This window comes from Serratia sp. Je.1.23.a, from assembly GCF_051129805.1.
Taxonomy (GTDB): domain Bacteria; phylum Pseudomonadota; class Gammaproteobacteria; order Enterobacterales; family Enterobacteriaceae; genus Serratia; species Serratia liquefaciens.
Genome location: NZ_JBCPSR010000001.1, coordinates 1,490,179 through 1,547,849, shown reverse-complemented (window position 1 = coordinate 1,547,849; position 57,671 = coordinate 1,490,179). Strand labels below are relative to the sequence as shown.

Genomic DNA, 57,671 nt, shown 5'->3' with positions numbered 1-57,671 from the left:
GCCCAGGCAGAGAAGTTACGCGCTACCGGTTGCGATGCCCGATTCGTCACCGCTGACATTGCCGATCCGGCAGCCTGCCGCAACGTCATTGCCGAAGCGGAAAAGGCTTTCGGTACCCTGCATGGGTTGGTTAACTGCGCCGGCATGTCCGACCGCGGTACCATAATCGACACCACGCCAGAGCTGTTCGACGCCATTTTCGCCGTCAATATTCGCGCACCCTTCTTCTTGATGCAGGAAGCCATCAAAGTGATGATCAAGCATCAGGTTGCGGGTTCCATCGTTAACATCATTACCATTACTGCGCACGGGGGTCAGTCGTTTCTCGCGCCTTATGCCGCGTCAAAAGGCGCACTGATCACCCTGACCAAAAACGTCGCCTTCAGCGCCATGCGCAACCGCATCCGGGTAAACGGCCTGAATATCGGCTGGATGGACACGCCACATGAGCATGAAATTCAGCGCCAGTATCACGACGCCGATGAGAATTGGTTAGCGCAGGCGGAACGGCAACAGCCGTTTGGGCGCTTGTTGAAACCACGGGAAGTGGCGCGTGCGGTGGCGTTCTTGCTGTCTGAGGAGTCCGGAATGATGACCGGCGCGGTTGTCGACTTCGATCAGGGGGTGATTGGCTGCGGCGATGGCGGCTCACCAAAACCGGACCACCCGCTGAGCCTGAACTCGGGAGCACATCATGACTGAAACTCTTTTTTTACAGCCTGACCGGCTTTCGGTTGATGACTTTGGCCAGACATGTGAGCAGTCGCTCACATTGAGTGACTATCCACTGGCGGCCGACGCGCAAAAAAACGTACTGATTTATCACGCTGCCACGCTGATTGAGTGTGCGCAAACCGATAAAACCTCGGTATTGAGTGAGCTGCACCGGGCGCTTTCCACCGGCCCAGGCGTGCTGGTGATTAAAAACACCTATCCCGACAAGAGCATCATAGAGCGCCACAACCGGGTTTTCGAGGCCATTTTCCAGGAAGAAGCCGCCAGAGGGAACGCGGGCGATCACTTCTCTGCCGCCGGCAATAACGGCCGCATCTGGAATTCTCTGCAAAAGGCCGCCCAGCACGATCCCGATGCTTTTATTGATTACTACGCCAACCCTGTGCTGGCGTTGGTCAGCGAAGCCTGGCTCGGGCCCTGGTATCAAATGACGGCGCAGGTCAACGTAGTGCGCCCTGGGGGCAAAGCACAGCAACCGCACCGTGACTACCATCTGGGCTTTCAGGAAAATCAGGACGTACAACGTTTTCCGTTGCCGTTGCAACTGCTGTCCCAGTATCTGACGCTGCAAGGTGCGGTGGCGCATTCCGCAATGCCGCTGGAGTCCGGCCCAACTCAATTACTCCCGTTCTCACACCAGTATCCCGGCGGCTACCTGGCCTGGCGACGTCCGGAGTTTATCGACTATTTCCAGCAACATGCCGTACAGCTGCCGCTGGAGCTGGGAGACACGCTGTTCTTTAACCCGGCGCTGTTCCATGCTGCGGGCAACAATGTCACCCACGACCATGTGCGCATCGCCAATCTGTTGCAGGTCTCATCGGCATTCGGCAAGCCGATGGAAACCGTGAACCGTTTGCGCCTGCTGCAGCAGATCTATCCGGCGTTGCTGCGACGCTATCAAGCAGGAGAACTGCTGGGTGCGGAGTTGGCGGCGACCGTCGCGGCGGCGGCAGACGGCTACTCTTTCCCCACCAATCTGGACAGCGATCCGCCGCTGGCCGGACTGGCTCCGCAGACCCAGCAGCAGTTGCTGATGCAGGCGCTGCAGGCGGATTGGGCCCCCGCGCATTTCAACCAGCAGCTTGAGCGCCAACAACAGTTGCGCAGCGCCTAGCGTTTCATGCCTCCTTTTCATCAGGGAGGCATGGTCTTTACGGCTATACTCAGACTCTTGCCGATTTTCATAAGGACATCAGGATGCTGAGATTGACCCGTCGAGTCGCGCTAGCCGCTGCTCTGGCCGCCTTTTCTGCCAGCGTGGCTGCCGAAACACCCAAATACGGTCAGGAGCTACAGGGCTTTCACTACCCTTACCCGCTGCAACAATTCAGCTTCAGCTCTCAGGGGCAGCAGTTAAGCATGGGCTATATGGACGTGCCGCCAGAGGGCGATGCCAACGGCCATACTGTGGTGCTGATGCACGGCAAAAACTTCTGCGCCGCCACCTGGCAAGACACCATCAAAGCGCTAAGCAAGGTCGGTTATCGGGTGATCGCGCCCGATCAAATTGGCTTTTGCAGCTCCACCAAACCGCAGCACTACCAATACAGCTTTCAGCAGTTGGCGAACAATACCCACGCGCTATTGAATAACCTGAAAATCGCTAAAGCGGTGATCGTCGGCCATTCTACCGGCGGTATGCTGGCAACCCGCTATAGCCTGATGTACCCGCAGGCGGTGGAACGGCTGGTGATGGTCAATCCGATTGGGCTGGAAGACTGGAAAGCCAAAGGCGTGCCGTGGCGCAGCGTCGATCGGTGGTTCGAGCGTGAATTGAAAACCTCCGCTGCCGGTATTCGACAGTACGAACTGCAGACCTATTATGTTGGCCGCTGGAAGCCGGAATATGACCGCTGGGTCGATATGCTGGCCGGGCTGAACAATGGGCCTGGCCATCGCCTGGTGGCCTGGAACTCGGCGCTGATTTACGACATGATTTTCACCCAGCCGGTGTTCTACGAGTTCAAGGATCTACGAACGCCGACCACCTTGATGATTGGCACCGCCGACACCACCGCCATCGGCAGCGATATCGCTCCCCCCGCCGTCAAGGCTCAGCTCGGGCACTATAATCTGCTGGGGAAACAGGTGGCGAAAATGATCCCGCACGCCAACCTGATCGAATTCCCGGGCCTGGGGCATGCGCCGCAAATGGAAGAGCCCGAACGGTTCAATCAGGCGCTGATCAGGGCTCTGCGCCCTTAAAAACCGGAGATGGCGGCTTGAGAAAAAGGGCCCTCGGGCCCTTATCAAGCGCGGCACTCAGGCAAACAGAATATCGCTTTGCTCCACCTGGCCTACGACCTGGATTTTGAAATCCGCCGCATAGCTGTCGTTATGGGTATTCAGCAATAAATCGGTCGTGCCGTTAAAGGTATCGAAGTTAAGTTTGAACTCGCCTTTCTGTCCGCTGAAGCTGTCTGCACTGTCGATCAATCGCAGTTCACTCAGGCTGTTGTTGAAACGCAGCCCGGAAAGGTCGATCTTGTCGACGCCGTGCTCGAAATCCTCGATCACATCGAATGCCGTCGTGGTGGACTCATTAGCATTGAGGTAAACGAAATAATCGGCGAAGTTGTTGGCGTCTTTACCACCCCACAGATGGTCCGCCCCCAACCCGCCATACAACATGTCCGAACCGGCATTGCCGGCCAGTAAATTGTCCTGTTCGTTGCCGATGAGCACATCACGACCACTGCCACCAATGGCGTTCTCGATCACCGCATTATTGGCGATCGATACGTTCTGCGTGCCGCCGCCGACGCTGGAAAAGGCGCCGTCATTGAGATTAATCAGTTGCTGCTGGCTGTAGCCGGAAAAATCCAGCGTGTCGTTGCCGCCCGCGTCCCATACCGCAAAGTTCACCGGCTTGCCGTTATCCGCCGTTGCGGTCAGGAAGTCACGCCCGGTATTGGAATTAAAGCCGTACACCGAATCCCCGGTGCGCGTTTCCATATTGGCACCGTACAGTTTCTGCATCGCGGCGATGTCGTCAATCATCGGGCCATAACCGTTGACCCCTTTGGTATCGGAGCCGGTGTTATTGCCGCTGAAGTAGCTCATTATCGAATATTGTACCGAATCCTGATAATACACGGCGTCATCGATATAAGTGGGGTCCTTGTCGTCGGAAGCATCATAATCGCCCGGGTGCATCAAGCCCAATGCATGGCCAATTTCATGGGTGAAGGTCTGGCTGCTGAAATCCCCCGGCACCGGCGCTTGATGAGTAAGAAAACCTTTATTAAACCAGACCGTACCGGCGTAGCTGTTATCATCCGCAGGATCAGAGGTGGCGGGATAGTAACCAAAGGCATTGTCATCCGCAGCGCTGCCATCGGCTTTCTGGGTGTAATAAGCGAAGGTGATGTCTGCCCGGTGGTTCAGATCCGTGGACTGCGCTTCGGTAAAGGTGACATTTGCCACGTCTGCCCAGGCCTGCATCGATTTTAACGCCTGGCTTTTAGCCGCTTCGGTCAACGGCTCCAGCCCTTTATTGGCGTTGTTACCCGTTCCGGTTCTGCCGATAACATCCAGCGCTTCCTGGGTCAGGAAGGAAAAGGTCAGATCTGCCGGCTGATGGAAAACGTTGTCGCCGTTGTGCGTATACCCGCTGCGAGTCAGCTGATCGGCAGCGCGCTCGGAGCTGTAGTTTTCGCGGGTCTTGCCCCAGGTAGTCAGCGGGCCGGTACCTCGCTGGTTGCTGTAGAGATTGGCATTATCCAACGTCAGATAAGCGCCATAGCCCAGTCCATTGTAGATGCTGCCGGTTTGGTGATAGTAGAATTGATAGTTGGGATCGTGGGGGGATGTGGCCGCCAGGCCGGTAAACGCTTCGTCATCTTGCAAAATTTCATTGTGATTGCGGTTCATCGCATTCTCCTTTACACAATAGGAATTCAGTCAATTGGTGAGGCATTCAATCAAAATAACTAATGGGAACATTCCAGTTCCGCAATCCAGCATAGGGAATTAGTCTGACGGCGCAACCATACAACAGTGGAATAATAAGCAGGCATTTCAAATCGAATAAAATCATTAAAACTATTAAAAACAAATAATTGAAAAATATAGACCACAATAATAAGAAGACTACTGGCTTTAATTGCTCGTCATTTATACTGCGGGTTATTCATTGATTCAGAATAAACGAGTATTAAAATCACTTATCCTTGGATCACCCAGCAACAAGGATCGTGCTATGGTATTAACGGATTTCAGTAAGGAGTGGCCGATGTCGAGATTTCTCTCTTTGCGCGCACTCAGGCGCGTTGCCCTGACAGGAGTTGTTATGAGCCTTATGTTAAGCAGCACTACCTTTGCCAGTTCACTGCCCCTGCTGGCCCCCTCTGCGCTGAAGGGGCACTGGCAGTTGAACGATGCCGAAGGCAAAGCCCCAGCCTGCAACGTTGAATTAAGCGATGAACTGATCGAAGGGACTAACGCCTACCGTTTCACCGCTTCAGAGCAGTGTCTGCAACCCTTGTCGCTCACCGAACTGCCGGTGGCCTGGCGTCCGACGCCGGACGGCATGACGCTGACCAATGCCGACGGTAGCATGGTAGCGTTTCTGGCGCTGACGGCCCCCAAACGCTATGAAGTGATGAACCATAACGGCAAGCCCCGCTTTTCGCTGACGCCGCGCCAGTAACTCACTCTGGCGGCAGCAGCCCCTGCCGCCAATATCGATTACGCCACCAACAGCCCCAGTATTGCCCCGCTCGCCAACACCCATAATGGGTGGATACGTTTGCTCATGCTCAGCACCGTTGCCAGCAGGATAATCATCGCCAACGGCCAATTCGGTGCGGAAGCTTCGGCAATCAGCACGCCACTGGCCGCCACCAAACCAACGGTCACCGGCACCAATCCACTTTGCACCCGACGCCGCCAGGGCTTGTCCTTGAAGCGTCGCCAGACGCCCATCACCAGCAGGGTAACAATCGACGACGGGCCGAACTTGGCGATGGAGGACACCAACAGCCCGGCCCACCCGGCCACGTGCCACCCCACCAGCGGCACAATCATCATATTCGGCCCTGGCGCGGCCTGCGCCATGGCGAACAGCGCACTGAACTCCTGCGCGCTCATCCATTGGTGAACCTCCACCACCTGACGCTGCATTTCCGGTAGAATGGTCATTCCGCCGCCAAATGCCAGCAGTGACAGCTCGGTGAATATGATCGCCAGCGAGATCAATACCGCCATCATGAGCGATCCCTCCACCACATCAGCAGGATGCTCAGCGGCGCCAATGTCAGCATGGTCGGCAGTAAGGGCAAGCGTAGCCAAGCGATGGCGATCAGACACAGCGCCACAATGCCCAGTGCCAGCCATTTACCGCGCAGCGGCAGCAGCATCTTCACCCCGGTAGACAGCAACAAACCGGCCGCCGCGGCAGCCAGACCGGCAAATACGTGTTGTACATGCGCGTCATTTTGGAAGCGGGCATAAACCATACCCAAACCGACTACGATGGCCGTCGGTGCGCTGATCAGCCCCAGCAGGGCGCAAAAAGCCCCACGCAGGCCGCGAAACTCCATGCCAACCGCTACCGAAAGGTTAATCACGTTGCCACCCGGCAAAAACTGGCACAGCCCCAGCAGCTCGGTAAACTGCTGACCACTGAGCCAGCGGCGATCTTCCACCAGCATATTGCGCGCCAACGGCAGTACGCCGCCAAAGCCAATCAGCCCGAGCATCAGAAAGCCCAAAAACAACTCGCCGTTGCCCGGCGGTGCTGCCTGCGGGTCATTTTTTACCGCATCAGATTCCGACATTGTCCGTTCCACATCGCTTATTTTGATGGCTGGTATGATGCGCGTCGCCATGACATGATGTCTAATGCATTTCACAAGCAACAAGGATACCTTCAAGGTATGTCAATGATCGAACTTCGCCGCCTGCGGGCTTTCGTTACCGTGGTGGAAGAAGGCAACATCACCCGCGCCGCCGAGCGACTGTTTATACAACAACCGCCGTTGACCCGCCTGCTACAGGGGCTGGAAGAGGAATTGGGGGTAAAACTGCTGCAACGCCTGCCCCGTGGCGTACGCGTTACCGAAGCCGGCAGCGTGTTGTTCAATGAAGCGCGGGCGCTACTGACGCGGGCAGAGCATCTGACCGAAGCAGTACACCGCGCCGCCCGGGGTGAACAAGGGCATATCGCTATCGGCTTCACCAGCTCCGCCGCATTGCATCCCTTCGTGCCCAATCTGCTGCGCCGCTACCGTGAGATCCTGCCTGGCATTACCACTCAGTTGGAAGAGGCAGGCAGCGGCGAACTGTTGGATGCCTTGGTGGATGAGCGGCTCGACGTGGCCTTTGTCCGCTCGCCGGTGGGCGGTATTCCTGGTTTGACAATTGAGCCTGTGCTGCGCGAACCGATGCTGATCGCCCTGCCCATCGGTCACCCGCTGGCCACCCATGACGACCAACCGCTACCGCTGACTGCGTTAACCCGGGAGGCCTTTATTCTTTATCGTCGCCCGGCGGGCCAGGGCTTGTATGATGCCATTCTGGCGGCCTGCCACGGTGCCGGGTTCAGCCCGCGCGTTATTCAGGAAGCCCCGCGCCTGCCCGCAACCCTTAGCCTGGTAGGTGCCGGTCTGGGGTTGTCGATCGTACCGGCCTCCATGCGGCGGTTGGGCGGGGACGGCATCGTTTACCGAACCATTGCCGAACAGGCCCAGCTCAGCGCGCCGCTTTATCTGGCGCTGCGCAGCAACCGGACGTCGGCCATCATCCAACGCTTTCGCGATCTGGTGGCCGAAGCCGTCAGCGAGCAGTCGCCCGGCTAATCTGACCGGTCGGCGATACGCGTCAGATGGATCACCAGATACAGCAGTTCATCGTTCGACATCTCCATCTGCAGCAGATTCTTCACGTAGTCGCGGATCAGCAGTGCGCCGCGATAGGCATGCGGATACTCCCTGGTCACCTGCGCGAAGATAAAGTCGTCTTTCGACGCCATTTGCTGCCCTTCGACCATTCGCTGTATGAAAAACTGCATATGCACCAAAAAACGCGAGTAGTTGAGCGAGTCAGTGTCGATCGTGATGCGAAAATGGTATTTGATGATATTGAAAATGTCTTTCAGCATCTTCACCGACAGCAGCGTGTGCTCCATGTTCTGCACGTCGGTTTGACCATTAACCAGATGAAAAGCAATATTGCCCGCCTCTTCTTCCGGCAGCGCAATGTTCAACCGCCGGTTGATGTGTGCCAGTGCCTGGCTCGCCACTGCGAACTCCTGCGGGTAAAAGCGCTTCACCTCGAACAACAGGCGATTTTGGATTGCGATACCCTTGTGATAGCGCTCAATGGCGAAACTGATGTGGTCCGCCAGGGTGAAGAAAATCTGCTCGTTAATTCGCCCGTTAAGCTGCCGGTTAGCCTCCGCCAGGATCATCTGCACAATCTCGATGTGCTCTTCCGGCGTGGTTTCAATCAGCCGCAGGTAATCGCGGCCCTTTTGACTGTTCTGCACCACATACACTTTCTCTATCGCGGCCGGGTCGAGAACGTCACCCACTTTGCTGTTAAAGCCAATACCCTTGCCCATCACGATAGCTTCATTGTTATCGTCATCCGCCGATAGCACCAGGCTATTATTGAGTACCTTAATGACTTTCATCGTCGCGGCCACACCCTCTGTTTTTATTATCGTTGCCGGCCATTGGAGCCAATCAGCCGTTGGTACCAGTCAAAACTGCGCTTTTTGATCCGCCGCAGATCCTTCAGATCCTGCTCACCCCGGTTTACATAGATAAACCCGTAGCGCTTGGCATAGCCCTGATGGGTGCTGACCACGTCTATTGCCGCCCAGGGGCAATAGCCGATCAGTTCGACGCCGTCGTTGATGGCCAACTGCATCTGTTCGACGTGTTGTCGCATAAACTCGATGCGGTAATCGTCGTTGATTGTATCATCGGCCTGTAGCTGGTCCGGGGCGCCAATGCCGTTTTCAGTAATTAATATCGGTAAATGGTAACGCTCCGCGGTTTTACGTAGCGTCAGCCGCAATCCGACAGGATCGATCACCCAGCCGTAGCGGGTTTTACCGACGAACGGGTTCTCCGCAGCACGATACACGCCCGGTTCCCCCAGCATGATTTGCTGATCGCCGGCTCGCGCGCTGATGTCCGACGCATCGCCTCGGCTGGCGGCAATGGTGGCGGTCGAGTAATAATTTATCGCCACGAAGTCCGGTTTGCCCTGCAGCAACAGCGCCGCATCACCGGGTTCCATCCGTGGCGCCAATTGACGATCCAGCAGGTAACGCCAGGCCAGCGGGTTATAACGACCCTGCACGGCCACGTCGAGGAAGCTCCAGCAACGCAGCGTTTCCCAGTTATGGGCGGCGATGGCATCCAGCGGATTGCAGGTTTCCTGATACATCGAGGTGGTATTTATCGCCGGGCCAATCTTCCCGGCCGGGCAGCGCTGATGATACAGCGCCATCACCCTGGCCTGAGCCAGCAACATATGGTGGCTTTGCTGATACAGCACTCGCCTGGACGGCAGCTCACCGCCCTTCGGCGTGCCAATGGCGCCCGGATGCAGGATCATAGTGTTCTGCTCGTTGATGGTCAGCCAATACTTTACCCGGTCACCGAATGCGTCAAACAACACTTCGGCATAATCGACAAAGGCATCGATGGTGGCGCGATTCGACCAACCGCCCTGTTGCTCAAGTACATAAGGCAGATCGAAGTGATAGAGCGTTACCACAGGCTCTATGCCATGGCTCAGCAGTTCATCAATCAACTGGCGATAAAAATCCAGCCCTGCGGCGTTGACCTCACCGGTCCCCTGCGGCAGCACTCGCGTCCAGGCAATCGAGAAACGATAGGCCTTTAACCCCAGCTCGGCAAACAGCTGCACATCCTCTCGGAAGCGGTGATAGTGATCGCTGGCGACCTTAAAATCAGCGGTTTCTGCCGGGTGATCAAGCATATCCACAATCGATGGACTTTTGCCGTCTTCGTTCCAGGCCCCCTCCACCTGATAGGCAGAGGTGGAAGCCCCCCACAGAAAATCTGCGGGGAAATCGTTCAGTCGTTGGTAAATCATGCCTGCTCCTGCTGCGCATTATTAAGGGTGATGATGGGCTGCCCAAAATCCACTGCCCCCGGTTGGCGGCAATTCAGCTGAGGAAAAGCTTCGCTATTAACCACCAGCACCGGTGTGGTGATGTCGTAACCCAACCCGACGATCGCCGCCAGATCAAAGCGCACCAGTTCATCTCCCACCTGGACGCGGTCGCCCACTTTAAGCTCGGAAGCGAAATGCTGTCCCGCCAGATTGACCGTATCAATGCCGATATGCACCAGCAGCTCGACGCCGTTGTCACCTTTGATACCGACCGCATGCATGGATGGCAGGAACGTCACTACTTCCCCCGTCAGCGGCGCGCGCAACACGCCTTCCTGCGGCCGTATTGCGACACCCTGACCCAATAGCCCCTGTGAGAACACGTCGTCGTTAACCTGCGCCAATGCCACCAGTTGACCATTGAGCGGACTGACAATTTGCTGTTCGGAGCCACTGACGGCCTCCGAGACCCCGGATCCCGTTTCTTCAACCGGATCGTCGAACCCCAGCATCCAGGTCAGTGCAAAAGTCACCACAATGGCAATGGCGCAGGTGATCAGCGCATGGACAATGTTCATTGGGTTTTCGCCGATAAACGCCGGCAGCGCCGCTAATCCAGGAGAAACAAAGGCATAGCGCACCAGCCCACTCAGCCCGGCGTAAATACCGGCACAGCCGCCGCCGATCATTGCTGCAATCAGCGGTTTGCGCAGTTTGAGCGTCACGCCGTACAACGAAGGCTCGGTGATACCCAGCAGCGCGGTGAAACCCGCAGAGGACGCCAGCTGGCGCAGATTTTTGTTTTTGGTGCGAAAGGCCACGCACAGCGTCGCAGCCCCCTGTGCAATGTTGGAAGCCAACATGCCTGGGCCGTTAATCATTTCGAAACCATTTTTACTCAGTTGACCGGTAGCAATCGGCGTCATTGCCCAGGCCGTACCGGTGATCACCAGAAACGGCTGGAGGCCGCCCATCAGCATCGGGATCAGCCAACTGGCTTTACCGTCGACGATAGCGGCACCGGCGGCCACCAGATCGTTGAGGAAAATACCGAACGGCCCTACCACCACCAACGCCAACGGGGCGGTCACCAACAGAATAATCATAGGTTTGGTGAAGAACTTGATCATCGTCGGCGACACTTTCTCGGCAAACCGTTCGATATAGGACATTAACCAGACGGTGAAAATGATCGGCAACACCGAGCCGGCGTAATCCGCCAGGCGCACCGGTATGCCGACGAAATCAATCACCGTGCCCGCCGCCAGCATCTGTGCCAAATTGGGGTGCAGCAACGCGCCGGCAATGGTCATTGCCAGGATCGGGTTACATTCGAATTTGATTGCCGCACCGTAGGCCAGCAGCACCGGCAAGAAGAAAAAGGCCGCATCGGCGATGGTGTCCAGCAGATGGTAGGTCGGGCTGGCGGCATCTATCACTCCGGTCAGTTTGAGGATCGCCAGCAGCGCCTTAATCATCCCCGCACCGGTGATAGCCGGGATCACCGGTGTGAAAGTGGTTGAAATAACGCTGATAATCTGTGAAATCACCCCGCCCCGCGCCTGGGAATTTTTCTCACTCTGACGGCCACTGAGATCGCCGAATTCTTTTTGCATCGCGCGGAAGGTTTGCTGCACGTTGTTGCCGACCACGATCTGAAACTGGCCACCACGTTCCACCACGCTGATCACCCCAGGCAAGGACTCGATCGCTTTCGCTTGTACCTTGCTGTCATCGTTAAACTCCATCCGCAGTCGGGTGGCACAGTGCGTCAGTTTGCTGACGTTGTCCTTGCCCCCGACCTGCAGCAAAATTTCCAGGCCCAACTGTTTGTAATCCATCGAATATCCCCGGTAAAAAAGCAAAAAAAAAGACCAAAATCAAAATGCGCCTCATCACAAGGAGAGGTGCATTCCTATTTTGGTCTTGCCTGCCTGAGCAGTAACACGCCGTAATAAAAATGTCTGGCGATCGTTAAGATCGCGGCGAAAGTATCGTCATAGTTGCCATTTTTCGGCAATAGTCTTAGTTACGCTTTGTGATTCACATCACTCTTTACCGAAAACGCACTTCAACGTTGCCCGCCGTACCCTGCCATGCCTTTTTTACTGATGCCCATTTACTCAACCGCATAAAATAGCACCTGAAACACATTATCCACTTTAATTAAACTCACTTTGTTTATCCTTTATTTAATAATGAAATGCATTTATTTGATACCGGTAGATAACTATTTTAAAGTGGATTTAAAAATTACAGCCACACTCAATTAGTAACATAAATTAATATATTATTCGCGGCATCCTGTTTTTAATCCACTATGCTTTAACCGTTGCCGAATGCTTCCATTTCAGCAATAAGCCACCTGCGCACAATAAAACCAAAGAATAAACCCAGCCAGCCGTATTCGCTGTGGGCCACTTTTATTTGGAGAAAGTCCTATGTTATCGCGTCGAGATATATTGAAAGTTTCCGCAGTCAGCGCCGCAGCCGCCGGTGTTATGGGCGGCATGATTAAATCCGCCAGCGCCGATGAACATCGAAATATAGTTCCCCCCAGCAATTTCCAACCCGCTGCCGATGCGAAAAACCTGTATAAATACGTCTTTAGCCACAGTAAGAAACGCAGTTTACCCAACGGCTGGGCCAGGGAGGCTACCGTCGAACAATTCCCGATTTCCGAGGGTGTTGCCGGGGTGGATATGACGCTGGAGCCGGGTGGCGTACGTGAACTGCACTGGCACGCCATCGCTGCCGAATGGGCATTTATGCTGGAGGGGCATGCCCGCATTACCATCATTGATCCTGAAGGCAAATGTGAGGTGGCAGATTTCGGCCCCGGCGACGTCTGGTATTTCCCCAAGGGTTACGGCCACTCGATTCAGGCGTTGGCAGACGGCGCGCATTTTGTTCTGACCTTTGATAATGGTCACTTTTCCGAGTTCGGCACTTTCAGCATTACCGACTGGGTAGCCCACATGCCCAAAGAAGTGTTGGAAAAAAGCGTGAATATGCCGGCAGCGGTATTTTCCAAGGCAAAACAAGGTGAGGCTTATATTGTCGGCGGTGCCATTCCGCCCGCACTGCCCTTACCAGCCCACGACGGCGGTTTAAATAATGCACCTTTGGCTCATCGCTATGAATTAATGAAGCAAAAGCCTTTCTTCGAAAATGATGCCGGCAGCGTGCACTTGGTCTCTTCAAAAGAATTCCCTATTTCCACTACCATGACCGGCATTATAGAAATCGTTAAGCCTGGGGCGGTGCGGGAATTACACTGGCATCCCAATGCCAATGAGTGGCAATACTATATTTCCGGCAAGGGGCGCATGACGGTGTTCAGTTCGCACGGCCATGTGCAGACTGAAGAATATTCTCCTACCGACGTTGGCTATGTTCCACAGGGTTTTGGTCACTATATCGAAAATATGGGGGATGACGATCTTAAGGTATTAATCGTGTTGGATAATGGCATCTATCAGGACATTTCGCTGTCTGACTGGTTGGCGAAAACTCCAGCCTACCTGTTAGCGGATAACTTCAATAACGAGGTTGCCGATTGGCTGGATCGCCCCAAAGACAAACTGGTAATGTCCCGGCGCAGAAAATGACAGGTAGCGAGGGGGGCAGCCCCCCTCGCCGCCTCTTACTGTTTGCGTTGTTCAGCGACTTGTTTGGCCGTTACCTTGCCCTGTTTTTCGCCAAATTGGCCGACAACATAATTGGCAACCGCCGCCACTTCCTCGTCCGAGTATTGAGCACCGAAGTCCGGCATGAATTCATGCTGTTCGCCGATGCTGATGCGCGTCCCCTTCAGGATCGCCTGCACCACGCTGCGGCCCTGCGGATCGTTAACCGCCGTGCTGCCGACCAAGGAAGCATATTTGCTCTGGCGTCCCGTTCCGTTCCACTGGTGGCAACCGCTGCAGTCTCCAGCGAACAGTCGGCGTCCCAACGAGTCTTCCTGCCCACCCGGCAATATCGCGCTGGACGACGTTGCCCCCTTAGGCTGCAGATTGACCGCGCTGGCACTGTCCGTGGCGATAGGCTCGATATTGCGCAGGTATTTCACCAGCGCCTGATTATCCTCCGGCGTCAGGTACTGCAGGCTGTTTTCCACCGCCTCTGCCATCGGACCGGCTGCGCTGCTGCGCCCTTCCGCGTGGCCGGTCGCCAGATACTGCGACAGCTGTTGTTCGCTCCAGGCACCGATACCGGTCTGCGGATCGGGAGTAATGTTGGCCGCAAACCACCCCTGGATCACCTCACCGCTGAGGTTTTTACTCTGATTAATGCCAAAGCCCAAATTGCGCGGCGTGTGGCATTCGCTGCAGTGTCCCAGTGCGGTGGCCAGATATGCGCCTCGGTTCCATTGCTCATCCTGATTCAGGTTCGGCTCGAAGCGTTTTTCGTTGAAGAACGCCAGGTTCCAAAACTTCATGCCCCAGCGCTGGTTAAACGGGAACGACAGCCCATTTTCCGGATTGGCCTGCTTCACCGGCGGCAGGCTGAACAGATACTCTTTGATCGCCAACACGTCGTCACGGCTCATGGCCGTGTATGAGGTGTACGGCATTGCCGGGTAAAGATTACCCTGCGGCCCAACGCCTTCACGCACCGCACGCACAAACTGATCGTCACTCCAATTACCGATACCGGTGTCGGGATCGGCGGTTATATTGGTGCCGTAAATGGTGCCGAAGGGCAGTTTAAAGGCAAAACCGCCGGCGAAAGGTTTACCGCCGGGCGCAGTGTGGCAGGCCACGCAGTCCGCAGCCCGTGCCAGATATTCGCCACGCGCCAATTTATCGCTGATCCCGGCAGGGGCACCGGCGATCGGCGCAGCAGGTTCCGGGCCGACCGGCCGCAGCAGCGTATAGATCGCATAACCGCCGGCCAGCACCACGATTGCCACGATCAACCAAAATAGCCATCTCAGGGCGTTGCTCATGAGTTTCTCCCTTAATCCAACGCCTTGGCGGCCTGGTGGATGGCAGCGCGAATGCGCACATAGGTGGCGCAGCGACAGACGTTGCCGCTCATTGCCGCATCGATATCCGCATCGCTCGGATTTTTACTCTGGGCCAGCAGTGCGCTAGCACTCATGATCTGACCGGACTGGCAGTAGCCGCATTGCACTACGTCCAGATTGACCCAGGCCGCCTGCACCGCTTTGCCCGCCGGCGTTTCGCCGATCGCTTCAATGGTGGTGATTTTCTTGCCTTCGGCGGCAGAGACCGGCGTCATGCAAGAACGTACCGGCACCCCATCCAGGTGGACGGTACAGGCCCCGCACATCGCGATGCCGCAGCCGAATTTGGTGCCGGTCAATCCGGCCTCATCACGCAAGAACCACAGCAGCGGCATATGGGGATCGCCATCAAACGTCAGCGGTTGGTCGTTTACAGTTAAAGTTATCATGCTGTTCTCCTTGCTCAGACGCTGGCGTCACGGTTGGGACGGTGTAAAGGCAGGCTAAGTGAACTGCGAGGTCTCCCGAGCAGTGCCAGTGCATTGCCGACGGCCGGAGCGATGGTTGGCACCCCCAACTCGCCAACGCCGGTAGGCGCTTCGCTTGAAGGTACGATAATCACCTCTATCTCCGGCATTTCGTCGATGCGCAGCGGACGGAAATTATTGAAGTTGGACTGCTCAACCACCCCGTCTTTCAGCGTAATGTTGCCGTACAACGCAATACTCAGGCCATAACCTATGCCACCCTCAATCTGCGCGCGGATCACATCCGGATTGACCGCCACACCACAATCCACCGCGCACCACACCTTGTGCACGCGCGGAATGCCACCTTCGCCGATTGACACCTCGGCTATCTGCGCCACCCGAGTATTAAACGCCTTGGCGACGCCTACGCCGCGTGCTCGTCCATCCACCACCTTAGCGCCCTGCCAGTTGGCGGCTTTGGCCACCGCCCGCAGCACGCCGGCCTCACGCGGCGCATCACCCATCAATGCCAGACGCCCCTCGACCGGATCCTGCCCGGTCTCCTGCAACAGCTGGTCAATAAAACTTTCGACGGCGTGACCGGTATGAGTACTGGCGACCGATCTTAATGAGGTGGTCGGCACTTTACCCGCGACGATATGCGCGTCGCAGAGGAAGTTTTCGAAGGTGTACGGCACTTCGCTGGCACCTTCGACCATCATCTGGTCGAGACCGTTAACCACCAGCGCCGTCATCGCGCTGTTAAGCGTCCAGGAATGACCAACGACGGTATCGCTCCAGCCCACGACCTTACCGTCGCGGATCGCCCCTCTCATCCGGTGGAGGATCATCGGACGATACCAGCCGTTGCGAATATCATCCTCTCGCGTCCACACCACTTTGACCCCGTGACCGGGCCCAATAGCTTTGGCCGCCGCGGCCATGTCCGCCGCCAGGTCAGGCCCGAGCTTCGGGTTGCCCAGATCGATGCGGCGGCCAAAGCTGCCGCCGGCCAAAATGGTGTCGATTTGCACTTTTTCCGGCGGTAGCTGGAACAGATCGCACAGCTGTTTATGGTCTAGGGTTTGGATTTGGCAGCCGTAGCGTGCCTTGACGCTCTCGCCATCCCAAAACAGATAGCCATCCAGCGGCTCCATCGGCGCATGGGCCACATAGGGGAAGGTGTATTCCGCTTCGATCACCTTATCCGCCTTATCGAAAATCTCGCCCGGCTTGCCCTGGCTTTTCGCCACTACGCCGGGCTTTTGCGCCACCTGACGGAATTCGGCAAATATCTGCTCGGTGTCGCGCCGCTCTGCCTGCGAGTCGTCCCACTCCACCTGTAATTTTTCACGGCCCTGGATCGCCGCCCAGGTATTTTTGGCATATACCGCCACGCCGGTATCGGTCTGTTTCACATCCACCACGCCCGGCACCTTCAGCGCCCGGCTGGCGTCGAACGCGGCCACCTTGCCGCCAAAACGCGGCGGTTTTTTAATGGTAACGGTCAGCATATCCGGCTCATGAATATCCTGAGTGAACTGCGCCGAGCCGTTGGTCTTCGCCAACGAGTCTACGCGGTGCAAGCCACTGACCTTACCGATCAGGGTGAAATGGCTCGGATCCTTCAGGGTCAGGCTGGCGGGATCGGGCGGTGGCAGTTGGCTGGCCAGCGCCGCAAACTCACCGAACCCTGCTTCGCGACCGCTTGCGGCATGGCGGATCTTGCCCGCCTGCACGGTGATTTCTTCCGCTGAGGTTTTCCAACTTTGGGCAGCGGCCTGAACCAGCATGGCGCGCGCCATCGCGCCCATGCGACGCATCTGCTCGTAGGCGTTGGCCACCGAGCTGGAGCCGCCGGTGCCCTGAAAACCGAACGCCAGATTCTTATAGACGTTGGTATCCACTGGTGCGGCAACCACCCGCACCTGCGACCAGTCGGCATCCAGCTCTTCAGCGACCAGCGTTGCCATGCCGGTATAAACGCCCTGGCCCACTTCGGTGTGTTTACTGAGGACGGTGACAATGCCATTTTCGTCGATCCGCACGAAAGCATTGGCTTCATAAGCGGTGTTTTCTGGCGCCGTGGTCGTCGTTGTACGCGCCAGTGCGCCGGTTGACGGCAGATAGGCACCGATCACCAATGCACTGGCGCCAACGATAAACCGCCGCCGGGTAAGCGGGACTTGAGGTAGTTTCATTGCTCATCGCTCCAAAATGCCGATCAACCTTAATCAATGCGGCGACATCGTTCTTTTTATCTGCGCCGTCTGCCTGCACTGACGCGACGGGCTAATAGTTAGCGTAGTCTATTATTTTGTCTGTTTAACATTCAGTCGCCGTTTTCCGTTGCTGATTCGTGCTCTGCGAGATTTCAATGCTCCTCGAAACCCTGCTCCGTTATCGCTCATGGATTGCACCAAATTGCATCAGAAACGCCCCTGATGGTGCTACGGCCACGTTGACGGCAGCGGTATTGGTTGACTGGTACGGAAATTGCTTCTCCCCATCGTGGCTATGGAGGAGAAAAACATGAAAGCAATCATCATTGGCGGTGGTATTGGTGGGCTGTGTAGCGCCATCGCATTGCAGCGTTGCGGTATCGAGACCGAGGTTTTTGAAGCGGTCAAAGCGATCAAACCGGTTGGCGCAGCAATCTCGATCTGGCCTAACGGCGTCAAATGCCTCAACTATCTGGGGATGAAAGAACAACTGCGGGCGCTCGGGGGGCCGATGCATTTCATGGCCTATCAGGAATACCTGCACGGACAAACGCTGACGCGTTTTAGTCTGGATCCGTTAATCACCAGCGTCGGCGAACGCCCTTACCCGGTAGCGCGCGCCGAGCTGCAGGCCATGTTGCTGGACACCTACGGCCGCGACCAGGTGCGCTTCGGCAAACGGGTTAGCGGTATTGAAGAAACCCCACAGGGCGTTACCGCCTGGTTTGAAGACGGCAGCCAGGCCAGCGGAGATTTTCTGATCGCCGCCGACGGCACCCATTCTGCTATTCGCCCTTATGTGCTGGGCCATGGCGTGGATCGGCGCTATGCCGGATACGTCAACTGGAACGGGCTGGTCACCATTGATGAGTCCATCGCACCGGCCGACCAGTGGACCACCTTTGTCGGCGAAGGTAAGCGCGTGTCGATGATGCCGGTCTCCGGCAACCGCTTCTACTTTTTCTTCGACGTTCCCTTGCCAACCGGGCTGGCGGAAGACCGCAGCACCGCGCGAGCCGACCTGCAACGTTACTTTGCCGGCTGGGCCGAACCGGTGCAGAAACTGATTGCCGCAATCGATGCGGAAAGCGTCAACCGCATTGAGATCCACGATATCGAACCTTTCGAACAATTGGTGCGGGGCCGCGTAGCCTTACTGGGCGATGCCGGGCACAGCACCACTCCGGACATCGGTCAGGGCGGCTGCGCGGCAATGGAGGACGCGGTGGTGCTGGCGATCGCTTTGCAGACCAATTCACTGGGTATTGAAGATGCGCTGCTGCGCTATCAGGAAAAACGCAGCTATCGGGTGAAAGATTTGGTGCTGAAGGCACGTAAGCGCTGTGATGTCACACACGGCAAAGAGATGGACGTCACCCGCAGTTGGTACGAGGAGCTGAAAACCGAAACCGGTGAACGCATTCTTTCAGGCATGAAAGAAACGATTCTGGGTGGGCCGCTGGCCTGATCCGCACCCTCTTCGAGTCGAAGAGGGTTGATTCACCCTTTGCGCCGGTGAAGACGCCCGGCCGCCAGTTCGACGACCCGATCCGCCGAGGCGATGGTTTCCGGGCGATGGGCAATCAGTAAAATCGGCAGGCCAAGCTGGCGCAGGGTATGGCTAATCAACATTTCATTATTCACGTCCAAATGGCTGGTCGCCTCATCCAGGATCAACAGCCGTGGTTTTTTGTAAAGCGCCCGCGCCAACAACAAGCGCTGTTTTTGCCCGGCAGACAGGGTGCCTCCCATTTCACCGATTAACGTCTGGTAACCCATCGGCAGGTTATCGATATCCAGATCCAACTGTGCCAGCCGCGCGCATTCAACGAGCCTTTCCTGATCAACCCGTGACGTGAAAAATGACAGATTCTCGGCGATAGAACCGCGAAACAGCTGATCCTCCTGCAAGACTACGCCGATATGCTGACGTACCTGCGAATAATCCCCCTGTCGATGCTCGATGCCCAGCGTACGTATCACGCCGGCCGTGGGCGAATACAGCCCCAACACCAGTTTGGCCAATGTGGTTTTGCCGCTGCCGGACGCCCCTACCAGTGCCACTACCTCACCGGGCATAATGTCCAGCGAGACCTGCGACAGGATTTCAGATTCGGTGCCGGCATAGTGAAAACTGACCTGCTCCAAACTCAGCGCCGGCCGATCTTGGGGCCAGGCGCTGGCGGACAATAACAGCGTTGCGTTGCCCGCCGCCTGCGCCGCTGCGTCTTCACGTGCCGTCAACACGATATCCGCCAGCCGTTGGTTGTAGACATCCAGCATTTTGTAGGCAACGGCCTTGTCGATCAGGCCGCTGATACTGGCGGAAAACCGGCCCTGAAAAGACATGTAGGCCACCAGCATGCCGACTGAAAACTGCCCGGCCAACACCGCCCCGGCCCCCAGCCACAGCACCGCCGCCCCAACCAGGCTGCCAATGACGGTTTGCATAATGCCGTAAATCATCATCAGCTTGCTTTCGCGCAGTTCAGCATTGCGCCGTGCGACATTGAGGTTACGCCAAACCGTTTCCCGCGGCGTAAGCGCCCCGTTGACCCGCAGGCTCAGCACGCCGCGCAGGCTTTCAAGAAAATGACTGGATTCCTGGGTGCCGGCAACCCAGGAGTCATCCGCCGCTTTACGCAACGTACTGAACCAAAACAGGCGCAGCAGCCCATACACCATCGCGGCGGCCAAAGCGACCAGGGTTAACTTCACGCTGTAGAAAAACATCATGGTCAAGGTACCGAGGACCAAAAGCACATCCAAAAAGGCTTCAAGCAGCGTGGTGGTGAGGGTGTCCTGAATGGTGTCGACGGCATCAAATTTCGCGCTGATATCGCCCATGTTGCGCGATTCAAACCAGTTGATAGGGAGCCGCAACAGGTGGTGAAAAACATTCGCCGTCCACTGCATATTGAAGTTGACCGCCATGGTGAGCGTCGCCCACTGGCGGGCCAGCTCCAGCAGCGTCTGGGTGGCGGCCATCAGCAGCATGGCAATGACGATCAACGTCAATAAGCTGGCGTCCAACGCCACCAGCACCTCATCAATCACCAGTTGGTTGATTAATGGGCCGATCAACGCAAACACTTCCAGCGCCAGCGCGAAACAGAAGATCCGGGCCAAGGCCGCCTTCAGCCCCTGAGTTTTACCGATCAGCTCCCTCAGGCGGATCTTTTTTATCTGATCTTTGACGACAAACTGATGGGTTGGCGTCAATTCCATCGCCACGCCGGTAAAGTGACGATTTGCCTCCTGCAGACTCATTTTAACCAGGCCCCGCGCAGGATCATGCAACTCCAGAGTTTGCCCTCGCACCCGCTTGAGCACGGTAAAATGATTCATGTCCCAGTACAAAATGCAGGGCAGCGACAACAGGTGTAGCTCTTCAAGCTCCAGCTGTACCGCTCGGCCGCTCAGGTGCAGCCGTTCGGCGCAGGCAATCAGCTGCGAGAAGGTCATGCCGAGCTGAGAAACTTTAAACTGCGCACGCAGCGTAGGCAGATCTATGCGATGCCCATACCAACCGGCAATCATCGCCAGGCACGCCACGCCGCATTCTGCGGACTCCGTTTGGCGTATCAACGGCAGGCGCTTTCGCCAGCCCCAATTGAGCCCTTCTGTAACGTCCATGTTTATATCCTTCCCTGCAGACTCCATAACGGCTCCAGCAGCCACTCGTACAGGCGGCGGCGATCCAACTCCACGTCTGCGGAAACGGTCATCCCGACGCGCAATGGTTCCTGGCGACCATAGGCGGTAATGGTGGTTTTCTCCATCGCAACGATGACGCGGTAATGTCCTTCGTTTTCCTTCCAGGTCATCGGATTTTGCTGCATGACGTCGTTGGCGCTCAGGCTGGCATCGGTGATGGCGCGGGTGGCGCCATACTGCACGCCAAACTTTTCATAGGGGAAGGAGGCAAAGCGCAACCCGACCCGTTGGTGAGGTTTGATAAAGCCCACCGCTTTGCTGGGCGCAAAGAGTTCAACCTGCAGCTCGGCACCGTCAGCGACCATCATCAGCAAAGGATCGTTTTGCTTGACCGTCTGCCCCGCCCGGGCCAGCACTACTACGACATGCCCGTCTACCGGCGCAGTGAGCGTGTGGTCACGCTGGGCAACCAGTTCTATTTCCTGTTGCCTGATGCCCTGCAACTGGCGTTCGAGTTCGGCGTCACGCCCTTGTTGCTGTTGCGCCAGCGTCCGCAGTTCCGAGGCCGCCGCGGCAAGCTCACGCTTTAACCGCAACTGCGCCTGACGCTGCATTTCTACTTTTTCCCGCGCCGTCGACAACGTCATTTTCTGCTGCTGAAACTCAAGTTCGGAAACGTAACCTTTGCCGATCAGCTTGCGGTAGCGTGCCATCAGCGAATGCGATAATTCCGCCTGTTGCTTTACCTCCACCATTGCCGCCTCTGCGCTGGCCAGTTCATCCTGAAGTTGCGTCATGCGCTGGCGCACACCGGTTTGCTGTAAAATTCGAGTGGCCAGTTCTTGAGCGCGTTGGCGCTCCAGCATGAGATATTGCCGTTTTAACGAGTCGGAAACCGACGCCAGCGTCGCGATACCCTGACCATTGAAATATTCGCCGCTGAGCCGATAAAGTGCCTGGCCGGCTTTCACGGTCGCCCCCTCCGTCACTAAACGTTCGGTAACCTGTCCGGCGCTGCGGGCAACCACCTTGATCAAGCCGCTGGATGGCATCACCACACCGTCCAAACGCGCTTTACGGGTATATTCACCCAGAATCAGAAATAGCCCGATAGCCAACACCAGCAAGATGCTGGCCCAGGCATAGGCGGTCAGACTGAGGCTGGCAGGAATAATTACCTCACCCTCAGCTTTGTTGACCTGCGCAGCGAAATAACCCTCACGATAAATCTGGGGAGAACGTTCTGACATGGGGGTTACACCTTTATCGGGATCTTGGGTCGATAATTATCTTACTGACCGCGACGCTTCCATTTGCGGACTCATCCTCACGCTGAATTATATAATTTTTTCATCAATGCCATCACCCCTGGCGACAATGAAAAACAAATCATCCATTTAGCCATTGCATCAGGGTTACTGTTCCTCATCAGGCCGACATATTGGATAAGCCCCACAATAAAAACAGATTATGGGATAGCGCAATGACAAAGAGTACAATGATAAAAGCTGTCGAAATTGTTTTCGCTCTCCCTCTTTGAAGAGCGCAAGGAAGATATAGATATAAATACACGTCGCCGCCATGTCAATATATAAAACCATTTCCGCCGATAGAGTCAAGTTAACTAAATAGAATGAATTATGCGGAATACTTAATTCAACCTCTAATACAAACCAATTACTTCGCAACTGCGTGAAATATTATTTACTCGCATTTAATAAATGCCATTCCACACTATTTCAATTCCCAAAACTAACAGACCGATAAAAAAACAGCGACGAAATACCGCAGGGCGACAATGCCGGCGCAGCACACTCCCCAACCACATCCCCACCAGCGCAGGAAGCAATGCCAATAATGAGGTGCCTAGCAACGCGCCCGTCAATGCATGTTGCCACGCCAGGCCGGCGGCTAATGCCAACGTCGAAACGGTGAATGACAGCCCCAACGCCTGCACCAGATCGTCACGCGCCAATCCCAATGCATTTAAATAAGGAACCGCCGGGATCACGAATACCCCGGTAGCACCGGTAATCAGCCCGGTAAGTACACCGCATAGAGGGCCCAACCTACGCTCAGCCGTGGATGAAAGCCGCCACTGAAAACGGCTAAAACCCAACAGCGCGTAAACGACCAAACAGACCCCCAACGCTATCGGTGCCAACCGGTTTTGACCGGTGGTCAAGGTGCCCGTGGTCAGCATTGTGCCCATGGCGACACAGAGCATCATCGGCCACAACCTGCGGCAAAGTGCACGGACGTCCGGCCCGGTGAACAGCTGCCAGAAGTTGGTCACCAGCGACGGCATCAGCAACAGCGCCGCAGCCTGTGCCGGAGACATCAGCAGGCTGAGTAACCCCATAGACACCGTCGGCAGCCCCAGGCCAATCACTCCCTTTACCGTGCCCGCCAGCATAAAGATGCCCAGCAGGGCTAAAATTTCAGGTAGCGTCAACGTCATAGGTCTATCCTTCCTCATTATCCCTTGGTGTATGGATTGTCCGCAGCCCTTGCCTGCCGCACAATGCGGCAATCACTGAGCCAGCCTGAGGCAAATACGTAGGAGAAGCCGATGCATTTCGATTTTACCGACCTGCGGCTGTTTATCGCCGTGGCAGAGGCAGGCAGCATCACCGCCGGGGCCGATCGTGCCTGCCTGTCGCTGGCATCGGCCAGTGCCCGCATTCGCGGATTGGAGCAACAGGCTGGTATTCAGCTTTTGGCCCGGGGCGCGCGGGGAGTACAAACCACTCAGGCCGGTGAACGCCTGTTGGGCCATGCTCGTCTGTTGTTACAGCAAAGCGAACGGCTACGGGGGGATATGGCAGAGTTCTCCCCGGGCAACGCCTGCCATTTGCGTATTCTGGCCAATACCGTCGCCGCCAGCGCTTTTCTCCCGGAGCTGCTGGCCGACTATCTGCTGCTTAACCCACAGACGGACATTGCGTTGGAAGAGTTGCCCAGCACGGCGATCAGCCAGTCGATCCTCGATCAGACTGCGGATATCGGCATTGTCGCCAACCACGCCGACCTGCGCGGGCTGGAAAGCTACCCGTTCCGCCAGGATCGCCTGGTGCTGGCGCTACCGGTCGATCATCCGTTAGCCGGGCGCGCCAACGTCAGCTTTAGCGAAACGCTGGCATATGACTTTATTGGCTTAAGCGACGACAGCGCGCTGCAGCAACATTTGGCGCAACACGCCCTACGCAACGGCGGCCCAATGCGCTTACGCGCCCGGGCAGGAAGCTTTGAAGTGGTGTGTCGGATGGTGACGCGTGGTGCCGGTATCGCCGTGGTACCGGAGGAGATCGCCCGGCAATGGCCGGGCATGCAAGTCAGAATTCTTGTGCTGGACGATACCTGGGCCACACGCCAGCTGTCTATCGTAGTGCGTCAGTTGGCCCAGTTACCGCTACCGGCGCAGTGGCTTATTGCTTTCCTGCAACCGCAATAGCACCGTTTTTTAACGACAGTTAATGGCTGCCCGGATTGGCACGTAGCCTGGCAACCTGCGTTTCGACATCGCGCCATGCCGGTTTGTCCCCGGCATAATGCTGCCGTAGATAATTCACCAGATCAGCCACTTGACGATCGGAAAAACTGTCTTTGAATCCAGGCATAAAGCCCAAATCAGCGGTAGCCGGTTTGGAAATTCCCTGCAAAATCACGTTAATCAGGTTATCCGGCCGCTCGCTGAATATATTGGTGTTGTTCGCCAAGTCCGGGCTGACGCCAAACAGCTGCGGCCCGCCGCTGGCGGCGCTGTGACAGGCTTGGCAGGCGCCCTGAAACAGACGTTCTCCGCCCAATTGCCCTACGGCGGTCGAAAGAGTGGTAGCCGGTTTAGCCTGCGGTTCCAGGTTCAATCCGGTCGGGTTGCTCAATGAAATCAGGTAATTGGCCATCGCTCGAACGTCGGTTTCCGGCAGTGTGGCCAGTTCGCCGACCACCGGCCCCATCGGGCCGGCCGCGACGCCGTGCTCGGCAGAATGACCGCTACGCAAATACTGGAATAGCTGCTCTTCGGTCCAGGATTTGTCCGCATTGGCCAATTGGTTTAATGCCGGCGCTTCCCAGCCATCCACCATCGCCCCCGCCAAAAAGTTGCTGCCGCCCTTTTCAGCGCCCATTAGATTGCGCGGGGAATGGCAGGCGGCACAATGGCCCAACCCGTTAACCAGGTAAGCGCCACGGTTCCACTGCGCGCTTTGCGTCGGATTTGACTGAAATTCGCCCTGGCGGAGAAACAGCGCATTCCAGCCGGCCATTAACGGGCGCACATTGAACGGAAAACGCATCTGATTAGCCGGGGTACTTTGCACCACCGCCGGTTGCGACATCATATAGGCATACAGCGCTTGCATGTCACCCTCGGTCATCTTACTGAACGCCGTATAGGGAAATGCCGGATACAAATGCCTTCCATCGCGGCTGATGCCCTGACGCATCGCCCGGTCGAACGCGGTAAACGACCAGTTGCCGATACCGGTTTCCACATCTGGGGTGATATTGGTGCTGTACAGGGTTCCAAACGGAGTTTCCATCGCCCGCCCCCCGGCATTGGTTAGCCCTTCTGAGGCGGTATGGCATACCGCGCAATCCCCGGCGGCGGCCAACTGACGCCCCCTTTCCAGGGTCGCGGCAGACCAGGTACCTGAGCCAGGGGTAGCCACCGGCGCAATTTCGGCACGCCATGGCAGTGCCGTCGTCGCAACACCGAGCGCGGCGCCTAAAATCCCGGCCACGCCACCAAACCACCATTTACTGCGTTTGGTTTTGACTGGCTGCGTTGACGGCTGCCGCTGACTATCCGGACCGTTCAACGCCTCGCGCAGTCGATCAGAGGTGATCGGCAACTCGCGAAACCGAATACCGGTGGCATCAAACACCGCATTGGCGATGGCTGCCGCGCTGGGCACCGAGGCAGACTCACCGGCCCCCAATGGCGGATCGTAAGGGCGTGGCATCATCACGACATCCACCTCTGGCACCTCCGGGAAAGTCAGGATCGGGTAAGCCCCCCACTCTTTGCTGGAGATCGTGGATTCTTCGAAGGTCACTCGCTCTTTTAGCACCCGGCTGGTCGACTGGATAACGTTGCCGTGGATCTGGTGACGTACGCCGTCCGGATTGACCATCATGCCGGCGTCGTGTCCGACCACAATCCGCGTGACCGCCACTTCGCCGCTGACTTTGTCGATAGCAACGTCGGCGACCCAGGCGGCCCACGCGGCACCGAAACCGGGAAACTTACTGTGAATATAACGCGCATAGGCAAAGCCTCGTCCACGCAGTACGCCGTCTTCCGCCGGGGTTTGCATAGGTTCGGTATGCGGCGTCCAGCCGGCACGTTCGGCGGTACTGCGCATCAGTTCGGTGGCACGCTGATCCTTGATATAACGCAGCCGATATTCAAGCGGATCGACGCCGGCGGCGATAGCCAGTTCGTCAATATAGGACTCGTGCGCGAAGGTATTCGGCAGTGCCGATACGCCCCGCATCCAGGAAGCGCGGACAATCGGTGCCATATCCTCAATGCTGACGCGCAACGCCGGATATTCATAGGGCGGTACCGAAGTGCGATCCCCCATCTCATAAGCCACCGGCACAGGCTCCACCCTTCCGGTCAGCAACAGCGCCAGAGTGGGTGCACCGTTGGAAGGATAATAGGTGCGAAAATCATAGGCGACCGGATCACCGGCGGCGTCCAACCCACCGTCAACCTCCATCAGTTGCGCAGTGCCCTTCGGTTCCCACAGATGTTCCTGCTCACGGGTTAGCTGCACCCGTACCGGACGGCCTACCGCTCGCGACAGCAGCGCCGCATCCGCACAGACATCATCGGCGCAGTTACGACCATAACAGCCGGCGGCCTCCATGCGGATGATATCAATCTGATTTTCCGGGTATTCCAGCAGCCAGGCGAGATCGGCGCGCAACAAGTGCGGGTTCTGGCTGCCCGACCACACCCGCAGTTGCTGTGGTTGGTAATCTGCCAATGCGCAGGACGGGCCAATAGACGCATGCAGTTGATATGGCCAAAGATAACTGCGGGTAAAGCGTCGGTCGGCGGCAGCCAACGCTGTATCCACGTTGCCGGTATCATGCACCACCCGCGTCGAATGGGGATTATCGCGCAGCGCCTGAGCCACATCGGTCATCTGCGGCAGGTTACGCCGCCAGTCTTTCCAGCTCACCTGCAGCGCCTGTGCCGCCTTGATCGCCTGCTCCTCGCGCTCGGCAACAATGCCGATAAAGTCTTCTATCACCACCAGCTTGACGATGCCGGGAATATGAGCAATCGATCGTTCGTCCACTGCCAGCAGGCTGGTGCCGACAAACTCACCGCTGTCGTAGCCCGCATAGGGCGGTCGCACCACCCGCCCGTGTAACATGTTCGGCAGCCGCATATCATGCACATAGGTGGATTCGCCTGTGGCCTTGGCCGGGATATCGACACGTGCGGTGCTGGTACCCACCAAACGGTACTCGGCCTGCGGCTTAAGCGGTGCATCACCGCTTATCGTTAATGCAATATGTACACCAGCCACCAGTTCGCCATAGCTCAGCCTTTGCCCGTCAGGGCTAACAACGATGCCGTCGTCTAGCGTCAGTTGCTCTACTCTGAAGTCAAAACGTTGTGCCGCCTGCTGCAGCAACCAGCGGCGCGCTTCGGCGGCGGCATTACGCAGGGGCACCGCCGAAATCTGCAGGGTAGCACTGGCGATAGTCGCCCCCTGATTCGGCGTGCTTTCAGTGTCGCCCAGCACCATGCGCACCTGATCCATGCGCAGGTAGAGCTCTTCGGCGACAATCTGACCTAATGCGGTGCGCACGCCAGTGCCCAGATCGACATGGCCGTTGAAGGCATAAACCTCACCGCTGTCGCAAATGGCAATGAACAACCCTCGTTCTTTGGGTTTCAGGCTCGGCGTCTGACCTTTCGGTACCAGCCCTGGCGGCGGTTGGATCTGATCGACAATCAGCAACGTGCCCTGGCGCTGCAATAGCTCCGCCTGACTCGGCAATGAGGAATGGGTATCAGTCATGGGACGAGGTTTCCTCGTTGCGATACAGAATGATAGCGCGCTGAACCGCACGCAGGATTTCGATATGGGTGCCGCAACGACACAGATTGCCGGACAGTGCCTGACGGATTTCTCTGTCGCTGGGCGAGGGATTTCGATCCAACAGGGCTTTGGTGGTCATGATCATGCCGTTCAGGCAATAACCGCACTGCGCCGCCTGTTCTTCAATAAAAGCGCGCTGCACCGGATGCAGATGTTGGCGATCGCCCAGCCCTTCCAGCGTGGTGACCTCACGGCCGGTCACACCCAGAGCCGGGATCACGCAGGAGCGTGCGGCAATGCCGTCAACCAATACGGTGCATGCGCCGCACTCTCCGAGGCCGCAGCCGTACTTTGGGCCATTGAGCGCCAAATCGTTGCGTAACACCAATAACAGAGGCGTATCCGCCATCACCCAGGTATGAATATTTTCGCCATTTACCGACAGCATCAATGGATGCTCCGTCAGCGTTTTTACCGCGCCTTCCCTGGGCGATTGCACTTCAGATATCGCCATTCTCGCGTCTCCGCCTGCGCTCTGGTGATACCCGTCATCTTTCACGTCGCTGCGTCGTTGCCGCACTTGCCCATCCCAGTTACTGACTTGAGAGTGGGCAAGCTGCCAGCCTGGCTGCAATTTGAAAGCTATAGGGTATGAATTGTGGGCCGTGACCTCGCCGCCACCGCACTCACCAGACAACAGCAGTTGCGCGGGGCGAATCAGCCGGGTGGCTGGTCTTCCAGCATTTTATTGAGCAGGAACATCAGTGCTATACGTTCGGCCGGATTGAGCGTGCCGAAGGTTAATTCTGTGATCTTCGCCGCATGCGGCACCGTCTCCCTCAACAGATCGGCACCGGTATCAGTCAGCCCGACCACCACTTTGCGCCGGTCGACAGGATCCGGCATAACGGTGATCAGTTCACGCGCTTTGAGGCGCTCGACAATGCCGCGAATGGTGGCCTGATCGACCGCCGTCACCTGCACCAGCTCAGTTAGCGAACTCGGGCCCATGTCACGCACCGCGCACAGGGTAATAAACTGCACCGCGGTCAGTTGCGAATCGCCAACGTTCTGCTGAAAGATGGCCACATGGCGCTGGTAAACCTTACGAAGCAGGTGCCCGACTTGTTCAGTAAAATGATAATTTTCGGTCTTGCCGCTTTCTGCAGCCGGGTATTCGGGGGGCGTCATTGCGTTACTCTCACCATCTATGGAAACCACCGAGAATAGTACAAACCCCCGCGTTTAGCAGCAAGGTTAGCCCAGGCTTACTCGGGACGCCGCAGGAGCCACCACTTCGCCATCCGCCACTACCGTCGTGCCGTCCAGGCTAATGTCGCAATGGCGCAGCGCGATATCCATGTGGCACGGCGTTTTACGCGTACCACCGACTTCGGTATTCGGCCCGGTGGAAAAAAGGAAGTTGCCATAGAAGGCACGTGCATCCATACACATCCCGTCGTTTTTGTCGTGCAGCCCCATCGCCGTCCACTGTGCACGTGGCTGTAAGCCCCAGCCGATGTGCGAGATGCCGTACACTTCTGGGTCGTTGAAATATTTCATGTACTCCCGAAGATATTCCGCCTCAAATCCCCCGTGAATACGCGTCACAAAGCCCTTGTCTATCTCCAGCGTGATCCGTTCCCGTGCATAGCTCTTGAACGGCAGCAGGATATCGCCCACATCCAGCACCAGTACCCCTTCGGCCTGTTCCTCATTCGGCCAGGTGAACAGGAAGCCGCTTGGCCAGTGATCCCAACGTCCCGGTTCGTCGGCGTAACCGTATTCGGTTACCGTGGGGTATTGCCCCAGCGGGGCGCGAAAATCGCTGCCGGCGACAGATTTCACCTGCATTAATTTTGCCTGTTCCAGCACGGCAGCCGCCGCCAACACTCGCGCTTTGTCTTCCGCATTAGGCAACATCCGGGCCAATACCTCCGGCGGCTCGACCGCCAGCAAAATACGCGTGCCGGTCTTAAGGATTTGCTCCTGCTCCGGCGAGTGCAGCAACATCATGGTATCGACCACCAGATCGGCGGCCTCCAACGCGCGCTGCGCCGCATGGTTGCCGGTCAATGCCGTATCACCGCAATAAGCAGTCATGTCGTTGCCCATGGCGCGCGGATGGTTAAACGAGGGCAACTCCACCGCATAAACCTTAGCGCCCAATCGCAGTGCAGCATCGGTAGCTGCGCGTACCGTGCGCGCATCGGAATAGTGACTTTTCAGGATCGCCACGCTTTGCGAAGCATCAACCTTTGACAGCGTAAGCACCTGCTCGAACAGCTGAACCAACTGACTATCATTGACCGCCATGCGGTATCTCCTGTTTTGCCTAAAGGGGTCGACGCGCCCGGCGCCAACGAGGTTATTTTGTACAAATTACAGTGAATACACTCTTTTAATTATCTAAGACTAAAAACCCACCGGAAGCAAGAAGCCCGAGACACCTATAAGCAAATCCTATTTTAAGCCCTTACCATCCTGTGATTAACATAAGGTTAACAGAAACCGGCAACCAATTAGCGTGAGCCAAGTCAAAATTAACACTTGTGCAACTTTGCGTTATTTAGCGTATACACTATAAATCGATTATCCGTTATCGCAGCGGATAGCAGGTAAAAAAACCAACAGTCAGGGGAAAAATGATGAGCAAACAACAACGCATTGCCGTAGTCGGCGCCGGTTTGGGTGGCGCCGCCGCCGCCGGTCTGCTGCAAAAAGCGGGCTTTACCGTCGACCTGTACGAACAGAGTCCGGTGTTTTCACGATTGGGTGCCGGTATCCATATGGGGCCAAACGTATTGAAGATTTTCCGCCGTCTCGGCATTGAACAGCCCTTGGAGCAAATGGCGTCTCACCCGGACTTCTGGTTCAGCCGCGACGCCGAAACGGGTGATTATCTATCTCGCATCGAACTGGGGGCATTTGCCCGCAAAGAGTACGGTGCCGCTTACGTGACGGTACACCGCGGCGATCTGCAGGCCTTGCAGATGGCGGCACTGCAACCGGGCAGCGTGCATTTTGGCAAGCACCTGAGCAAGATTGAAGAGCGCGAAAACCATGTGGTGCTGAATTTTGCCGACGGTACTCAGGCCAGTGCAGACATCGTGATTGGCGCCGACGGCATCAATTCCCGCATTCGCGAACACCTGCTGGGCACTGAAGCCCCAACCTACAGTGGTTGGGTGGCGCACCGGGCGTTGATCCGCGGCGACAAACTGGCCAAATACAACCTGAGTTTTGAAGATTGCGTTAAATGGTGGTCGGCGGATCGTCACTTGATGGTCTATTACACCACCCAAAAGCGTGACGAATACTACTACGTCAGCGGCGTGCCGCACCCGGCATGGGATTTCCAGGGCAGCTTTATCGACAGCAGCCGCGAGGAAATGTACGAAACCTTCGCCGGTTATCACCCGATTGTGCAGGCATTGATCGAGTCCAGCGAACAGGTCACCAAATGGCCGTTGCTGAACCGTAAACCGCTGCCGTTGTGGAGCGAAGGCCGCATGGTACTGCTCGGCGATGCCTGCCACCCGATGAAACCGCACATGGCTCAGGGCGCAGCCATGGCAATCGAAGACGCCGCCATGCTGGCGCGTTGTCTGCAGGAAACCGGCCTGACCGACTACCGCACCGCTTTCCAACTGTATGAAGCCAACCGCAAAGAGCGCGCCTCTCGCGTGCAGGCGGTATCCAATGCCAATACCTTCCTGCGCACGCAGGAAGATCCCGCCTGGGTTTACGGCTATGACCTGTACGCGCAAGCGCTGAAATCGGAGAACGCCGCATGAGCCACTTTCTGTATGGCGCCAACGTGCAGGCCAACGGCATTCGCCAGCATTATCTGCGCTACGGCGGGCAAGGCCCGGTGGTGATCCTGATCCCCGGCATCACCAGCCCGGCGATCACCTGGGGCTTCGTCGCCGAACGACTGGCTGAAAAGTACGACACCTACGTGCTGGACGTGCGTGGGCGCGGTCTATCCGCCAGCGGGCCGGAGCTGGCTTATGACGCCGAAACCTGTGCCCAGGACATAACCTCTTTCGCTTGCGCTTTGCAATTGGAAAACTACGCCCTGCTCGGTCATTCAATGGGGGCGCGCTTTGCCTTACGCGCTGCCGCGCTCCATCCGGCAGGGGTGCGACGGCTGGTGCTGATCGACCCGCCAGTTTCCGGTCCCGGTCGTCGTGAATATCCGGGCAAGTGGCCCTGGTATGTCGATTCGATCCGTCAGTCACTGTTGGGTATGAACGCCGAACAGATGCGCACTTACTGCCCCAGTTGGAGCGAATCGCAGCGCCAACTGCGTGCCGAATGGCTGCACACCTGTTATGAACCGGCCATCCAACGCGCCTATGAAGATTTCCATCAGGTCGATAGTCATCGCGATTATCCCGCGCTGAGCATGCCGACATTACTGATGGTCGCGGGCCTTGGCGGCGTGATCCAGCAGGAAGACGAGGCAGAGATCCGCGCATTGCAGCCAGAGATAACTCTCGCGCACGTTGAAAATGCCGGACATATGATCCCGTGGGACGACTTTGACGGTTTCTTCCGTGCTCTGGGCAATTTTCTGGATTAATTAAGGAGTGGTGTCATGACTAAAAATTACCGTATCGGCCAAATCGTCCCCAGCTCCAACACCACGATGGAAACCGAAATTCCGGCGATGCTGAACGCTCGTCAGCTAATCCGCCCGGAGCGTTTCACCTTTCACTCCAGCCGCATGCGCATGAAACACGTCAGCAAGGCGGAGTTGGCGGCGATGGACGCCGAATCCGACCGTTGTGCTCTGGAACTTTCCGACGCACAAGTCGACGTGCTCGGTTATGCCTGCCTGGTGGCAATCATGTCGATGGGGCTGGGCTATCACCGTGAGTCACAGGCCCGACTGGCACAGGTGACGCAAGATAATAACGCCAGCGCTCCGGTCATCAGCAGCGCCGGAGCGCTGGTCAACGGTCTGAAAGTGCTGGGGGCCAAACGCATTGCGTTAGTCGCCCCCTACATGAAACCCCTGACCCAAATGGTGGTGGACTATATCGAGCACGAGGGTATTGAAGTCAAGGTATGGCGGGCACTGGAGATTGCCGACAATCTGGCCGTGGGACGCCATGACCCGGCCAAACTGCCGGGCATTGTCGCCGAGATGGATCTGAGCGACGTTGACGTCATCGTGCTGTCTGCCTGCGTGCAAATGCCGTCCTTACCGGCGGTGGCTACCGTTGAAGCACAAACCGGCAAACCGGTATTGACCGCCGCCATCGCAACCACTTACGCCATGCTGACCGCGCTGGAGCTGGAGCCGATCGTTCCCGGCGCAGGTGCCCTGCTGTCCGGTGCCTATTAAGGAGCAACTATGGCATCCGCAGCCGATAACTCACTCACCGAGAATTACAGCGGCGTCTGGGGCAACCGCATCGGCTTCGGCCGACATCCGGCCCTGCTGATGATCGACTTTATGCAGGGCTACACAACCGAGGGTGCACCGCTGTTCGCTCCCGGCGTGGTCAGCGCGGTCGACGAGAGCGTGGCGCTGTTGGCCACCGCTCGCCAAACGGGAATTCCGGTGATTCACACCAATATCCGCTATCATGCAGGGCATTTTGCCGATGGCGGCATTTGGGTGAAAAAAGCTCCGGTTATGAAGGACATGGTAGAAGGCAACCCGCTGGCGGCTTTTTGCACGCAGGTAACTCCTCTGGCCGCAGAAGTGGTATTAACCAAACAGTATGCCAGCGCCTTTTTCGGCACCTCTTTGGCCCCGATGTTGGTGGCGCTGGGCGTCGATACCCTGCTGTTGGCCGGTTGCTCCACTAGCGGCTGTATTCGTGCCAGCGCAGTGGACGCGGTACAGCACGGGTTCCGCACCATCGTCGTGCGGGAATGCGTAGGCGATCGTCACCCCGGGCCGCATGAGGCCAATCTGTTCGACATCGACAGTAAATACGGTGATGTCGTGACTAAAAAGGAGGCCCTCGATTATCTGAACCGGCTGTAACCCAGAGCTTCACCTGCACGGAGAGCTGAACAATAAAGAAGGCGCGGAAAGCGCCTCAAAAGCAAACACACAACGCTCCTCCTCCGGAGGCCACTATGCACCACCTGGAGACATCATCATGGCCATTGTTGAAACCCCGTTAACCGGGAAAGCGGGAGCAGAATCGCTTCTGTACCGCAAAATCACCTGGAAGCTGATCCCGTTCCTCTGTTTGTGCTATCTGGCCGCCTATCTCGACCGCATCAACGTCGGTTTGGCCAAGTTGCAGATGGCCGACCAATTGCAACTTAGCGAGGCCGCCTTCGGGCTGGGCGCCGGGCTGTTCTTTGTCGGCTATATCCTTTTTGAAGTGCCGAGTAACCTGATCCTGCAGCGCGTCGGCGCCAAGGTGTGGATTGCCCGCATCATGATCACCTGGGGCCTGCTTTCCGCCTGTACGATGTTTGTCACCACCCCCAACCAGTTTTACATCATCCGCTTTTTACTTGGCGTAGCGGAAGCCGGCTTCCTGCCAGGAGTACTGTATTATCTGACGCTGTGGTTCCCGACTTACCGTCGCGGCCGCATCATTGCGCTGTTCATGATCGGCCTGCCCCTGTCTAGCGTGCTTGGCGGCCCGCTGTCTGGCTGGATCATGGGACATTTTGATATGCGCCACGGGCTGCACGGGTGGCAATGGCTGTTTCTGCTGGAAGGCATTCCCAGCGTATTGTTGGGCGTACTCACGTTCTGGGTGCTGCCGAACAACTATCGACAGGCCAAATGGCTGTCCGAGGACGAAAAACAACGCATTGCAGAAGATCTGGCCCAGGACGACGCCGAAGCCAGCCACAGCAAGCACAGTTTTCGCGACGGTTTCTTTAACCTCAAAGTGTGGATGTTGGGTGGCATTGACTTCTCGATCCTGCTTAGCGCCTATGCCATGGGCTTTTGGATGCCAACCTTTATCAAGACTGCCGGCGTGACCAACATCACTACCATCGGCCTGCTGACTGCGTTACCGAGCGTTGCTGCCCTGCTGGGCATGTTGCTGATCGGTACCAGTTCCGACCGCATGCGTGAGCGTCGCTGGCACATCATTGTGCCCTTTATTGTCGGCGCGATGGCGATGGCCGGCAGCACGTTCTTCACCCATAACGTGATCGCCACGGTGTTGCTGTTCTCTGTTGCGCAGGCCGCAATCATCGGTGCGGTACCGGTGTTTTTCAGCCTGCCAGCCACCTTTTTGCGCGGCACAGCAGCGGCAACCGGCTTCGCGCTGGCCTGTTCGCTGGCAAACATTGCCGGGTTGGTGAGTAACTCGCTGATGGGGCTGGCATTGGACCTGACCGGTAAAAGCGGCGGCGCTCTGTGGGCATTCGCCGGGTGTCTGCTGATCAGTTCATTGCTGGTAGTTGCATTGCCTGCCAAGGTGGTTAACCGCTGAGGACGTTGGGCCCCGCTCGCGGGGCCTGACTTATTGGCAACCACAGGATCGGTCTGCCATTTTTGTGCTTGATTGCTCACGGGCCAAAATATCCGGCGCATGATAAATCCTCGTTTCGGCTATGTCCCGACGAAAAAAAGGACGCAAGAAACTTGCGCCCTTCTGGGAGTTTTGGGTTATGCCGCGAACTGTTATTCGTCTTTAAGACCGCGGTTGATCAACATCGGCTCGATACTCGGTTCTTTACCGCGCCACTCGACGTACAACTTCTCCAGATCCTGGCTGTTGCCGCGTGACAGCACCATATCGCGGAAACGCTGGCCGTTCTCCGCCGTCAGCCCACCGTGCTCGCTGAACCACTGGAAGGCGTCATCCGCCAGCATTTCAGTCCACAGATAGGCGTAATAACCGGCGGCGTAGCCGTTACCCCAGATGTGTTTGAAGTAGCTTGAGCGATAGCGTGGCGGCACGTAGCTGAGATCGATCTTGTCTTTCATCAGCGATTCGGCTTCGAATTTATCCACGTCCTGCTGCGGCTGATCGGCGCTCAGCATATGCCAGTGCATATCCAACAGTGCCGCAGACAGCAGCTCGGTCATGTCGTAGCCCTTGTTGAACTTGTCGGCTTTTTTGATTTTATCGACCAGTTCCTGCGGCATGGCTTCACCGGTTTTGTAGTGTTTGGCGTAATGCGCAAAGACTTTAGGATCGCTGGCCCAGTGCTCGTTGAACTGCGAGGGGAATTCGACAAAATCACGTGCGGTATTGGTACCTGAAAGGCTTGGGTATTCCTGATCGGCGAACATACCGTGCAACGCATGACCAAACTCGTGGAACATGGTGATCACGTCGTCGTAAGACAGCAGCGCAGGCTGACCTGCTGCCGGTTTGGTAAAGTTGGCAACGTTGTAAATCACCGGTTTGGTGCCTTTCAACTTCGACTGTTCGACGAAGTTGCTCATCCAGGCGCCGCCGCCTTTGTTGTCGCGTTTAAAGAAGTCGGTATAGAACAGCGCCATCGATTTGCCGTCTTTATCGAACACCTCATACACGCGCACGTCCGGCTGGTAAACCGGGATATCCTTACGTTCTTTGAAGCTGATGCCGTACAGCAGGTTGGCGGCATAGAACACGCCATTGTTCAGCACGTTATCCAATTCGAAGTAAGGTTTGATCTGCGATTCATCCAGATCGTACTTCGCCTTGCGCACCTGTTCGGCATAGAACTGCCAATCCCAGGCGGCAACCTTGAAATCGCCTTTCTGCTGGTCGATCACCGCCTGAATGTCTTTGGCTTCACGTTCGGCACGCGCAGTGGCTGCCGGGACGATATTACGCATGAAGCTCAGCGCCGCATCCGGCGTTTTGGCCATCTGGTTTTGCAGCTTCCAGGCCGCATAGTTCGGGAAGCCCAGCAGCTTGGCCTGCTCGGCGCGGACTTTGGCCAGGCGGGCAATCGTCTGGCGAGTGTCGTTGCCGTCACCCTTTTCTGCCCGATTCCACGAAGCGTCAAACAGCGCCTTGCGAGTGTCTCGATTTTTCAGGCTTTGCAAATCCGGCTGCTGGGTGGTGTTTTGCAATACCAGTAACCACTGCTTGTCCAGCTTACGCTCACCGGCGGCCTGAGCGGCAGCGACCAGTTCGCTCTCAGACAATCCGTCCAACTTACCCTTGTCGGCGATAGCCAGCGCACCATCTTTGGTCGCCGCCAGCAGCTTGTTGGAGAACTGGGTACTCAGCGTCGCCGCTTCCTGGTTCAGCGCCTTCAGCTTGGTTTTATCGGCGTCGGAGAGATTGGCCCCCGCCAGCTCGAAATTTTTGTAAGTCACTTCCACCAGGCGGCGAGATTCGGCATCCAGCTTCAGCGCATCACGCTGCTGATAAATCGTCTTGATACGCGCGAACAGTTTGCTGTTGAGCATGATGGCGTCGTCCAGCGCCGCCAGCTTCGGTGAGCTTTCTTCATCCAACTTTTGCAGCGCGTCGCTGGTGTTGGCCGAGGTCATGGCACCAAACACGTTCATCACGCGTGACAGCAACGCCCCAGACTGTTCCAGCGCCACGAAGGTATTTTTAAAATCAGGCTTGGCCGGGTTGTTGGCAATCTTCTCCACTTCCTCCAGCTTTTGCTTGATACCGGCATCAATTGCCGGGGCGTAGTCGCTCTCTTTAATCAAATTGAACGGCGGCGCCTGGAACGGCAGGCGACTTTGGTAGAAGAACGGGTTCTGGTTCTTTTTATTGTTGTGCTGGTTGGCTTCACCGGTCACGTTAGCCTCCTTCGCCTGACCACTCGGCAACGCGGTGTGGTCAGCGTGCGGGTTAGTTTCTGCTGCCTGTGCCTGCGAGCTCAGCGCCATGCCGATCGCCAACACCAATGTAGATAAACGCATCAAATCGAAACTCCTCCATGTTCACAGAATAAATTGCGCGGGAACCCCAGTTCCCAGGCCACATCCTAGCTTAGGCGCAGTTGGCAGTTTGAGCAAAAACAAGTGATTAGAATGTTGAGTTGGCCTAAGCATCAGGCTTTTGGCCTTCGGTTTAATGAAAACCTTTTCAGCGTAAACCTTGTCCGTAGCAGGCAATAACCTCTCCGGCCACCGCCACCGCGATCTCCGCCGGCAGTTTGCCCTTCACGTCCGGCAGGCCCAGGGGGCAGCGCATGGCGGCGATCGCCGCTTCGCTGATGCCGCGTTGGCCGAGCTTGTATTCGAAGCGTTTGCGTTTGGTCAGCGATCCGATCAGGCCGAAGTACCCTGCGTCGCCGCGACGTAAAATTCGCTCCGCCAGTGCCAGGTCCAGCGCGTGATCGTGGGTCATCACGATAAAATAACTGCCCGGCGGCATGGCGTCGACGATCTCCAGCGGCTCATCGCTGATTTCTTGCTGCACCCCGGCGGGAATAACCCGCGGGAATTCCGCAGCGCGGCCGTCCACCCAGCGCACCCGGCACGGCAGCGTGGCGAGGATATTCACCAGCGCGCGCCCGACGTGGCCGGCACCAAACAGAGCGATCTGCGGGCGCGGCGATATCATCGGCTCAAACAGCACGCTGGTGGTACCACCGCAGCACTGGCCCAGTCGCGCCGCCAGCGGGAAACGTTCCAGCCGTAACTGGGGCGCAGCCTGTTGCAGCATTTCGCGGGCAATCGCCAATGACTGAAACTCCAGATGGCCGCCGCCAATGGTATTCACCGCACGTTCGACGGTTACCAGCATTTTGGTACCCCGGTTGCGCGGCGTGGAGCCCAGTTCGTCCACCAGCGTCACCAGCACGCAGGGCTCGCCGCGCCTGCGTGCCTCTGCCAGCGCCTCAATCCATTCGTCCATCGCCGTTCTCCCGCGTCAATTCAGTGACAATGTCACTTGCCAGCATCTGTTGCACGCCCCACAGCACCCGTTCCGGCGTGGCCGGTGCGTCAATGTTGGGTTGCAGGCGGTAATCCGCCAGGCTGGCGACCGCATCCTTGATTGCGCACCATACCGAAATGCCCAGCATAAACGGCGGCTCGCCCACCGCTTTGGAATGAAACACCGTATCTTCCGGGTTTTTGCGGTTTTCCAGCAGCCTGACGCGCAAATCGGCAGGCACATCGCCGATAGCAGGGATTTTGTAGCTGGCAGGCCCGTTCGTCAGCAACTTCCCTTGTTCGTCCCACACCAGCTCTTCGCTGGTCAGCCAGCCCATGCCCTGCACAAAGCCCCCCTCGACCTGACCGACGTCGATTGCCGGGTTCAGCGAGTCGCCCACGTCGTGCAGGATGTCGGCGCGCAGCAGTTTGTACTCGCCGGTCAGGGTGTCGATCACCACTTCCGCACAGGCCGCGCCGTAGGCGAAGTAATAGAACGGGTGACCGCGGGCCTGGTCGCGATCGTAGAAAATTTTCGGCGTGCGGTAATAGCCGGTGCTGGCGAGCGAAACCTGATTGAAATACGCCTGCTCAACCACCTGCTCGAAGCTGAAATAACGCTCGGCCACTTTGACCTGGCCGTTATTGAAAATAATCTGCTCCGCACTGACCTGATGCTGTTTGCTCAGCATCTCGATCAGCCGCTGTTTAATGATTAGCGCGGCATTCTCCGCCGCCTTGCCGTTGAGATCCGTGCCGGATGACGCCGCCGTCGGCGAGGTATTCGGCACCTTGCCGGTATCGGTAGCGGTGATTTGAATACGTTCGATGTCCACCTGGAACACTTCGGCGACAATCTGCGCCACCTTGGTGTTTAGCCCCTGGCCCATTTCGGTGCCGCCGTGGTTAAGTTGAATGCTGCCGTCGGTGTACACCAGCACCAACGCACCTGCCTGGTTAAGGAAGCCGGCGGTGAAGGAAATACCAAACTTCACCGGCGTCAGCGCCAGCCCTTTTTTCAGGATTGGATTTTGCGCGTTGAACTGCCGGATCGCCTGACGGCGGGCCTGATAATCGGCACTTTGCTCCAGCTCTGCGGTGATTTCCTGCAGCAGGTTCTGCTCCACCGGCTGGTGATAATGCGTAACGTTGCGTTGATCCTTGCCGTAATAGTTGGTTTTTCGCACCGCCAACGGATCGAGCGCCAGATAGCGTGCAATATGATCCATAACCTGCTCAATCGCCATCATGCCCTGCGGCCCGCCAAAGCCCCGGTAAGCAGTATTGGAAGCGGTATGCGTCTTACAGCGGTGGCCAGTAATCAGCACATCTTCCAGAAAATAGGCGTTATCAGCGTGAAACATGGCGCGATCGACAATAGAACCCGAAAGGTCGAGCGAATAGCCACAGTTGCCTGCCAGGCTGATTTTCACCCCGTGCAGCAGCCCGCTGTCGTCGAAACCTACGTCATATTGAATATAAAACGGGTGGCGCTTGCCGGTGATCAACATGTCATCGCGGCGGTTAAGGCGCATTTTGACCGGTCGCCCGGTGAGATGCGCCATCACGGCGCACAAACACGCAGGACCGGCAGCTTGCGTTTCCTTACCGCCAAAACCACCGCCCATGCGCCGCGTATCGATTGTCACTCTGTGCATTGGCAGGTTGAGCACCGAGGCCACCAGCTTTTGGATCTCTGTCGGGTTCTGAGTCGAGGAATACACCAGCATGCCGCCGTCCTCGGCCGGCATCACCGACGCAATCTGGGTTTCCAGATAAAAGTGTTCCTGACCGCCGACATGCAGCTCCCCCTGAATGCGGTGTTTCGCCTGCGCCAACGCGCGGTCGGCGTCGCCCCGTTGATGACGATGCGCCTCCTGCACCAGGAAACCTTCCCGTAAAGATTGAGTGACGTCCAACCGTGCCGGTAAATCCCGATAGGTCACTTTAATCGCCTGAGCGGCACGCCAGGCAATTTCCGGATCTTCCGCCGCCACAACCGCAATGACCTGTCCGACGTATTCCACCTTATCTTTCGCCAGCAGTGGATCGCCGTGCGTTAAAGGGGCGATATCCAGTTCGCCCGGTACGTCCTGCCAGGTGATCACCCTTACCACGCCGGAAAAGTCGTAACATGCCGACAGGTCCAGCTTTTCGATCTGCGCATGTGCCCGTTCGCTCAGCCTGGCCGCCAGATGCAATTGGTTCGGAAACTCAAGCCTGTCGTCGATGTATTGCGCTTCACCGCTGACGTGCTTGTCGGCACTCTCGTGCTTGCGGCTGCGGCCTACGCCGCTGGTTAACGACTGGCGGAAACGTTCTGCCAGGTGTTCCTGGGTGTGTTCGGTCCCTTTGCGATTACTCATGAGCGGTCACCTCTATTGCCAGCTGCGGCGCTGTCAGCGCAATGAAGTAGCGACGCAGCAGGTTTTGCGCCACCAGCAAACGGTAAGCGCTGCTGGCGCGGAAATCGCTCAGCGGCGTAAAGTCCTGCGCCAACGCCTGTGCCGCTTGCTCAAGGGTTTCTCGCCGCCAGGGCTGCCCAACCAGTTGCTGCTCACAGAGTTCGGCGCGTTTCGGGGTCGCCGCCATGCCGCCGAACGCCACGCGGGCGCTGCGGATAACGCCTTGATCAAAGGTCAAATTAAAAGCGCCGCACACGGCCGAAATGTCGTCTTCCAGGCGTTTGGAGACTTTCCAGGCACGAAAGTCCGCCGGTGCGCTGGCAGGCAGTACGATACTTTCAATAAATTCCCCCGGCTGCAGTGCGGTTTGGCGGTAGCCAAGGAAGAAGTCGTTCAACGGCAGTTCACGCTGGGTAGCACCACAGCGCAGGATCAGCAGCGCGTCCAGCGCCAGCAATAAGGGCGCACCGTCGCCAATCGGTGAAGCATTGGCAATATTGCCCCCCAACGTGCCCTGATTGCGGATCTGCTGGGAAGCAAAACGCGCCAGCAGTTCACCAAAGGCCGGATGATAGTTGGCCAACATCGGATACAAATCACTCAAGGCGGCGCCGGCGCCAATCACAAGACGATCGCCCTGCCAGCTTACCTGCCTGAGCGCCTCAATTTGGCCAATAGCGATGATCAGCGGGATATCCTGATGCCGCTGGGTGATTTCCAGCGCCAGATCGGTCCCGCCAGCCAGCAGCTTGGCCTGCGGGTGCTGTTGATAGAGCCGCGCCAGCTCATCGAGGCTCTGCGGCAGCAAACAGCGCTTGCCGTCAGCCTCCAGCGGCGTTGCGGCACGCATGGCCTGCAGCCGTTGCAGCGTTTGTGGCTGGTGGTGGTCGAAGCTGTCTGGCTGAGGGTTACCGCACGCCTGCTGCGCCGCCGCCAAAATCGGGCGATAGCCGGTACAGCGGCACAGGTTGCCGGCCAGTGCCTGCTGCGCCTGTTCGCGTTGATAGGACGCTGTGTTTTTTTGCAGGCAGAACAGCGACATCACGAAACCCGGTGTACAAAAACCGCACTGTGAACCGTGACAGTCGACCATAGCCTGCTGCACGCCGTGCAATTCCCCCTGCTGTTTCAGATCCTCTACGGTGATCAACTGTTTGCCGTGCAACGCGCTGACGAAGGTCAGACAGGCATTAACGCTGCGATAGCGCAGCCGATCGCCTTCCGGCTCGGCCAACACCACGGTACAAGCGCCGCAATCGCCGGAGGCACAGCCCTCTTTGGTGCCGCAGCGGCCAAGGTCACGCCGCAGGTAGTTCAGCACCGTGGTGTTGGGATCGAGTGCGGTTTCTGTTTTCAGGGTTTGATTAAGCAGAAACTGGATCATGCCGCCTCCTGGCACTTGGCCGCTTGGTACACCACTTTGCCGTCGACGTAAGTACGATAAACATTGCGATCGTCACCCAGAGTCATCAACACAAACAGTTGCTCCGCCAGTTCGCGGCTGTTTTCATGTCGTAACTTTTGCAGCGGTGACACGGCCGGATCCAGCACCACAAAATCCGCCTCTTTGCCCACGTCGAAGTTGCCGATTTTGTCGTCGAGCGACAGGGCTCGAGCTCCGCCCAGCGTCGCGTGGTAGAAGGCTTCACAGGCGGAAAGCTGATAGCGCTGCAGCTGAGCGACCTTGTAAGCCTCACCCAGCGTTTCCAGCATGTTAAAGGTGGTCCCGGCCCCGACGTCGGTGCCGATACCCAGCCTGACCTGCTTCTGCCAGGCCTTTTGCAGGTTGAACAAACCGCTGCCCAGAAACAGATTGGAGGTTGGGCAAAAGGCGATCGCCGAACGGGTTTGGCACAGGCAATCCCACTCTTGTTCTTCCAGATGCAAACAGTGGGCGAACACGCTTTTCTCTCCGGTCAGCCCGTACTGGTGGTACACGTCCAGATAGCTGCGGCTGTCGGGGAACAACTCTTTTACCCAGGCCACTTCATCAAGATTTTCGCTCAGATGGGTGTGCAGGTAGGCATCCGGAAATTCCTGGCGCAGGCGCTGCACCTGCTCAAGCAGCGCCGGGGTGCTGGTGGGCGCAAAGCGTGGCGTAATGGCGTAACTCAGCCGCTGTTTGCCGTGCCAGCGCTCAATCAGCGCTCGCGTTTGGCGGTAGCTCTGTTCCGGGCTTTCCAGCAAGGCTTCCGGCGCATGGCGATCCATCATCACCTTACCGGCAATCAAGCGCATGTTCAGCGCCGCCGCCTGGCGGAACAGCGCTTCAACCGACTGAGGATGCACGGTGCCAAATACCAGCGCCGTAGTGGTGCCGTTGCTTAACAGCTGCTGCAGAAAGAATGCCGACATTTTGTCAGAGTGCCGTTCGCAGCAAAATTGGCTTTCTGTCGGGAAGGTATAGTTTTTCAGCCAGGTCAGCAGTTGCTCGCCATAGGCGCCGATCATTTCGGTTTGCGGGTAGTGAATATGGGTGTCGATAAAACCCGGCACGATCAGTTTGTCCGGATAATGAGCGACCTCAAACCCCGGCGGCAACAGCGATTCGCCCTGCTGCCAGCTGCCGAACCAGGCAATCGCGCCTTCATGGAGCAGCATTAACCCGTCAGGAATATGTCGCAGTTGCTGACCTAATTGCTGCGGATGATCCACGCAGGCCGCGATGTCGAAAAAATTGCCACGGATCGCCGTGGTGAATGGCATGTTCATTTTGCTTTCCTTCTCTACCGACCAGCGCACAGCACCCGGCTGAGTCAATTCAGCCTGGAGAGCGATGGCGGTCTTTTTATCGATCGCAGATGTTGATTTAAGAATAGCAAGCCGCGTGCCAGTCGGTTTTTTATTGACTATTTATGTTTAAAAACAGAAGGATAAAATTCACCGAACAATATTCTGAGCCAACGAAAAATAAGCAGAATATAAGCAAACGGTTGCCCTTAAATAGCAACCGTTTGCTTATATTGGATTAATGATTAGCCTGCACCATTATTGGGCAAGAATATAAATCGGAGGATGGGTTTTATGACTTCAATAACACTTCATAACGGGGATTGAATTCATCAAACAGCGGCAGTGCCGCCGCCCCCAATGCGGCGGTATCCGCACCGGTGGTGCCCAGCCGCACCCGCAGGCCGTCGAGGTATTTGCTGCGCACCGAGCGATGCAGCGGCACCAACCGTTTAATCAGTTGCGCCACGAGGCTTTCCGGCATCAGGCCGCCGATAATCACGGCTTCAGCGTCAAACATGCATTCGACTATGTTGATCGCCTGACGTAACGCAGGCACCGCCGAATCCAGCCAGGTGTCAATCTGCGACTGCGGCAATGCCAGCAAGTCTTGTGGTCTGGCGCTCATCGGATCCAGCCCGCAGCTCTCGTAGGCCGCCTGCAGAGAGACATAACGCTCCAGGCAGCCCTGGTTACCGCAGTAGCAGGCGCGCCCGCCCGGTTGCACAATCATGTGGCCGACTTCACCAGCATTGTGCGCATGGCCGGTATAAATTCGGCCATCGGTGAAAATCCCCGCGCCAAGCCCGGTACCGAGATACAGATAAATAAACGAATTCAGCTGTCTGGCTACGCCGTGCAAACGCTCGCCGATGGCGGCGACGGTGGCATCGTTCTCCAGCGTCACCGGCAGGCCGCTTTGCGCGTTAAGTTCAGCCACCACATCGATATTTTCCCAACCGTTGAGCGTGGTCGGCCCGACCGACGAAATCCCTTCCACGCCAAACGGCCCCGGCATTACCACGCCGATCCCCAGCATTTTTCCCCAGGCCAGATCCGGCTGCTGGCGCATTTCTTGCAGTACATCACAAATCAGTTTCAAGGTCGCAGCAGGTTGCGGCTTTTGCACCATAATCAGCCGGTGGAAACGTACGCTGCCTGACAGATCAACCACGATCATCAGCAGGGACTGGTGATCCAGATGGATGCCGATGGAATACGCACTGTCTGGGTTAAGGGTCAACGGCGTGGCTGGCTGACCTCGCCCGCCGGCACGACGCGGCAGGTGCGAAGAGAGAATGCCGGCCTGTTCCAGCTCGGTTGCGATGTTTGAAACGGTTTGCGGCGTCAGTGAGGTCAGCCGGGCAATTTCGGCACGGGTCAGTTCTCCGTGCAGACGGATAGCCTCTATCACTACGCGCCGGTTGTGTGCGCGAGCATGTTCAAGGTTAGTGCCGGAAGTCGTCATAACTGCCTATGCAGAAAGGGAAATCGTCTTTGCAGTATGGTGCCCTCCAATAAAGCAATCAAATTGATTTAAAAATCTTTTTAACACCGGAGAACGCACAATGAAAAGCCATACCCTTGCCGCTACGGCAGTCTGTACTTTGTCTGCCCTGGCGCTCAGTCTCTCATCCGCCTATGCCGCCCCCACGCAAATTAGCGCGTTGTTTATGACCCAGGCGGCCTACAGTGAAAACGATATCCGCGCCATGACCGCGGACTTCAGCAAACAACACCCGGATATCACCGTTAATCTGGAGTTTGTCCCTTACGAGGCGCTGCACGATAAAATCGTCGCGGCACGTGGTGCCGGCAGCAATGGCTACGACGTGGTGCTGTTCGACGCCATCTGGCCGGCGGAATTCACCAAGTTCGGCCTGCTGCAAGACGTCACCGCGCGCATCAGCGCCGACGACAGCGCCAAAATCTTTGCCGGCGCCATGACCACCGTCACCTACAAAGACAAGCGCTGGGGCATGCCGTGGATCCTCGACACCAAATACCTGTATTACAACAAGGCCATGCTGGCCAAGGCCGGGATTGCCGCCCCGCCGAAAACCTGGCAGGAGCTGGAACAGCAGGCGGAAATTCTGAAGCAGAAAAACGTGGTCAAGTACCCGCTGGTATGGAGCTGGTCACAGGCCGAAGCGCTGGTTTGCGACTACACCACGCTGGTGTCGGCCTTCAAGGGCCAGTTCATCCAGCAGGGCAAAATCACCTTCTCCAGCCCGGGTTCGCTGCAGGCCGCCAGCTACATGAAAGCGTCACTGGATAAAGGGCTCACCAACCCGAATTCTCGCGAGTATCTTGAGGAGGACGTGCGCAAGGCCTTCTCCAACGGGGATGCAGCCTTCGCACTGAACTGGACCTATATGTACAACATGGCCAACGATCCGAAGCAAAGCAAGGTGGCCGGCGACGTCGGTATCGTGCCTGCACCGGGCTCCGAGGCCGGTCAGGTTTCTGCGGTGAATGGCTCCATGGGTCTCGGCATTGCCAAGGCCAGCGCCCACCCCGATCAGGCCTGGCAGTACATCAGTTACATGACCTCGCAGCCGGTGCAGGACAAGTACGCCAAGCTTAGTCTGCCGATCTGGAAATCCTCCTATGAGGATCCCGCGGTGCAGAAAGGTCAGGAACCGCTGATCGCCGCCGCCAAACAGTCGTTGAACGTGATGCTTTCGCGCCCCGAAACCGCGGATTACTCACGGCTGTCCAACGGATTGCAGCAGGACCTGCAGCAAATCCTGCAGGGTAAAGTCACGCCGCAGGCCGGGCTGGATGCCGCGACCCAAAGCGCAGCACGGTTGCGTTAAGCGATGACGATGCTCACTCTGCCCCAACGTGAGCGTCGTCAGGCATGGGTGCTGCTGGCACCCATGCTGCTGATGATGCTGCTGCTTACCGCCTGGCCGCTGGGTCGTACCCTGTGGCTGAGTTTTACCGATGCGGCGCTGGTCGGCGACGGCGTAGCGCCGGCCTGGGTCGGTGCGGATAACTTTCTTTATGCCCTGACCGACCCGGACTTTCAGGCGGCTCTGGGGCGGACGCTGTATTTCACCCTGGTTTCGGTGGCGTTTGAAGGGGTGATTGGCGTGCTGGTGGCGCTGTTGCTCAATCAAAAATTCCACGGTCGCAATCTGCTGCGGGTGTTGGTGATTTTACCCTGGGCGCTACCGACCATCGTCAACGCCACGATGTGGCGACTGAATTTCAACCCGGATTACGGCAGCATCAACGCGCTGCTGACTCAACTCGGCGTGATCGACCACTATCGCAGTTGGCTGGGAGACCCGGCTTCGGCACTCAACGCGGTAATGCTGGCGGACATTTGGAAGAACTATCCGCTGATCACCCTGCTGACGCTGGCGGCATTGCAAACCATCCCGGACGATTTGTACGAGGCGGCTCGGCTGGACGGCGCCTCTGCCTGGCGACGATTCCGCGCCATTACCCTCCCCGCCATTCTGGCGCCGCTGGCCGTGGCGTTGGTGCTGCGTACCATCGACGCGTTCAAAGTGTTCGACATCATTTACGTGATGACGCGCGGCGGGCCAATGGACAGCACCAAAACCCTGAGTTTCTTTGTCTATCAGGAATCGTTCAGCTATCTGCGCGCCGGCAGCGGTGCCGCCTACGCCGTGCTGATGACCTTGCTGTGCGGCGTGCTGATTGCGCTGTACATGCTGATGCTGTTCCGCCAGCGCAGAAGGAGCCTCGCCGATGAAGCCTAAGCTCCGCCTGCTCTTGCGCTACGGCGCCGCGCTGCTGCTGGCAGTGTCGATCCTCGCACCGATGCTATGGCTGTTTCTGATGAGCGTCAGCTCTTCGGCCGATCTGACCCGCGTGCCGCTGGAATGGCTGCCGCGTCACTGGGATTTTTCGCGTTACGTCAGCCTGCTGTCGTTGCAACCCGGCCAACCCGGTGCGTTGTTTCTGCATGCGTTGTTCAACAGTCTGCTGGTTGCCTGCGGCGCGACGCTGATTTCGTTATTGCTGGCCATTCCTGCGGCGTTCAGCTTTTCCCGCTACCCCGGCCGCGACGGCTGGCTGTTTGCCAGCCTGGCGATCTACATGGTGCCGCCGGTGGCTTTCGTGCTGCCGCTGTACTTTATCCTGCAACAGTTGGCGCTGTTGAACACCCATATCGGTCTGGTGCTGGTCTACTGCTCGCTGATCCTGCCGTTTCTCACCTGGATGCTGAAAAACCAGTTTGATGCCCTGCCGATCGACATCGAGCAGGCCGCCCGGCTGGACGGGTTACGCCAGTGGCAAGTGCTGTTGCGCATTACCCTGCCGCTGGCCAAACCGGCATTGGGTGCCTCGGCGCTGTTCGGCTGGTTGCTGGCCTGGGACGAATTTTTCTACGCGCTGCTGTTTACCAGCAATATTCAGGCGCAGACCTTGCCGGTGACCATAGCCGGTTTCACCGCCGGGCGGGCCACCGATGACGGGCTGATCGCCGCCGTCGGCATTCTGGCTGCCATTCCACCGCTGTTCATTGCCCTCTGGCTGCAAAAAACCCTGGTTAGCGGCTTAACCAGCGGCGGCAGCAAGGGCTAATTTATTCAGGGAAAATAGACATGATGAAGACCAACACCAAACCCACGCTGTACGTGGTGGGCAATATCAACGTCGATGTGATCATGAGCACCTTACAGCAATGGCCGCAGAAAGGAACTGAAGCGATGCTCGATCATAGTGAGCTGCGCCCCGGCGGTTCAGCAGGCAACTGCGCACTGGCGCTGGCAGCGCTGGAAACCCCTTACCGGCTGGTGGCCAATCAGGGCAATGACTATTTCAGTCCCTGGCTGGCGCAGCTGTTTCCGGACAGCTCGCCGTATTGGCCGATCTACAGCTGCGAAACTTCGCTGACTTTCGGCGTCACCCACCCCGACAATGAACGCACGTTTTTTAGCAATCAGGGGCATATTACCCGCCTCAGCCAGGACGATGTGCTGCATCAGATCCCGGTGTTGGCCGGCAGCGGCGACACCGTTTTGTTGTGCGGCACCTTCCTGTGCACCACCTTGTTGGCGGACTACCCGGCGTTGCTGAAGACCCTGCGCCAGCGCGGCTATCGCATTGCGGTTGATACCGGTTGGCCCCCACAGGGCTGGAGCGAACCATTACGCACACAAATCGCCGACTGGCTGCCGTTCTGCGATATTTTGCTGCTCAATGAAGTGGAAACCTGCGGCATGGCGGGCAGTGAGGATCTGTACACCGCCGCTCGCACCCTGAATCGTCAACAGCCTGCCGACGCCGCCTGCGTGGTGAAATGTGGTCCGGACGGTGCGCGCATGTGGTGCGGCGAACGGTTATTGCAGGCGGCGGCACATCCGATCAAGGTGGTCGACACCATTGGTGCCGGCGACAGTTTCAATGCCGGTTTCCTGACCGCCTGCCTGCATGGCCACTCGTCAGCAGTGGCGCTGCGCTGGGGTATTCGTGCTGCCAGCCACGCTATCAGCAGTTCACCGCGCCAATACCTGGACTGGAATACCCTGAAAACCTGCGCCGGAGAAATGGTCTGATGGCAAGTGTAGAACTGGTAAAAGTGGCCAAATACTATGGCAAACAGCGGGTATTGAACCCCCTGGATCTGGTGATCCCCGACGGCAGTTTTACCGTGCTGGTCGGCCCGTCAGGCTGCGGCAAGTCCACGCTGCTGCGCCTGTTGGCCGGGCTGGACAGCCTAACGGAGGGCACGATCCTGCTGGATAAAAAGAAGATCAACGATCTGGATCCTGCCGACCGCGACATCGCCATGGTGTTCCAGAGCTATGCGCTCTATCCGCACCTGACGGTGGCGGAAAACATGGCTTTTCACATGCGGGTGATGAAGGTAACCAAGGCTGAGCAGCAGGCCAAGGTTCAGCAAGCAGCGCGCATTTTGGCGATCGATCATCTTTTACAGCGCTATCCAAAAGAACTCTCCGGCGGCCAACGGCAGCGGGTAGCGATGGGCCGCGCCATGGTACGTAATCCCAAGGTATTTTTATTCGACGAACCGCTATCCAATCTCGATGCCCAACTGCGCATGGAGCTGCGTGCCGAGATCAAGGCCCTGCATCAGCAGTTCAAAACCACCACGGTGTATGTCACCCACGATCAGATTGAAGCCATGACGCTGGCGGACCAAATCGTGGTGATGAAAGATGGCAATATCGTGCAGCAAGGCAAACCGTTGGAGATCTACGACGCCCCCGCTGATACCTTTGTGGCGCGCTTTATCGGCTCACCGCCAATGAACCTGTTGGACGGCGTCGTCACGCCGCGCAACGACCGGCCTGGCGTCACCTGTGACGAACTCTGGCTGCCATTGCCCGCAAAATGGCAGCATGTTGTGGCAGGCAGCAAGGTGATCCTCGGGCTGCGTCCCCATGACTTCCACCTGGTCGACACCAGCGAGCAACCTGCCGCCCAACTGCGACTGATGGAGATCACCGGCGATGTCAGCCTGCTGCATATCAACTGGGGCGGTTATCGGCTGCACGTACAGTTCAACGGACGAATTAACGCACAAAGCGACCAGCCGCTGTGGTTAGCGCCCAACCGTGATGCGATCCACCTGTTCGATGCCGCGACGGGACTGCGCTTGAGTGAAAGTTGAAAGTTCGCGTGGCCAGGGATGGCGTCAAACTTGAAACGATAACCATTCTCAATTATCATCCGCGCATCTTTTTTGACCGGCAGCGCGGAACCCATGTCAGCCACAGCCCCTACTTCCTCAGATGCGCTTACACGCCTCTACGCAACCCATCACGGTTGGCTGCGGGGCTGGCTGCAACGTCGACTCGGTTGCGCTTTTGACGCCGACGACCTGGCACAGGACACCTTCATGCGGGTCCTGAAAAACGACTCCGCCGCCGCTATTCGCGAACCCAAAGATTTTTTGGTCACCCTCGCCAAGCGGGTGATGGTCGATTTCTTCCGCCGCAAAACGCTGGAGCGCGCTTATCTGGATATGCTGGCGCTGATGCCGGAGGCGCTGGCGCCCTCACCCGAACAGCGCCACAGCCTGCTTGAAAGTCTGCAACACATCGACAGCATGCTCGACGGGCTGGGGCCAAAGATCAAACAGGCCTTTTTGCTGTCGCAGCTCGAAGGACTGGGCTATGCCGAGATTGCACAACGCCTCGGCGTTTCGGTCAGTTCAGTAAAAAAATACATGGCCAAAGCCGCCGAGCACTGCCTGCTGTTCAGCCTGGAAACCGAATACCCGTAATGAGCCACACCCTCACCCCCGAGCAGCGCCAGGCGCTGAAAATGGCCGCCCAATGGTTTGCCCTGTTATGCGACGAAAACGTCACCGAGCACCAACGGCAACAGTGGCAGGCCTGGCACCAACAAAACGAAGATCACCGCTGGGCCTGGCAACGCGTTGAAGCACTGCAAAGTCAGTTGCAGGGCGTACCTGGAAAATTCAGCTATCGCACGCTCGACCAGGCCGGCCGCCAGTCCACGCTGGATCGCCGCACCCTGCTGAAAAGTCTGTTGCTGTTGCTGGGTGTCGGTTGGTTGGGCTTTCAGTCCCCGTTGGGCCGCGAGCTGCGCGCCGACTACCGTACCGCTACCGGTGAAATTAAACCCATCGTCCTCAGCGACGGCAGCCAGTTGGTACTCAATACCGCCAGCGCTGTCGATGTTCGCTACAGCGCTGAAAAACGGCTGATCCTGCTGCACAGCGGAGAAATCAGTTTGATTACCGGCCGCGACGACCGGCCGTTTTGGGTCGAAAGCCGGCAAGGTGCCATGCGCGCACTCGGCACCCATTTCCTGGTGCGAGAAAACGACGATCAAACGCAACTGACGGTGCTTGAACACGCCGTGGAAGCCCAACTGGCACAGTTCCCACAGGAAAAACGACGGGTTAACGCCGGGGAACAAATCAGCTTTAGCGCTGCGGCATTCGGCCAACAACAGGCAGCCGGCAACGGCGACAGCTGGACCCGCGGCGTGCTGAGCGTCAGTCAATGGCGGCTGGATCAGGTGCTTGCCGAACTGGCGCGTTACCGTCACGGCCGTTTGGATTGCGATCCTGCCATTGCCGGCCTACGCGTGAGCGGCAGTTTCCCCCTGAGGGAGCCCGATCGCGCACTCCTGCTGCTCAGCCAAACGCTGCCGATCCGGCTGCAAAGCTTTACCCGTTATTGGTTAAAAGTGGTCCCCGCCTGATTTATTTAAATGAAAATGATAAAAAATCTCATTCTTGATTGTCCCTTTTTCGTTTTCATCCGACTCCAGTTAAAACACTGCAGCAAAAAATAGAATAATCAGGAGAAGGTATGAACAATTTTTGGGGAAAACCGCTTCAACCACTGGCGGTCGCCGTGGGTCTGGCATTCGCTTCACCCTTGCTGGCAGCGCAGACAGCACCGGTTGCCGCTACCGCTTATCAGATCCCCGCAGGCGATCTGGATGGCGCGTTAAATGCCTTTGCCGCCCATGCCGGCATTGCGCTGTCCGTTGACGGAAGTTTGACCGCCGGCAAGCGTTCACCAGGGTTGAAAGGCAACTACGACGTTAATCAGGGGCTGAACGCACTGCTGGCAGGCAGCGGCTTGCAGGCCAAGGCGTTGGGGGCTAATGGCTTTACGCTGGTCAAACAGCCGACGGTGCAGCAAGAACAAGACATCACCGTGGTCGGTGACTGGCTGGCTGAAGGCCGTCAGATTGACGTATTCGAACACGCCGGCGCGCGTGACGTGGTGCGCCGAGAAGAGTTTGCCAAAACCGGCGCCACCACCTTGCGAGAAGCGCTGAATCGCGTGCCGGGCGTGGTTGCTCCGGAAAATAACGGCACCGGCAGCCACGATATGGCACTCAATTTCGGCATTCGTGGTTTGAACCCGCGCCTGGCCAGCCGTTCGACGGTGCTGATGGACGGCATTCCGGTGCCCTTTGCCCCTTATGGTCAACCACAGCTGTCGCTAGCACCGGTATCCCTTGGCAATATGGATGCAGTAGACGTGGTCCGCGGCGGCGGTGCCGTACGTTACGGGCCGCAAAGCGTCGGTGGCGTAGTGAACTTTGTCACCAAGGCCATCCCGAAAACCTTCGGCATGGAAGCCGGCATGCAGGGCCAACTTAGCCCGACCTCCCGTCAGGATCACCCCAAAGGCACCGGCAACCTGATGATCGGTGGTACCGCCGACAACGGCTTTGGCAGCGCGTTGCTTTATTCCGGCACCCGCGGCAGCGACTGGCGCGAACACAGTTCGACCAAAATCGACGACGTGATGTTGAAAAGCCGCTATGCGCCAAACGAGGTGCACACCTTTAATAGCTTATTGCAATATTACGAAGGCCAGGCCGATATGCCGGGTGGATTAAGCCGGGCGGATTACAACGCCAATCCATTCCAGTCTACGCGTCCTTATGACAAATTCTGGGGCCGTCGCCAGTTGGCCAACTTCGGCTATCAATATCAGCCGGATCAGCAACACAAATTCGACGTGCAGAGTTTCTATACCTATACCCTGCGCAGCGGCTATCTCGATCAGGGCAAGAACCTGACGCTTTCGCCACGCGAATATTGGGTACGCGGCGTGGAGCCACGCTACAGCCAAAGCTTCCGCTGGGGCCAGTCGGCGCATGAAGTCGGCGTAGGTTATCGCTACGTCAGCGAATCGACCCATGAGCTACGCTACTACAGCAAGGCCAGCAGCGGCGTATTACCTTCAACCAGCAGTCCTTACGATCGCGATACTCAGTCCGGCACTGACGCCCACGCCTTTTACATTGATGACCGCATAGATATCGGCGATTGGACCATCACGCCGGGCATGCGCTATGAGCATATCTCTTCCTATCAGAATAATTACATCAAGAATAATCGCCTCGACGTCAGCTACAACGCCCCGCTGCCTGCGCTGAATGTCATGTATCATCTGAACGAATATTGGAACCTGTACGCCAATACCGAAGGCTCGTTCGGCACGGTGCAATACAGCCAGATGGGTAAAGCGGTCGACAGCGGCAATATCGAACCGGAAAAAGCGCGAACCTGGGAACTGGGCACCCGCTATGAAGGCGATGCGCTGCAAAGTGAGATTGGCCTGTTCCTGATCAACTTCAATAATCAGTATGATTCGAACCAGGTCACCGACAGCGTCACCGCACGTGGCAAAACTCGACACGCCGGGCTGGAGGGCAACCTGCGTTACGATCTGTCGCAGTTGACTCCCAAACTGGACGACGTGACGGTTTACGCCAGCTATGCCTATGTCAACGCCACCATCCGTGAGGAAGGCGCCTACAAAGGCAACCAGGTGCCGTTCTCACCGAAGCATAAAGGTACGCTGGGGCTGGATTACACGCCGGGCAGTTGGACGTTCAACCTCAACAGTGAATTCCAGTCCAGCCAGTTCGCCGACAATGCAAACACCGTGGCGGAAAGTGCCGATGGCAGTACCGGCCGCATTCCTGGCTATATGCTGTGGGGCCTGCGCGCCGCCTATGATTTTGGACCGGAAATGGCCGGACTGAATCTGGGCCTCGGGGTTAAAAACCTGTTTGACCATGAATATTTCACCCGCGCTTACGACGATAACAACAAGGGGCTATACATCGGTCAGCCACGAACTCTGTATTTGCAAGGTTCGGTGAAGTTCTGATTTCCCTGTGCGGGCGCAAGCGCTGCGCCCGCTAATTATCACCCGCTCAACCTCTTTTTAACCTCGGCGCAATGCGTTATCCTCAAAAACTCTTCCGGCGTTAACATTTTTGAAACGGGGTTTCTGTCATGTCCGCATCCTGTCCGCGCTTCGTCCGGCGTGCTTTGCCATGAGTTTCTTTTCACGCGCCACTGCGCTGCCACTGCTGGTGGCGGGTGCTTTTTTTATGGAAAACCTCGACGGGACAGTGATCGTCACCGCCATGCCGCAGATGGCGGCGGCTTTCGGCGTGCGACCGGTGGACATGAACATCGGTATTTCGGCCTATATTCTGACGCTGACGGTATTTATTCCTGCCAGCGGCTGGATTGCCAACCGCTTTGGCGCGCGCAATATCTTCGCGGCGGCAGTGCTGATTTTTACCCTGGCATCGGTGCTCTGTGCCGCCAGCGTTAACCTGCCGACGTTTACTGCTGCCCGAATTCTGCAGGGCTTCGGCGGAGCGTTGATGGTGCCGGTCGGGCGCCTGGTGGTGCTGCGCAATACCGCCAAACCCGATTTAATCAAAGCCATCGCCACCATTACCTGGCCGGGCCTGGTGGCCCCGATCCTCGGTCCGCCGGTCGGGGGATTTATTACCACTTACGCCTCGTGGCACTGGATTTTTATTCTGAACGTGCCGCTGGGCATCGCCGCACTGTGGCTGGCCTGGCGACTGATTCCTCAGGAAGCGCCGCAGAAAGGCGTTCCCTTTGACGCACTCGGCTTCGTGCTGACCGGCATTGCCTGCTTCGGCCTGATGTTCGGTTTGGATCTGATCAACCATCCGCAATTGTCCTGGCTGGTACCCGCGTTGTGCATTTTTGGCAGCCTGGCACTGGGTGCACTGGCGGTTCGCCATGCCAAGCGTACGGCACATCCTTTAATCAACCTGTGGGCGATGCGGATAAAAAGTTACGCCGTCACGATTTGGGGCGGTACGCTGTTCCGTATCGCCATCGGTGCCGTGCCCTTCTTGCTGCCGCTATTGTTCCAGATTGGGTTTGGCCTTAACGCCTTCGATGCCGGGCTGTTGGTGCTGGCGGTGTTCGCCGGCAACCTGGTGATGAAGCCCTTTACCTCGGCGGTGCTGTACCGTTTTCGTTTCCGTACTACGCTGGTGGTGAACGGTTTGCTCAATGCCGCTACCATTTTCGCCTGCGCGTTGTTGACGCCGCAGACGCCGACCTGGCTGATTTTGGGGCTGCTGTTCGTCAGTGGACTGACGCGCTCCATGCAGTTCACTGCGCTCAACACGTTAGCGTTTTCCGAAGTGCCGCAGCCGCAAATGAACGGCGCCAATACGTTGTTTAATGTCTCGCAGCAAATGGGCAGCGGGCTGGGTATCGCCATCGGCGCGTTGGCACTGCGCCTGGCGGAAATGCTGATGCCGCAGTCCACAGCGCGCATTCCATTGGTCGATTTCCAACTGGCGTTTGTGGTCATCGGCGTTATCGCGCTGCTGGCGGTGATTGACAGCTTTACCCTGGATCCGAACGCCGGCAGTGAGGTACGCCAGCGAAAACCGGCGGCCGAACCTTTGCCGCTCTCGCCTCAGCGATTGCAGAAATAAGTCGCATCTGTCGCCAATCAACGTAATATCGATGATCCGCCCCGTTTCACCGGTGCGGATTTTTTGCCGTTTTGGCCTGAAAAGCGAGGTAATAATAATGATCCACAGTGACCTTTCTCAGTGCCGCGTGAACACCGACCGGTTGTTGATTGCCCCTTTTACCGCAGCAGATGCCGACGATGTTTACCAGGCGATTACCCCTACACTGACGCGCTTTATGAATTTTGAGCCTGAAGAGTCGCCGGAGGCCTTCGCCAACGTTTGGCAAACCTGGCTGCCGCTGATCCGTGAAGGTGAGGAGCTGATTTTCGTCGCTCGCCTGCGCGACAGCAAAGAGTTTGTCGGCATGGGCGGCCTGCATGACTTGCACAACACCACCCCGGAGCTGGGTATCTGGGTAAAAGAGAGCCTGCACGGTAACGGCTACGGCCGCGAAATCGTTCATGCCATGGCGGTGTGGGCCAGCGAGCGCTACCGGCCGCGTCACTTTATCTATCCGGTGGCAGAACAAAACACCCCCAGCCGACGCATCGCCGAATCTCTGGGCGGCGTAGTGGCAGGCCGACGCGAAAATACCAAATATGACTGCGTGGTGTACCACGTACCGCCTCAGCTGTAGCTGCATTGCAGAACGGGCACTTTCTGCCCGGCTTGTATAACCCTCTGACCAAAAAACCGCCCGTCTGGCAGCAGCGATGGCGGTTTTTTTATGTCGACGCCGATAACCACTGCCACTTAAACCGGGATTATGCTAATGCTATTAGCATGTGGTTAAAAACAGTTGAGGAACAGTAGCATGATCATTTTTGTCACGGGCGCCACCTCAGGGTTTGGTGAGTCCATCACACGACGTTTTATCCGCGAAGGCCATCAGGTAATCGCCTCCGGCCGCCGTATTGAACGTCTGGAAGAGTTGAAAGACGAATTGGGCGAGGCGCTGCATATCGTCCGTCTGGACGTACGTAATCGCGCGGCAATTCAGCAGGTGATTGATGAGCTGCCTGCGGCACTGCGCCAGATTGACGTGCTGGTGAACAACGCCGGTCTGGCGTTAGGTTTGGAGCCTGCGCACAAGGCCAACGCCGATGATTGGGAAACCATGATCGACACCAATGCCAAAGGCCTGGTGAACATGACCCGCGCCCTGCTGCCGGCAATGGTTGAACGCAACGTCGGCCATGTGATCAATATCGGCTCCGTTGCTGCCAACTGGCCCTATGCCGGCGGTAACGTCTACGGCGCGACCAAGGCCTTCGTCAAGCAATTCAGCCTCGGCCTGCGCGCCGAC

The 57,671-nt window shown here is 57.3% G+C and carries 46 protein-coding genes (2 of these 46 only partly in view); 24 read left to right on the top strand and 22 right to left on the bottom strand.

Annotation, left to right across the window (positions count from 1 at the left end; genetic code table 11):
• From AAZT04_RS07460 to AAZT04_RS07450, 3 genes are all read left to right on the top strand, one after another.
• Positions 1 to 702, top strand: the 3' portion of a protein-coding gene (locus AAZT04_RS07460) for an SDR family oxidoreductase (RefSeq protein WP_232103184.1). It extends 129 nt beyond the left edge of the window; 702 of the gene's 831 nt are visible here — the last part of the coding sequence; its start codon lies off the left edge, out of view; it ends in the stop codon at positions 700 to 702.
• Positions 695 to 1,852 (top strand): phytanoyl-CoA dioxygenase family protein, encoded by a 1,158-nt coding sequence (locus AAZT04_RS07455; protein ID WP_041414548.1) that lies wholly within the window; start codon positions 695 to 697, stop codon positions 1,850 to 1,852. The genes AAZT04_RS07460 and AAZT04_RS07455 overlap by 8 nt, the downstream gene beginning before the upstream one ends.
• Positions 1,853 to 1,935: 83 nt before the next feature.
• Positions 1,936 to 2,943 (top strand): alpha/beta fold hydrolase, encoded by a 1,008-nt coding sequence (locus AAZT04_RS07450; RefSeq protein WP_129982890.1) that lies wholly within the window; start codon positions 1,936 to 1,938, stop codon positions 2,941 to 2,943.
• 57 nt (positions 2,944 to 3,000) lie between these two features.
• Here AAZT04_RS07450 and AAZT04_RS07445 read toward each other — a convergent pair whose 3' ends face one another.
• Positions 3,001 to 4,611 carry a serralysin family metalloprotease gene (locus AAZT04_RS07445; protein WP_128864934.1) on the bottom strand — a complete coding sequence of 537 codons (1,611 nt, stop codon included), beginning with the start codon at positions 4,609 to 4,611 and terminating at the stop codon, positions 3,001 to 3,003.
• 418 nt (positions 4,612 to 5,029) lie between these two features.
• On the opposite strand from AAZT04_RS07445, the gene AAZT04_RS07440 reads away from it, so the two are divergent.
• The gene (locus AAZT04_RS07440) at positions 5,030 to 5,389 is read left to right on the top strand and encodes an AprI/Inh family metalloprotease inhibitor (protein ID WP_048759042.1); all 360 of its coding nucleotides are present in this window, start codon (positions 5,030 to 5,032) and stop codon (positions 5,387 to 5,389) included.
• A gap of 38 nt (positions 5,390 to 5,427) precedes the next feature.
• On the opposite strand, the gene AAZT04_RS07435 is transcribed toward AAZT04_RS07440, so the two are convergent.
• Positions 5,428 to 5,949, bottom strand: coding sequence for a chromate transporter (locus AAZT04_RS07435; protein WP_434679465.1), 522 nt, complete (start codon positions 5,947 to 5,949; stop codon positions 5,428 to 5,430).
• On the bottom strand, positions 5,946 to 6,518 hold the full coding sequence (locus AAZT04_RS07430; protein WP_020826804.1) for a chromate transporter: 573 nt from the start codon (positions 6,516 to 6,518) through the stop codon (positions 5,946 to 5,948). The genes AAZT04_RS07435 and AAZT04_RS07430 overlap by 4 nt, the downstream gene beginning before the upstream one ends.
• Positions 6,519 to 6,617: 99 nt before the next feature.
• Here AAZT04_RS07430 and AAZT04_RS07425 point away from each other — a divergent pair, with 99 nt between their 5' ends.
• Positions 6,618 to 7,538, top strand: a complete 921-nt coding sequence (locus AAZT04_RS07425; RefSeq protein ID WP_020826803.1) for a LysR family transcriptional regulator — start codon at positions 6,618 to 6,620, stop codon at positions 7,536 to 7,538.
• Here the strand turns inward: AAZT04_RS07425 and licT are convergent.
• From licT to AAZT04_RS07410, 3 genes are read right to left on the bottom strand one after another with little or no spacing between them, the layout of a single operon-like run.
• Positions 7,535 to 8,374: a BglG family transcription antiterminator LicT gene (gene licT / locus AAZT04_RS07420; RefSeq protein ID WP_020826802.1), complete on the bottom strand. Its 840-nt coding sequence runs from the start codon at positions 8,372 to 8,374 to the stop codon at positions 7,535 to 7,537. The two genes, AAZT04_RS07425 and licT, sit on opposite strands and share 4 nt — an antisense overlap.
• Positions 8,375 to 8,400: 26 nt before the next feature.
• A complete protein-coding gene (locus AAZT04_RS07415) occupies positions 8,401 to 9,813 on the bottom strand; it encodes a glycoside hydrolase family 1 protein (RefSeq protein WP_434679461.1) in 1,413 nt (470 codons plus the stop codon).
• Positions 9,810 to 11,675, bottom strand: coding sequence for a beta-glucoside-specific PTS transporter subunit IIABC (locus AAZT04_RS07410; protein WP_434679459.1), 1,866 nt, complete (start codon positions 11,673 to 11,675; stop codon positions 9,810 to 9,812). Before AAZT04_RS07410 ends, AAZT04_RS07415 begins: the two co-directional genes overlap by 4 nt.
• Before the next feature lie 600 nt (positions 11,676 to 12,275).
• Here AAZT04_RS07410 and AAZT04_RS07405 point away from each other — a divergent pair.
• Positions 12,276 to 13,445 (top strand): cupin domain-containing protein, encoded by a 1,170-nt coding sequence (locus AAZT04_RS07405; protein WP_048759053.1) that lies wholly within the window; start codon positions 12,276 to 12,278, stop codon positions 13,443 to 13,445.
• Positions 13,446 to 13,480: 35 nt separating this feature from the next.
• Here the strand turns inward: AAZT04_RS07405 and AAZT04_RS07400 are convergent, their stop codons facing one another.
• From AAZT04_RS07400 to AAZT04_RS07390, 3 genes are read right to left on the bottom strand one after another with little or no spacing between them, the layout of a single operon-like run.
• The gene (locus AAZT04_RS07400; RefSeq protein ID WP_048759055.1) at positions 13,481 to 14,785 is read right to left on the bottom strand and encodes a c-type cytochrome; all 1,305 of its coding nucleotides are present in this window, start codon (positions 14,783 to 14,785) and stop codon (positions 13,481 to 13,483) included.
• Between the two features lie 11 nt (positions 14,786 to 14,796).
• Positions 14,797 to 15,255, bottom strand: a complete 459-nt coding sequence (locus AAZT04_RS07395; protein ID WP_020826797.1) for a (2Fe-2S)-binding protein — start codon at positions 15,253 to 15,255, stop codon at positions 14,797 to 14,799.
• Between the two features lie 14 nt (positions 15,256 to 15,269).
• Positions 15,270 to 17,477, bottom strand: coding sequence for a molybdopterin cofactor-binding domain-containing protein (locus tag AAZT04_RS07390; RefSeq protein ID WP_434679456.1), 2,208 nt, complete (start codon positions 17,475 to 17,477; stop codon positions 15,270 to 15,272).
• A 331-nt stretch (positions 17,478 to 17,808) separates the two neighbouring features.
• Between AAZT04_RS07390 and hpxO the strand changes: the two genes are divergently transcribed.
• The gene (gene hpxO / locus AAZT04_RS07385) at positions 17,809 to 18,966 is read left to right on the top strand and encodes an FAD-dependent urate hydroxylase HpxO (RefSeq protein ID WP_434679454.1); all 1,158 of its coding nucleotides are present in this window, start codon (positions 17,809 to 17,811) and stop codon (positions 18,964 to 18,966) included.
• A 32-nt stretch (positions 18,967 to 18,998) separates the two neighbouring features.
• On the opposite strand, the gene AAZT04_RS07380 is transcribed toward hpxO, so the two are convergent.
• From AAZT04_RS07380 to AAZT04_RS07370, 3 genes are all read right to left on the bottom strand, one after another.
• Positions 18,999 to 21,134, bottom strand: a complete 2,136-nt coding sequence (locus tag AAZT04_RS07380) for a peptidase domain-containing ABC transporter (RefSeq protein ID WP_149573319.1) — start codon at positions 21,132 to 21,134, stop codon at positions 18,999 to 19,001.
• A 2-nt stretch (positions 21,135 to 21,136) separates the two neighbouring features.
• Positions 21,137 to 22,405, bottom strand: coding sequence for an HlyD family secretion protein (locus AAZT04_RS07375; RefSeq protein ID WP_434679451.1), 1,269 nt, complete (start codon positions 22,403 to 22,405; stop codon positions 21,137 to 21,139).
• 464 nt (positions 22,406 to 22,869) lie between these two features.
• Complete coding sequence (locus AAZT04_RS07370; RefSeq protein WP_046373620.1) at positions 22,870 to 23,616, bottom strand: sulfite exporter TauE/SafE family protein; 747 nt, start codon at positions 23,614 to 23,616, stop codon at positions 22,870 to 22,872.
• Positions 23,617 to 23,727: 111 nt separating this feature from the next.
• Between AAZT04_RS07370 and AAZT04_RS07365 the strand changes: the two genes are divergently transcribed.
• Positions 23,728 to 24,609: a LysR substrate-binding domain-containing protein gene (locus tag AAZT04_RS07365; RefSeq protein WP_434679449.1), complete on the top strand. Its 882-nt coding sequence runs from the start codon at positions 23,728 to 23,730 to the stop codon at positions 24,607 to 24,609.
• Between the two features lie 19 nt (positions 24,610 to 24,628).
• Here AAZT04_RS07365 and AAZT04_RS07360 read toward each other — a convergent pair whose 3' ends face one another.
• The 4 genes from AAZT04_RS07360 to AAZT04_RS07345 all read right to left on the bottom strand — a co-directional run bounded on the left by AAZT04_RS07360 (position 24,629) and on the right by AAZT04_RS07345 (position 30,541).
• The gene (locus tag AAZT04_RS07360) at positions 24,629 to 28,204 is read right to left on the bottom strand and encodes a molybdopterin cofactor-binding domain-containing protein (RefSeq protein WP_434679447.1); all 3,576 of its coding nucleotides are present in this window, start codon (positions 28,202 to 28,204) and stop codon (positions 24,629 to 24,631) included.
• The gene (locus tag AAZT04_RS07355; protein WP_048759069.1) at positions 28,197 to 28,739 is read right to left on the bottom strand and encodes a (2Fe-2S)-binding protein; all 543 of its coding nucleotides are present in this window, start codon (positions 28,737 to 28,739) and stop codon (positions 28,197 to 28,199) included. Before AAZT04_RS07355 ends, AAZT04_RS07360 begins: the two co-directional genes overlap by 8 nt.
• Positions 28,740 to 28,942: 203 nt before the next feature.
• On the bottom strand, positions 28,943 to 29,416 hold the full coding sequence (locus AAZT04_RS07350; protein WP_048759071.1) for a MarR family winged helix-turn-helix transcriptional regulator: 474 nt from the start codon (positions 29,414 to 29,416) through the stop codon (positions 28,943 to 28,945).
• Between the two features lie 66 nt (positions 29,417 to 29,482).
• Positions 29,483 to 30,541 carry a 2,5-dihydroxypyridine 5,6-dioxygenase gene (locus tag AAZT04_RS07345; RefSeq protein ID WP_434679444.1) on the bottom strand — a complete coding sequence of 353 codons (1,059 nt, stop codon included), beginning with the start codon at positions 30,539 to 30,541 and terminating at the stop codon, positions 29,483 to 29,485.
• Positions 30,542 to 30,870: 329 nt separating this feature from the next.
• Here AAZT04_RS07345 and AAZT04_RS07340 point away from each other — a divergent pair, with 329 nt between their 5' ends.
• From AAZT04_RS07340 to AAZT04_RS07320, 5 genes are all read left to right on the top strand, one after another.
• Positions 30,871 to 32,022, top strand: coding sequence for an FAD-dependent monooxygenase (locus tag AAZT04_RS07340; RefSeq protein WP_041414542.1), 1,152 nt, complete (start codon positions 30,871 to 30,873; stop codon positions 32,020 to 32,022).
• Positions 32,019 to 32,813 (top strand): alpha/beta fold hydrolase, encoded by a 795-nt coding sequence (locus AAZT04_RS07335; RefSeq protein ID WP_122079251.1) that lies wholly within the window; start codon positions 32,019 to 32,021, stop codon positions 32,811 to 32,813. The genes AAZT04_RS07340 and AAZT04_RS07335 overlap by 4 nt, the downstream gene beginning before the upstream one ends.
• 15 nt (positions 32,814 to 32,828) lie before the next feature.
• The gene (locus AAZT04_RS07330; RefSeq protein WP_048759078.1) at positions 32,829 to 33,581 is read left to right on the top strand and encodes a maleate cis-trans isomerase family protein; all 753 of its coding nucleotides are present in this window, start codon (positions 32,829 to 32,831) and stop codon (positions 33,579 to 33,581) included.
• Between the two features lie 9 nt (positions 33,582 to 33,590).
• Entirely contained in the window at positions 33,591 to 34,232 is a 642-nt protein-coding gene (locus AAZT04_RS07325; RefSeq protein ID WP_048759080.1) for an N-carbamoylsarcosine amidohydrolase, read from the top strand.
• Positions 34,233 to 34,350: 118 nt separating this feature from the next.
• On the top strand, positions 34,351 to 35,658 hold the full coding sequence (locus tag AAZT04_RS07320; RefSeq protein WP_048759082.1) for an MFS transporter: 1,308 nt from the start codon (positions 34,351 to 34,353) through the stop codon (positions 35,656 to 35,658).
• A 191-nt stretch (positions 35,659 to 35,849) separates the two neighbouring features.
• Here the strand turns inward: AAZT04_RS07320 and dcp are convergent, their stop codons facing one another.
• The 6 genes from dcp to AAZT04_RS07290 all read right to left on the bottom strand — a co-directional run bounded on the left by dcp (position 35,850) and on the right by AAZT04_RS07290 (position 45,614).
• Positions 35,850 to 38,051, bottom strand: a complete 2,202-nt coding sequence (dcp, locus tag AAZT04_RS07315; RefSeq protein ID WP_434679440.1) for a peptidyl-dipeptidase Dcp — start codon at positions 38,049 to 38,051, stop codon at positions 35,850 to 35,852.
• A gap of 166 nt (positions 38,052 to 38,217) precedes the next feature.
• Positions 38,218 to 38,991 (bottom strand): xanthine dehydrogenase accessory protein XdhC, encoded by a 774-nt coding sequence (gene xdhC / locus AAZT04_RS07310; RefSeq protein WP_048759084.1) that lies wholly within the window; start codon positions 38,989 to 38,991, stop codon positions 38,218 to 38,220.
• Positions 38,975 to 41,377 carry a xanthine dehydrogenase molybdopterin binding subunit gene (gene xdhB / locus AAZT04_RS07305; RefSeq protein WP_048759087.1) on the bottom strand — a complete coding sequence of 801 codons (2,403 nt, stop codon included), beginning with the start codon at positions 41,375 to 41,377 and terminating at the stop codon, positions 38,975 to 38,977. The genes xdhC and xdhB overlap by 17 nt, the downstream gene beginning before the upstream one ends.
• Positions 41,370 to 42,800 carry a xanthine dehydrogenase small subunit gene (xdhA, locus tag AAZT04_RS07300; RefSeq protein ID WP_434679437.1) on the bottom strand — a complete coding sequence of 477 codons (1,431 nt, stop codon included), beginning with the start codon at positions 42,798 to 42,800 and terminating at the stop codon, positions 41,370 to 41,372. Before xdhA ends, xdhB begins: the two co-directional genes overlap by 8 nt.
• Complete coding sequence (gene guaD / locus AAZT04_RS07295) at positions 42,797 to 44,128, bottom strand: guanine deaminase (protein ID WP_048759090.1); 1,332 nt, start codon at positions 44,126 to 44,128, stop codon at positions 42,797 to 42,799. The genes xdhA and guaD overlap by 4 nt, the downstream gene beginning before the upstream one ends.
• Before the next feature lie 310 nt (positions 44,129 to 44,438).
• A complete protein-coding gene (locus tag AAZT04_RS07290; protein ID WP_020826775.1) occupies positions 44,439 to 45,614 on the bottom strand; it encodes an ROK family transcriptional regulator in 1,176 nt (391 codons plus the stop codon).
• Positions 45,615 to 45,714: 100 nt separating this feature from the next.
• Here AAZT04_RS07290 and AAZT04_RS07285 point away from each other — a divergent pair, with 100 nt between their 5' ends.
• From AAZT04_RS07285 to ydfG, 11 genes are all read left to right on the top strand, one after another.
• On the top strand, positions 45,715 to 46,965 hold the full coding sequence (locus AAZT04_RS07285; protein ID WP_020826774.1) for an extracellular solute-binding protein: 1,251 nt from the start codon (positions 45,715 to 45,717) through the stop codon (positions 46,963 to 46,965).
• Positions 46,966 to 46,974: 9 nt separating this feature from the next.
• Complete coding sequence (locus AAZT04_RS07280) at positions 46,975 to 47,883, top strand: carbohydrate ABC transporter permease (RefSeq protein WP_020826773.1); 909 nt, start codon at positions 46,975 to 46,977, stop codon at positions 47,881 to 47,883.
• Positions 47,873 to 48,712 (top strand): carbohydrate ABC transporter permease, encoded by an 840-nt coding sequence (locus tag AAZT04_RS07275; protein ID WP_046373635.1) that lies wholly within the window; start codon positions 47,873 to 47,875, stop codon positions 48,710 to 48,712. The genes AAZT04_RS07280 and AAZT04_RS07275 overlap by 11 nt, the downstream gene beginning before the upstream one ends.
• 20 nt (positions 48,713 to 48,732) lie before the next feature.
• On the top strand, positions 48,733 to 49,686 hold the full coding sequence (locus tag AAZT04_RS07270) for a carbohydrate kinase family protein (RefSeq protein WP_434679433.1): 954 nt from the start codon (positions 48,733 to 48,735) through the stop codon (positions 49,684 to 49,686).
• Positions 49,686 to 50,765 (top strand): ABC transporter ATP-binding protein, encoded by a 1,080-nt coding sequence (locus AAZT04_RS07265; RefSeq protein WP_197820822.1) that lies wholly within the window; start codon positions 49,686 to 49,688, stop codon positions 50,763 to 50,765. Before AAZT04_RS07270 ends, AAZT04_RS07265 begins: the two co-directional genes overlap by 1 nt.
• Before the next feature lie 93 nt (positions 50,766 to 50,858).
• Positions 50,859 to 51,380 (top strand): ferric citrate uptake sigma factor FecI, encoded by a 522-nt coding sequence (fecI, locus tag AAZT04_RS07260; RefSeq protein WP_041414539.1) that lies wholly within the window; start codon positions 50,859 to 50,861, stop codon positions 51,378 to 51,380.
• The gene (gene fecR / locus AAZT04_RS07255) at positions 51,380 to 52,330 is read left to right on the top strand and encodes a ferric citrate uptake sigma factor regulator FecR (RefSeq protein ID WP_129940546.1); all 951 of its coding nucleotides are present in this window, start codon (positions 51,380 to 51,382) and stop codon (positions 52,328 to 52,330) included. Before fecI ends, fecR begins: the two co-directional genes overlap by 1 nt.
• 110 nt (positions 52,331 to 52,440) lie before the next feature.
• Positions 52,441 to 54,771, top strand: coding sequence for a TonB-dependent Fe(3+) dicitrate receptor FecA (fecA, locus tag AAZT04_RS07250; RefSeq protein ID WP_334647301.1), 2,331 nt, complete (start codon positions 52,441 to 52,443; stop codon positions 54,769 to 54,771).
• 169 nt (positions 54,772 to 54,940) lie between these two features.
• On the top strand, positions 54,941 to 56,383 hold the full coding sequence (locus AAZT04_RS07245; protein WP_020826766.1) for an MFS transporter: 1,443 nt from the start codon (positions 54,941 to 54,943) through the stop codon (positions 56,381 to 56,383).
• Between the two features lie 97 nt (positions 56,384 to 56,480).
• The gene (locus AAZT04_RS07240) at positions 56,481 to 57,002 is read left to right on the top strand and encodes a GNAT family N-acetyltransferase (protein ID WP_041414537.1); all 522 of its coding nucleotides are present in this window, start codon (positions 56,481 to 56,483) and stop codon (positions 57,000 to 57,002) included.
• 177 nt (positions 57,003 to 57,179) lie between these two features.
• Positions 57,180 to 57,671, top strand: partial view of a bifunctional NADP-dependent 3-hydroxy acid dehydrogenase/3-hydroxypropionate dehydrogenase YdfG gene (ydfG, locus tag AAZT04_RS07235; protein ID WP_044550842.1) — the 5' portion only. It continues 258 nt past the right edge of the window; the window shows 492 of its 750 coding nt (coding positions 1-492); it begins with the start codon at positions 57,180 to 57,182; the stop codon falls past the right edge of the window.

What these genes read in the sequence shown, in the direction of transcription:
- AAZT04_RS07455 (WP_041414548.1), top strand. Translation starts at nt 695, where the DNA reads ATGACTGAAACTCTTTTTTTACAGCCTGACCGGCTTTCGGTTGATGAC.
- AAZT04_RS07450 (WP_129982890.1), top strand. Translation starts at nt 1,936, where the DNA reads ATGCTGAGATTGACCCGTCGAGTCGCGCTAGCCGCTGCTCTGGCCGCC.
- AAZT04_RS07445 (WP_128864934.1), bottom strand. Translation starts at nt 4,611, where the DNA reads ATGAACCGCAATCACAATGAAATTTTGCAAGATGACGAAGCGTTTACC.
- AAZT04_RS07440 (WP_048759042.1), top strand. Translation starts at nt 5,030, where the DNA reads ATGAGCCTTATGTTAAGCAGCACTACCTTTGCCAGTTCACTGCCCCTG.
- AAZT04_RS07435 (WP_434679465.1), bottom strand. Translation starts at nt 5,949, where the DNA reads ATGATGGCGGTATTGATCTCGCTGGCGATCATATTCACCGAGCTGTCA.
- AAZT04_RS07430 (WP_020826804.1), bottom strand. Translation starts at nt 6,518, where the DNA reads ATGTCGGAATCTGATGCGGTAAAAAATGACCCGCAGGCAGCACCGCCG.
- AAZT04_RS07425 (WP_020826803.1), top strand. Translation starts at nt 6,618, where the DNA reads ATGTCAATGATCGAACTTCGCCGCCTGCGGGCTTTCGTTACCGTGGTG.
- licT (WP_020826802.1), bottom strand. Translation starts at nt 8,374, where the DNA reads ATGAAAGTCATTAAGGTACTCAATAATAGCCTGGTGCTATCGGCGGAT.
- AAZT04_RS07415 (WP_434679461.1), bottom strand. Translation starts at nt 9,813, where the DNA reads ATGATTTACCAACGACTGAACGATTTCCCCGCAGATTTTCTGTGGGGG.
- AAZT04_RS07410 (WP_434679459.1), bottom strand. Translation starts at nt 11,675, where the DNA reads ATGGATTACAAACAGTTGGGCCTGGAAATTTTGCTGCAGGTCGGGGGC.
- AAZT04_RS07405 (WP_048759053.1), top strand. Translation starts at nt 12,276, where the DNA reads ATGTTATCGCGTCGAGATATATTGAAAGTTTCCGCAGTCAGCGCCGCA.
- AAZT04_RS07400 (WP_048759055.1), bottom strand. Translation starts at nt 14,785, where the DNA reads ATGAGCAACGCCCTGAGATGGCTATTTTGGTTGATCGTGGCAATCGTG.
- AAZT04_RS07395 (WP_020826797.1), bottom strand. Translation starts at nt 15,255, where the DNA reads ATGATAACTTTAACTGTAAACGACCAACCGCTGACGTTTGATGGCGAT.
- AAZT04_RS07390 (WP_434679456.1), bottom strand. Translation starts at nt 17,477, where the DNA reads ATGAAACTACCTCAAGTCCCGCTTACCCGGCGGCGGTTTATCGTTGGC.
- hpxO (WP_434679454.1), top strand. Translation starts at nt 17,809, where the DNA reads ATGAAAGCAATCATCATTGGCGGTGGTATTGGTGGGCTGTGTAGCGCC.
- AAZT04_RS07380 (WP_149573319.1), bottom strand. Translation starts at nt 21,134, where the DNA reads ATGGACGTTACAGAAGGGCTCAATTGGGGCTGGCGAAAGCGCCTGCCG.
- AAZT04_RS07375 (WP_434679451.1), bottom strand. Translation starts at nt 22,405, where the DNA reads ATGTCAGAACGTTCTCCCCAGATTTATCGTGAGGGTTATTTCGCTGCG.
- AAZT04_RS07370 (WP_046373620.1), bottom strand. Translation starts at nt 23,616, where the DNA reads ATGACGTTGACGCTACCTGAAATTTTAGCCCTGCTGGGCATCTTTATG.
- AAZT04_RS07365 (WP_434679449.1), top strand. Translation starts at nt 23,728, where the DNA reads ATGCATTTCGATTTTACCGACCTGCGGCTGTTTATCGCCGTGGCAGAG.
- AAZT04_RS07360 (WP_434679447.1), bottom strand. Translation starts at nt 28,204, where the DNA reads ATGACTGATACCCATTCCTCATTGCCGAGTCAGGCGGAGCTATTGCAG.
- AAZT04_RS07355 (WP_048759069.1), bottom strand. Translation starts at nt 28,739, where the DNA reads ATGGCGATATCTGAAGTGCAATCGCCCAGGGAAGGCGCGGTAAAAACG.
- AAZT04_RS07350 (WP_048759071.1), bottom strand. Translation starts at nt 29,416, where the DNA reads ATGACGCCCCCCGAATACCCGGCTGCAGAAAGCGGCAAGACCGAAAAT.
- AAZT04_RS07345 (WP_434679444.1), bottom strand. Translation starts at nt 30,541, where the DNA reads ATGGCGGTCAATGATAGTCAGTTGGTTCAGCTGTTCGAGCAGGTGCTT.
- AAZT04_RS07340 (WP_041414542.1), top strand. Translation starts at nt 30,871, where the DNA reads ATGATGAGCAAACAACAACGCATTGCCGTAGTCGGCGCCGGTTTGGGT.
- AAZT04_RS07335 (WP_122079251.1), top strand. Translation starts at nt 32,019, where the DNA reads ATGAGCCACTTTCTGTATGGCGCCAACGTGCAGGCCAACGGCATTCGC.
- AAZT04_RS07330 (WP_048759078.1), top strand. Translation starts at nt 32,829, where the DNA reads ATGACTAAAAATTACCGTATCGGCCAAATCGTCCCCAGCTCCAACACC.
- AAZT04_RS07325 (WP_048759080.1), top strand. Translation starts at nt 33,591, where the DNA reads ATGGCATCCGCAGCCGATAACTCACTCACCGAGAATTACAGCGGCGTC.
- AAZT04_RS07320 (WP_048759082.1), top strand. Translation starts at nt 34,351, where the DNA reads ATGGCCATTGTTGAAACCCCGTTAACCGGGAAAGCGGGAGCAGAATCG.
- dcp (WP_434679440.1), bottom strand. Translation starts at nt 38,051, where the DNA reads ATGCGTTTATCTACATTGGTGTTGGCGATCGGCATGGCGCTGAGCTCG.
- xdhC (WP_048759084.1), bottom strand. Translation starts at nt 38,991, where the DNA reads ATGGACGAATGGATTGAGGCGCTGGCAGAGGCACGCAGGCGCGGCGAG.
- xdhB (WP_048759087.1), bottom strand. Translation starts at nt 41,377, where the DNA reads ATGAGTAATCGCAAAGGGACCGAACACACCCAGGAACACCTGGCAGAA.
- xdhA (WP_434679437.1), bottom strand. Translation starts at nt 42,800, where the DNA reads ATGATCCAGTTTCTGCTTAATCAAACCCTGAAAACAGAAACCGCACTC.
- guaD (WP_048759090.1), bottom strand. Translation starts at nt 44,128, where the DNA reads ATGAACATGCCATTCACCACGGCGATCCGTGGCAATTTTTTCGACATC.
- AAZT04_RS07290 (WP_020826775.1), bottom strand. Translation starts at nt 45,614, where the DNA reads ATGACGACTTCCGGCACTAACCTTGAACATGCTCGCGCACACAACCGG.
- AAZT04_RS07285 (WP_020826774.1), top strand. Translation starts at nt 45,715, where the DNA reads ATGAAAAGCCATACCCTTGCCGCTACGGCAGTCTGTACTTTGTCTGCC.
- AAZT04_RS07280 (WP_020826773.1), top strand. Translation starts at nt 46,975, where the DNA reads ATGCTCACTCTGCCCCAACGTGAGCGTCGTCAGGCATGGGTGCTGCTG.
- AAZT04_RS07275 (WP_046373635.1), top strand. Translation starts at nt 47,873, where the DNA reads ATGAAGCCTAAGCTCCGCCTGCTCTTGCGCTACGGCGCCGCGCTGCTG.
- AAZT04_RS07270 (WP_434679433.1), top strand. Translation starts at nt 48,733, where the DNA reads ATGATGAAGACCAACACCAAACCCACGCTGTACGTGGTGGGCAATATC.
- AAZT04_RS07265 (WP_197820822.1), top strand. Translation starts at nt 49,686, where the DNA reads ATGGCAAGTGTAGAACTGGTAAAAGTGGCCAAATACTATGGCAAACAG.
- fecI (WP_041414539.1), top strand. Translation starts at nt 50,859, where the DNA reads ATGTCAGCCACAGCCCCTACTTCCTCAGATGCGCTTACACGCCTCTAC.
- fecR (WP_129940546.1), top strand. Translation starts at nt 51,380, where the DNA reads ATGAGCCACACCCTCACCCCCGAGCAGCGCCAGGCGCTGAAAATGGCC.
- fecA (WP_334647301.1), top strand. Translation starts at nt 52,441, where the DNA reads ATGAACAATTTTTGGGGAAAACCGCTTCAACCACTGGCGGTCGCCGTG.
- AAZT04_RS07245 (WP_020826766.1), top strand. Translation starts at nt 54,941, where the DNA reads ATGAGTTTCTTTTCACGCGCCACTGCGCTGCCACTGCTGGTGGCGGGT.
- AAZT04_RS07240 (WP_041414537.1), top strand. Translation starts at nt 56,481, where the DNA reads ATGATCCACAGTGACCTTTCTCAGTGCCGCGTGAACACCGACCGGTTG.